Below are 45,549 nucleotides of genomic sequence, written 5' to 3'. Positions count from 1 at the left end.
TGAAATCGACATGGGCGAGGGTTTCGGTGCCGCGCGCGTAACTGATGCTTTTACGGGTGCCAGGGCAGGCGCCGTTCAGGTCGCAGCGGGGGTCGTTTTTGGGGCGCGCTTCATGGCGGGTAGCTTCCAGACGGCTTTCGGCGCCCTGGTGCCTGGCCACGCCCGAGCCGTGGGCCGGGGTGTTGGCCGATACGCGGCGCCTGGGCTTGCGTTTTCGCAAGCCGGCGTTGAGCTGGGCGAGCAGCCAGGCGATGCTGTTCTGCGTGGCCGGGTTGGCCAGTGCGGTCAGCATTTGCCGTATCAGCCTGGCCAGCGCTTTGAGCAGCTCGGTGTGCGGCTGCACGAGCTTGAGCAGCCAGCCGCCACTGTGGCTGGCGGCAAATTTGTATCCTTCGGTGGCCCCGTACTGCATGGCACCGCCGGCCGCGCCGATGATCGCCCCCGCCCGGTTCAGCAAGTCCCACAGAGAGGGCTCCTGGATGGGCGCATAGATCGCCCTGGCGCTGTCGTGGATCGCCTTGCGCTGCGCGCTGGTGTCAATGTCGCCTTTGGCGATGCGCTCGATGGCATCGGCCAAGCTATTCAAGGTCTGGAAGCCGGTGGTGGCGGCATTGTTCAGGATGCCTGGCAATTCGGCTTCGGCCCGCGCCACGAAGGTTTCGATCTCGCCCATCAGCGTGGCGCTGACGTGGCCGGCCATGACGCTGATCACAGCCTCGGCGAGGTCGCCTTTGTGCCGTTTCAATTGCTGGCGGGCCAGGAACAGCACCGGGCGCAAGGTCATCCGTGCGGCGGCCATGGTGGGCGGGACGGGGACCACGCCGATCAGGTTGATGCCCAGGCTGACCCAGTCCAGCGGGTCGCTGGAGCGGCTTTCGCTCAAGTGGATGATGTCGCCCAGGGCATCGAACAGCGCAACGACGTTGCCGACCACGGGCACCGCGCCGGCCCAGGCTTTCACGGTGGCCAAGTCGATATTGCCGCTGCTGAGTTCCAGCAGCCAGTCGTTGATGACCGCCTCGCCGCTGCCGATGTCTTCGGCAACCAGCTTGTTCAACGGGACGAGGGCGACTTCGCGTTCTTTGATTTCTTTTAGTTGGGCTTCATTCATGGATCAGCCCTGCTTTGCTGTTGGGCTGAGCCAAGTCAATGGCGGCATCCTCAACTCGCTGGAGGGCTGCAGGCAGGCCGGCAATGGCTGCCGGTGCCGAGAAATCTTTCATCAGGTTGTCGAAATAGCTACCGGCCTCCCAGGGATCGGCAGGATCTTTTTCGAAATCGACAGCTGTGGGGCCAGGGCTTACGGCTTTCACCGTGGAGAAACCCTGGTCGTCCAGTACGCCGTTGAACACCTGGCCCCGTGCATCGACTACTCGATAAGCAGCGCCTTTCAAGGGGTGGTTGTTGGCGTAATTTCTGAACAGGTCCAGATTGCCCTGTCCTCCTTGGATTTCTTCGGGGAACGCGGCCGACTGGCTCTTCGCGCTTTCATAGATGAAGTCCGTCGCATGCCCGGTGTATTGGCCAGCAGTGGCGTGGAGAATTCCGCTGGCGTTGTAGGTCGTGCTGCTTCCACCGGCTTGAATGACCAGTTCTTCCTTGGCACTGAGGACGATCCGCTCGGCCGTCACCGCGATCTTGAGCTTGGCCAGTAGATTGATGTTGTCCTTCAGCGCTTTCAGGTCGATGTCGCCGGACGCCGCGACCAGTCGCCATCCCATGCTCTGAACGAACTGCCGCACGCCACGGCTGGCACTGATCAGCAGCCGTTTGCCGATCGCCATGCTGGTGTGGCCGCCCGTGCTCAGGCCCAAGTGTTCGCCGCTGGCAATATGGGTGGATTCGGGTGTGGTGCTGGCGATGCCGGTGGGACTGGCGATTACCAGTTGAGGGTCGGCCAGTTCGGGGAAGCGGTTGGCTTCTGGGTTACCGGCGCCGCCGCGTATGGCGTCGTGCTGCGCCTTGAGTGCGTCGCCGACTTCATCCTGATCACCGCCTTCCTGGGCCAGATGATCGCGGGCTTCGCTGGCAAAGGTGGTGTGGTATTCCTGGGCAGTTTTCAGGCGCTCGGCGGTTTCCGCGAGATCGGTGTGGTGTTCGCTTGCGCGGGCGCGCAGTTCGGTGGTCAGCAGCAAGCCACCGCCGGCTCGGATGACGCCATGGCTATCGGTGCGCAACTCGAAACCTTGCCCGCGCGGCTTGCCGCCAAGGTGGCGCGGATGGGTGAGATAGCCGAGGTGCAGGGCGCAGTGGTCGTGGTCGCTCATCAGCGCCGCGCTGATCTGCCCGCTGGTGTCGTCAAGGCGCAGCTCGTTGTGGCGCTGGCCGTGGTGCTCCTTGCTGCGGATCGGGCTCAGTGCCTTGAAATCGGGCAAGCGGTACGGGGGGCGGTTGACCACGTGGTAGCTGCGCCCGGTGATCATCGGCTGGTCGGGGTCGCCATTGAGAAAGCTCACCACGACTTCCTGGCCGATGCGCGGGATGGCCATGTGCCCCCAGGTGGCGCCGGCCCAGGCTTGGGTTACGCGGACCCAGCACGAGCTTTTTTCATCGTCCTGGCCGAGGCGGTCCCAGGGGAACTGCACGCGCACGCGGCCGTGCTCGTCGCAGTAGATTTCCTCGCCGGGTGGCCCGACCACCTTGGCCATCTGCGGGCCTTCGACCACCGGTTTCGGGCGGGCGGGGGCGTGCCATTCGACCTCTGCGGGAATCAGGGTGGCGGTGAGCGTGTAAGAGGTGCCCTGCTGGGCCTCGGCGGCATCCTCTTCCAGCGCGGTGAACTGACGGCCTTTGTGCTTGATCTGCAGAGGGCGCCAGAGGATGTTCATGTCCTCGCGGGCATGGCCGGTCAGCTGGAAAGCGATGCCAGGTTGCAGGCGTGCGTCGTCGCCTTCGACCTCGGCCATGCGGGCATCGCCAAACAAGGCATCGAGGCGGGCCTGGGTGAAGGGCTTGCCGACGTTGTCGTGTTTGTAACGGCCTGGGTAGTCGTAGCGCTGGTAATCGTTGCCCTGGCTGCCCATGTTCTGGGGATAGGTGGTGTGTTCCAGGTTGTAGCGCGGGTGGGTGAAGGTGTAATCGCGCTGAACCTGGAGGCTGGTTCGTACCTGCTCGCGGTAGGCGAAGTGGTGCAGGCAGGGTTGCTGCTCACTGCCACCGCCGTTGGCGAGGTACAACACCGGTTCGCCTTCCAGGCTGCCGAACTGGCTGATCTGGTCGACCTGGATAACGCCGTGGCTGCCTTCGCCGTGTTCGAAGATCGAGACCAGGCCTTCTTCGGCGGACAGGCGCCAGAAGAAGTCCAGGTCCAGGTCGCCGGCCTGGACGCAGAACTCACGGTTCTGGTGCGCATCGCCCAGGTACTGGGTCAGCGCCCCCCACTGGCGCTCTTCGAACAGCGCTTCCAGCAGCTGGGGAACGGGACGGTGCTGGAAGATTCGCCAGTCCGACTGCAGGCCCGCGCGGGCCAGTTGGGGTTCGATGACGGCGCGGTAGCGGGTGCGGCGGTGGCCGGTCTTGCCTTGTTCGAAGCTGCTGATCAGGCCATGCACATGCCGGACCGGTTGTTCCTGCTGCCAAATGGTCAGCACGGCAGGCTGGTCGAGCAGGGTGGCAAAGTTGGCGTCGGCCGATGCACTGACCAGTTCGACTTCCAGGCGATACAACTCGCTGACCGCTTCGGTCAGTTCGAATGACACCACATCGAATGCAATGGCCTCATCGGCCGGCGTACTGAAGGTAAAGCGCACATCGTTCAAGTTGCTCATGCGAACTCCTGCTGTTCATTCCTTCGGGCAGGTTCAGGGGGCCGGGCATGTTGTAAAATGCGCGGGTTAAGTGCAGGCAAGACACTAGCGAGGAATCCGTTCCAAGTCGCCGTGATGACTTCCTATATAGTTGTAGGAAATTTCAGCTCTTAATAAATTCTTTTACAAACATAGAGTTATGAAATAAATACGCAAACAGCGACACATAAATCGCACTAACGATAACCCATCACTTGCGAAAAAAGTGGAGATCGTAGAAAAACAGAAATTACTGTAGGAAAACTTCCCGCATAATAAAAAACACCGATGCAAACACTTCAAAACCCGTAAAAGACACCCTCAATCGGCTCACAGGCGCCCTGCCCTGCACCTTGATACAAATCAACACAGTTTCCTACAGACAGCCCTAGACTCCGGACCATTGCTGCTCATTCCGGGGACCGCCCACATGCTCGAAGATCTACGCTGGGATGCCGACCTGATCCGCCGCTACGATCTGGCCGGCCCGCGCTATACCTCCTACCCGACCGCCGTGCAACTGCATAGCGAAGTGGGCTCGTTCGACCTGCTACACGCCCTGCGCGAAAGCCGCCGGGCCGTGCGCCCGCTGTCGTTGTACGTGCACGTGCCGTTCTGCGCGAACATCTGCTACTACTGCGCCTGCAACAAGGTCATCACCAAGGACCGCGGCCGGGCCGCACCTTACCTGCAGCGTCTTGAGCAGGAGATCCAGCTGATCGCCTGCCATCTGGACCCTAAACAGCGTGTTGAACAGCTGCATTTCGGCGGCGGTACGCCGACCTTCCTCAGCCATGTGGAACTGCGCCAGTTGATGGCCACCTTGCGCCAGCACTTCAACTTGCTGGATGACGATTCCGGTGACTACGGCATCGAGCTCGACCCACGCGAGGCCGATTGGTCGACCATGGGCCTTTTGCGCGAACTAGGCTTCAACCGCGTCAGCCTTGGCGTGCAGGACCTGGACCCGGCCGTGCAGCGCGCAGTCAACCGCCTCCAAAGCTTGGAACAAACCCGCACCCTGATCGAGGCAGCACGCACCCTGCAGTTCCGCTCGGTCAACCTGGACCTGATCTATGGCCTGCCCAAGCAGACCCCGGATGGTTTCGCGCGTACCGTCGAGGAAGTGATTCGCCTGCAGCCCGACCGCCTGTCGGTGTTCAACTACGCCCACCTGCCGGAACGCTTCATGCCGCAACGGCGCATCGACAGCAACGACTTGCCGGCCCCGGCAGCCAAGCTGGAAATGCTCCACGCCACCATCGAACAACTCACCGCCGCCGGCTACCGCTACATCGGCATGGACCATTTCGCCCTGCCCGACGACGAGCTGGCCGTGGCCCAGGAGGAAGGCACCCTGCAACGCAACTTCCAGGGCTACACCACCCACGGCCACTGCGACCTGATTGGCCTCGGGGTTTCGGCGATCAGCCAGATCGGTGACCTGTACTGCCAGAACAGCAGCGACCTCAACACCTACCAGGACACGCTGTCCACCGCCCAGTTGGCGACCCAACGGGGCCTGGTGTGCAATCACGATGATCGCCTGCGCCGAGCCGTGATCCAGCAGCTGATCTGCCACTTCGAGCTTGACTTCGAGCCGATCGAAGAGGCTTTCACGATCGATTTTCGTGGATATTTCAACGACCTGTGGCCCGAACTGCTGGCCATGCAACGCGACGGCCTGATCCGCCTCGACGACAAAGGTATCCGCATCCTGCCTGCCGGGCGTCTACTGGCGCGCTCGGTATGCATGGTGTTCGATGCCTATCTGGCGATGCACAACCGCCAACGCTTCTCGCGCGTAATCTAGTGGGGCGAGTCGTTTGACCGCATGGACAAGTTTGCTGGCCAGGCACACTATTGGGACGAACGTACCCCGGCATCACGCAGTTGGGGTCAGGCCAGGGCGCACCACAATAGCGCGCTGGCCTACACCCTATGCCGTAGGTTACCCTTACGACTTATGTGTGCTTTCCCACAAGGATCGATCCAAAATGTCCGAGCCAGTCAAACTGCGCGCCCACAACCAGGCCCATTGCAAGGACTGCAGCCTGGCCCCCCTGTGCCTGCCTCTTTCGCTCAACCTGGAAGACATGGATGCACTGGATGAAATCGTCAAACGGGGACGACCGCTGAAAAAAGGCGAGTTCCTGTTCCGCCAGGGTGACAATTTCGGCTCGGTCTACGCGGTACGTTCCGGCGCCCTCAAGACGTTCAGCCTGAGCGACAGCGGCGAAGAACAGATCACCGGCTTCCACCTGCCCAGCGAGCTGGTCGGATTGTCCGGCATGGACACCGAAGCCTACCCGGTTTCGGCCCAGGCCCAGGAGACCACCTCGGTCTGCGAAATCCCCTTCGAGCGCCTCGACGAACTGTCGGTGCAACTGCCGCAGCTGCGCCGCCAGCTGATGCGGGTGATGAGCCGGGAAATCCGTGACGATCAGCAGATGATGTTGCTGCTGTCGAAGAAAACCGCCGACGAGCGCATCGCCACCTTTCTGGTCAACCTGTCCGCGCGCTTCCGTGCCCGTGGCTACTCGGCCAACCAATTCCGCCTGAGCATGTCGCGCAACGAAATCGGCAACTACCTGGGCCTGGCGGTGGAAACCGTGTCGCGGGTGTTCACCCGCTTCCAGCAGAACGGCCTGATCCGCGCCGAAGGCAAGGAAGTGCACATCCTCGACCCGATCCAGCTGTGCGCGCTGGCCGGTGGTGCAATGGAGGCCTGAAAGGCTGGCTGAAACAGGTATACTGGCGCATTCGTTTTTCCAGGATATCTGCACCCATGCACAGCGAAGCCTTCGACCTCAAAGCCCTGATCCGCCCGGTAGTGGACTTCCCCAAACCGGGTGTGATCTTTCGCGACATCACCCCGCTGTTCCAGTCGCCGCGCGGGCTGCGCTATGTCGCTGACCAGTTCATCGAACGCTATGTGGAGGCTGAGTTCAGCCACATCGGCGCCATGGACGCGCGGGGCTTTCTGATTGGCTCGATCATCGCCCACCAGCTGAACAAACCGCTGATCCTGTTCCGCAAGCAAGGCAAATTGCCGGCCGATGTATTGTCGGAGGGCTACCAGACCGAGTACGGCGAAGCTTTCCTGGAAGTGCATGCCGACAGCCTGTGTGAAGGCGATTCGGTGTTGATCTTCGACGACCTGATTGCCACTGGCGGTACCTTGCTGGCTGCGGCCAACCTGGTGCGTCGTACCGGTGCGCAGGTATTCGAGGCGGCGGCGATCATTGACCTGCCTGAACTGAACGGCTCGCGCCGACTGCAGGAAGTGGGTGTGCCGACCTTCTGCCTGACCGAGTTTTCGCTGAGCGAATACTGAGTTGCATTCTGGGGCTGCTTTGCAGCCCCAATTTATAGCGAAATCGGCCTGCGCCCCGCAAAAGCATGCGCCAGCGTCCCGCCATCAACCAGCTCCAGCTCCCCGCCCAGCGGCACGCCGTGGGCAATCCGCGAAGCCACCAAACCTTTCTCGGCCAGCAACTGGGCGATGTAATGCGCCGTCGCCTCACCTTCCACGGTCGGGTTGGTCGCCAGGATCACCTCGGTAAAGCTGCCCTGCTCCTCGATCCGCGCCATCAGCTGCGGCACGCCAATCGCCTCTGGCCCCAGGCCATCAAGCGGCGATAAATGCCCCTTGAGCACGAAGTAGCGACCACGATAACCGGTCTGCTCCACCGCATACACATCCATCGGACCTTCCACCACGCACAGCTGGCTGTCGTCACGGCGCGTGTCGGCGCACTGCGGGCACAGTTCCTGCTCGGTCAGGGTACGGCACTGGCGGCAATGGCCAACCCCTTCCATGGCCTGGGTCAGCGCCTGCGCCAAACGCAGGCCGCCGCTGCGGTCACGCTCCAGCAGCTGCAGCGCCATGCGCTGGGCGGTTTTCTGACCGACACCCGGCAGGGTGCGCAGGGCGTCGATCAGTTGGCGGATGAGGGGGCTGAAGCTCATGGTCATGGCCTGATAAATCAATAAGGGGCGGTTTATACCCACCAGTGCCTGTGCCGTCAATTCAACGCTGGCTTGCCGGGAGTGTCACCCTTGCCTGAACGTACGGCCAGCACCGCCACCAGTGAGATTGCCACGGTACCCAGCAGGTACAACGCGACCGGCTGCCAGCTGCCGTTGTAGCGGCTGAGCAGGAAGGTGGCGATCAGCGGCGCGGTACCGCCAGCCAACGCGGCGCCCAACTGGTAACCCAGTGTAATGCCGGTATAGCGCACACGGGTGGAGAAAATCTCCGAGCTCATGGTGCCCAGCACGGCGGTGACCGGCGCCCACAGCACACCGAATGCGATCACCGTGGCCAGCATCAGGCCCCAGGTGGTACGGGTGTCGAGCAGCATGAAGTACGGCACGATGAATGCCGCAATCAAGAGGATGCCGGCGATGTACACCGCCTTGCGCCCGACCTTGTCCGACAGCCAACCCATCAACGGAATCATCAGCGAGGCGACCGCCGCGCCGATCATCACCGCATTGAGGGTGGTGACCTTGCTGTAGCCCAGGGTCGTTACCGCGTAGCTGACCACGAAGGTGGAGAAGATGTAGAACGGGGCCGTCTCCACCACTTTCAAGCCGGCAGCGATCAACACTTCGCGCCAGTGGTCGCGCAGGGTCTCGACCAGCGGCATCTTGGCCACGTTGCCGGTTTCCTTGGCTTTCTTGAAGTCTGGCGTTTCATCCAATCCATGGCGAATCCACAGGCCGAGGAACACCAGGCCCGCACTGAGCACGAACGGCACACGCCAGCCCCAGCTCATGAATTGCTCTTCCGGCAGCATGGCCATCAGGCTCACCGCCATGGTCGCCAGCAGCATGCCTACCGTCACCCCCACCTGCGGCACACTGCCGAACAGGCCCTTGCGCTTGGCCGGCGCGTACTCGTAGGCCAGCAACAAGGCGCCGCCCCACTCGCCACCAATGCCCAGCCCCTGGATGACACGCAAGCTGATCAGCAGGATCGGTGCCCATACGCCGATGTGCTCATAGGTGGGCAAACAGCCGATCAGCACCGTTGCGCCCCCCATCAGCGACAGGGTGATGACCAGGGTCTTCTTGCGCCCGATACGGTCACCGATGTGGGCGAACAGCACACCGCCGATGGGCCGCACGAAGAACGTCAGGGAAAACGACAGATACGCCAGCAACAGGCCGACTACCGGGTCGAAGGTGGGGAAGAACAGCTTGTTGAATACCAGGGCGGCAGCGGTGCCGTAGAGGAAATAGTCGAACCATTCGATGGAGCTGCCAGTAAGGCTGGCGACCAAGGCTCGGCCCCGCCCCTGGGTTGCAGAGGGGGTTGCACGGGATGGCGTCATTCGAGTCTCCGTTTTTTTGATGTTATGTCGGCGAGCACTGCGTGAATTGGCGCAAAAGAGCAACCGGGTTGCACCGTTGCCAGTAGATCTTATTCAAACCTTGAAATAAGGTGCAACCCAAGTTAAACGATTAATCATCAAATCAATCAGAGAAATTGTGCAGACGCACTATTTTGATTCGCTAAAACAGGATAAACACCTGCACTCACCAAAATGGTGCAACATGACCATGGAGTCACTAGAGCTGATCTTTATTGTTCATTCATTCAAAGTTGCACCTGGTTGCACCCTAAGCGGCAATGCCCTTAATCTAAAAAAACATCACAACAACAAACACTGAGGGCATCCGATGAACGTGCTTTTTATTGGTTATGGGCGCATGGGTGGCGCACTGGGCGACGCCTGGCTTGCGTCTGGGAAGGTAGAGCAACTGAGCATCGTCGATCCGGGAATCGCGCCCGATGCAGCGGCAGGCCGGTATGGCCGACTGGAGGATGTGCCTGCGGACCAGGCTTTCGACGTGATTGTGCTGGCCGTGAAGCCGGGTTATGCCAGCGAGGCGCTGGCCGGGCTGAGTGATCGCCACTGCGAGCGGGCTGTGGTGGTTTCAGTGGCGGCGGGCGTCACGCAGGGCTTCTTGAGCCGCGCGCTCGGCGGACGCTGCCCAGTGGTGCGGGCCATGCCTAATACTCCAGTGCTGGTCGGAGCGGGTTGCACCGGGCTGTATGCGAACGAGCATCTGGACAATGCGCGCAGGTTCATCATTGGCCAACTCTTCGAGGCGGTCGGCGCGGCTTATTGGGTGAACGAAGAAGAACAGCTGGATGCCGTCACAGCCATTAGCGGCAGCGGGCCGGCGTATTACCACCTGTTCAGCGAGGCACTTGCCGAAGCCGGGATAAAGTTGGGCTTGCCACCGGAACTGGCGCGCAATCTGGCAGCGCAAACTGCATTTGGCGCAGCCACATTACAACATCAGGCGCATGCCGATTTCACCGAACTGCGGATGGCCGTTACTTCTCCTAATGGCACGACGGCGGCGGCTATCGAAGTCTTCGAAACACAGAAGCAACTTCGTGAACTGGTAATGGCAGCAACTTGCGCTGCACACCGGCGATCGGTGGAATTGTCAGAAGGCGCTTGATTGCCGCCACGCCCATCATCAATTGACCAATAAAAAAGCCGCCCTGGAACCCAGCGGCGGCTTGTCGGAGCGCAATGGCTCAGAACGGCATCTTGAAGCCCGGTGGCAGCTGCATGCCCGCAGTCATGCCGCCCATTTTTTCCTGGCTGCTCTGCTCGACCTTGCGCACGGCGTCGTTCAGCGCGGCAGCGATCAGGTCTTCCAGCACTTCCTTGTCGTCTTCGTCGGTCGACATCAGGCTTTGATCGATGCTGACGCGCTTGACGTCATGACGGCCAGTCATCACCACGCTGACCAGGCCACCACCGGATTGGCCCGTCACTTCGGCGTTGGCCAGCTCTTCCTGCATCTTGGCCATTTTTTCCTGCATCTGCTGGGCCTGCTTCATCAGGCCGGCCATGCCACCTTTCATCATGGGGGTATACCTCGATTGGGTCGTGTGATGCGGCCCGGCACAGGGCCGGCCGCATGGTTATCGATTACTGGCCCTGGCTGACCAGGGCTTGTACAGGCTCAATAGTATCCTGCCGCACGGTGGCGCCGAACTGCTTGATCATCTGCTGGATCAACGGATCCTGCTCGATCGACGTTACGGCGTCCTGCTGGCGCTCGGCGCGCTTGCGCGACGCCGCCTGGGCCGGGGTTTCCTGCTCGGGCAGTATCAGCTCGATGCGCAGGTTCAGGGTGCGCCCCAGGTGCTGGTTGAGCGCTTCGTTCAAACGACGCTGCTGGGTGGCGTTGAACAGCGCACCTTGGCCCGGGTCCAGGTGCAGCAGCCAATCGTCACCGTCTGCAGCGATCAGCGTACAGTTTGCGGCGATGTTGCCTGTCATCCCGGACACAGGCAACAGTGGGAATAATTCTAGCCATTGCAGAGCCAGGCCCGTGGCGGGCTTGGCTGCGGGCAGCGGCTCAGGGGGGGCGACGGGGGCGTCTTCCTGAACATGCTCGACCAACTCGTCCAGATAGCTGAAGCTGGCTGGGTCGCTGTCGCCACCGTAGTAGTCATCATCCATTGGCGGCTCGTCATCACGCTCCATGCCCGCTGAGGCGTAGGCAGATGGATCGAATGGCGGCTCGCCGTAGGTCGGTGCGGCATTTTGCGGTTCGACGGCTGCAGGCGCGGGTTCAGGTTGCGGTTGTGGTTCAGGCTCTACAGCCACAGGCGCGGGGGCAGCAGGCTCCTCCCAGGGCAGGTCGATGACCTCCTCTACGGGTGCCGGCTCAGGCTCAACGATCTCCTGCGGCGCAGGCACAGCCTCGACCACGACTGCGGGCGCCACGGCAACAACGGTTGGCGCTTCGACAGCCACCGCCGGCGCTGCCACCGGGGTTGCAGGATCAGCTGTGGCCTGGCTGATCCCCACCGGCTTTAGTACCGGCTTCGGCGCATCGTCGCTGTCGGCCGGGCGGAATGCCAGCATGCGCAACAGGACCATTTCGAAGCCACCGCGCGGGTCCGGCGCCAGGGGCAGATCGCGACGACCAATAAGACCCATCTGGTAATAGAACTGCACATCCTCGGCCGGCAATGCCGACGCCAGCGCCAACACCCGCTCGCGATCACCCTGGCCATTGTCCACCGCCTCCGGCAATGCCTGGGCGATGGCCACGCGGTGCAGCACATTGAGCATTTCGGCCAGCACGCCACTCCAGTCCGGCCCCTGCTCGGCGAGATTGCGCACTGCTTCCAGCAGCGCCCGCGCATCCCCCTCCAGCAGCGCCTGCAGCACGCCATAGACCTGGCCGTGATCGAGACTGCCGAGCATCGCCCGCACATCGGCGGCCAACACTTTGCCTTCGCCGAAGGCGATGGCCTGGTCGGTCAGGCTCATGGCGTCTCGCATCGAACCATCGGCAGCGCGGCCCAACAACCACAGAGCATCCGGCTCGAACGGCACGTTCTCGGCCGCCAGCACGTGGCTGAGGTGCTCGACCACCCGCTCCGGGCTCATGTTCTTCAGCGAAAACTGCAGGCAGCGCGACAGGATGGTGGCTGGCAGTTTCTGCGGGTCGGTGGTGGCGAGGATGAACTTGACGTAGGGCGGCGGCTCTTCCAGCGTCTTGAGCAAGGCGTTGAACGAGTGGGTGGAGAGCATGTGCACTTCGTCGATCAGGTAGACCTTGAAGCGCCCACGGCTCGGCGCGTACTGCACGTTGTCGAGCAGTTCGCGGGTATCTTCGACCTTGGTGCGGCTGGCGGCGTCGATCTCGATCAGGTCGACGAAGCGGCCTTCATCGATTTCCCGGCACACCGAGCAGGTGCCACACGGCGTGGAGGTGATGCCGGTTTCGCAGTTCAGGCATTTGGCGATGATGCGCGCAATGGTGGTCTTGCCCACGCCACGGGTACCGGTGAACAGGTAGGCATGGTGCAGCCGCTGGTTGTCCAAGGCATTGATCAAGGCCTTGAGCACATGGGTCTGGCCGACCATTTCGCGGAACGAGCGCGGACGCCATTTACGTGCAAGAACCTGATAACTCATCGAAAAACCATCGCAGCCTGATCCAGCGGAAGATCGCTAATGCTAGCGGAGCGGGGCCGAAATTGCACCCTGCATGGTTCGTCTACGCTAAGTAACTGGCGCACGTTGTTCAGGGAGGATGTGCCTTGCGAAGATTGCTGGCCTTGTTGCTGCTGTGGAGTGCCCACGGCCTGGCGGAACAGCCCGTGCTGCGTTTCTCCGTTGCCGAGAGCTGGAGCATGCCCTTGGTGCGCGTCGAAGGTGAGCAGCCGGTCGAAGGGCTGCTGTTCGACCTGATGCAGGCCATCGCCCGCGAAGCTGGCGCCCGCCCCGAGTACCACGTCATGGCCCGCCTACGCCTGCAACAGGCGATGGACGAGGGCGATATCGATGTGCGCTGCTATGTGAGCACGCAATGGTTCAATGATCGGCCGGGGAATTTTGTCTGGAGCATACCGCTGTTTCAGCAGCGCGATGTGCTGGTTGGGCGCGCGGGTGACAGTAATGCCATCGGGCCGGAGCAATTGTCGCATCAGGCGATTGGTACCGTGCTGGGGTACACCTACACCACGCTGGAGCCACTGTTCGCAAAGGGGCAGTTGCACCGCGAGGACAGCCGTAGCCAGGAGTTGGCATTGCAGAAGCTGCAGATCGGGCGTTATCGGCATGCGGTGAGCAATGAGCTGTCACTGCAATGGTTCAACCGGCGATTGCCGGCCGAGCAGCGCTTGCAGGGGCTGGCGGTGCTGGAAGAGCAGGCGTTGGGGTGCATGGTGAGGAATGATCCGGCGCTGCCGACACAGGGGGTGTTGCGGGCGCTGGTGAGGATGAAGGAATCGGGGGAGATCGAGCGGATTACGCGGCGGTATGGGGCGGCGGTTTATTCGGGGGAGGTTTTGGGGGTTCGGCCTTGAATGGATGTGGACCCTGGAGGTGCTCGCCTTGATAGTGATGTCGTTCATCAGATCGAGCGCCGCCCGCGCGGCGCATCGCGGATGAATCCGCTCCTACATTTGTTGCAACGTGCCATGGCCTGTTAGGCCATAGTTGCCAGCCTTGTCGGCCCGACGCGATTATTTGGCTGCCGCTGCCGCCGCCCCACAGACCTTCAGCCAGGCACCAAGGCGAACAACCATGGCTTTACAGGCATAGGTACGTTGCAACAAATGTAGGAGCGGATTCATCCGCGATGCGCCGCGCGGGCGGCGCTCGATCTCAAGAACAAAAAACCCCTCAAGGCAAGCACCTGTCAGCCCTAACGCAATCTAACCCGCAGCCCCCCGCTCAACCGCCATCGCCACCGCATCCGCCTGCCCCCAGGCGATCTGCATGGCGCGCAACCCATGCTCCAGCTGCTGCCGCGCCTCCTCATCCTCAATCCGCTCCAGCGCCCGCCAACTGTCGCTGTAGGCAAACATCAAATAGTGCGTAACATTCATCAACACGATTTCCATCGGCACGATGCCTTCGCTGATGGCGCGGGAGAGGGATTTACCTGGAGGGAGTTCGAAAGTGTGGGGTGGATCTGGAACAATCTTTTTCATGACAACTCCGTGTTGGCAGAGCTGCGCCCTCCTACTTCCACGCATAAGGGTGGCAGCTGTACACGGGGTGGAAGACCAGGCACACGGGAAACCCGGCAGGTACGAATACCTCCCGTGAACAGCCGCCATAACTGACAACTGCCCTGTGTACCTCCCAGGCTTCCACACCCGATCGCTGAACCGACAGCGACCGCAAAAGCCTATAGAGCGAGGTTTCCAGGAACAATCAGACGGGTGTCGACAGGTTGCGTAGGATAATTCACCTGCCCTTCATTTTGGCGTAGGAGAATTCCTAGAATTGAGTAGGCCGACTGGCAAGAGGCAGATAGATTTTCCGACCTCAGAAAAGGAGGCGGCCCCACCAGCCACACCCCGGCACTCGATGTTCCCGCTATGGCTGCTCCCTTCCGGGCCTGACCAGGTGGCATGCAAGCATGCTCGGGAATAAATGCGAGCGTTATGGGGCAAGGGTTTCAGGCTGATGATGTAATTGACCACCCTGCCGTGCAGACATCTAGTATGGGGCACAGAACTAGGGGAGTGACCAGAATTGTTCCACTCAACTGGTCCACTCTGCTGTTCACTCATGACCTGCATCGTCCGCCGCCAGCACGTTTATTACCTCAACCTCCGACTGCCAAAGCACCTATTTCCCATACGTCACACCCTTCGTGTATCCCTGCGAGCGCGTGAGCGTCAGGTAACCTATCGCTCGCAACCTCACTTGCCCAACAGGTGCGTAGCCACTTGAGCGAGCACCCATTAACAGCCACAGAAACGCTACGTACGCTGTGTGAGCAGTGGCGTGAAGCGACACCTCAACCATCCGTCCCGACTGCTTCACGGACGGCTCCAGCAGCCACGAAGAAGCCAACGGGTGAAGGCCCTACACTGGCCACCTTGTCTAAGCTCTATAAAGAAGAAGGCCAACGCGGTGACACATGGCGACATGGCAGTACCGATGACGTTGAACGCGCAGTTGCGGATCTATTCGAGCTGATGGGTGATATGCCTGCTGTCGCGCTCGATGCTCAGTAAGCACGGCTGCTGGTTGGGGGGCCACATGCCCCCGAAATATTTTAGAATCCAGACCACTACTTCCTTCACGGACATTTGTAGGAGAATGAACACATGACGGACGGTAATTCACTGATCAATTTCGGCGACATATCAAAGCCCGCTACAGTTCTCATAGAGAAGATCAGTTCAGCGGTGGGAATTGTCTTTGAGCCGCATCGAGTGAAGCGCATGGCGCGTGCAGAAGCCGAGGCAGATAGGATTAGGGCGCTGGCGCGATTCGAGCTTAGCGATATTGAAAACCGTGCTATTGAACGATTTGTGGCGCAAGAAGCTCGCAAGCAAGAAAACATCGAAAGCATAGCTACTCAGGCGGCAGAAGCTCTCCCCGATAACGCTGAAGTATCCGAAATAGAAGAAGACTGGATCACTCACTTCTTCAAACATTGTGACACCGTATCTGATAAACAGATGCAATCATTATGGGCACGATTACTTTCGAGCGAAGCGACCAAGCCCGGCACTTATTCAAAGCGGACCGTCGACTTCATATCCACCATGAACAAGAGCGAAGCGGAGTTATTTAGCAATCTTTGCACCTTCGTATGGAAGATCGGGGAGCCGGCAGTTATCATCAAAGACCTCAGCCACGAAGCTTACAACAAGAAAAAAATAAACTTCATTAATTTAAAACACCTAGATTCAATAGGCCTGATCTCATTTGAACCCGCTTCAGGATACATAAATAAGTGCTCAACAAGTCATATCGATGTTAGTTATTATGATCAAAAGCTACGATTGGGATTAAAAAAAGACGTCACAAAAATTTCAATTGGCGCAGCCCTATTGACAACCGTTGGCAAGGAACTTTTTTCGCTATGCCGCCCAGAACCAGATCCTGACCACCTTCAATACATGATCGAAACTTGGTCAAAAGAAGGCATCACCGTTTCCAAACTATCCACTAGAGAGGCCGAGTAACCAGAGAACTAACTGGCGCAATATTTGACTGCAGGATACCTAATAAAAATATAAGCGCTCATTGAAATTCTTGATAGAGCGCACTCACGCTGAGCGCTTGCAAGCCGCCCCTTAAAATCATAGCTATACTATTGAAACAACCCCCTTCGATTACTATTATTATAAAGGCACCGCTCAGCATCACATAGATGACCGGTGCCAACCCTAACCGAAATCCTACTCGTAAAGCGAGATAGTACCTTTCAGCTGCTCAGCGAATGTGTAAATATCATCTACAGATGCAATTGGATGGCGGACCTCGCTCTTCTCAGCATCAAAAATCCCGATATACTTCTGACTGCGATTGAAGTGCAAACGGCAGATCGGCTTACGATTATTGTCATCGAGCAAAATACCGAAATAACTTTGAGTGTCTCGCTGAGCGATACGCTTCGCATCAACAACTGCTCGCACGATTGCCTTTACGATATGGAAGCCTTCCAATTCTTCAAGAGTAGTCTGGACTCGATCGTCAGCATCATCATTAGAAGGCTCGGCCTCTGACTTATCTTGAATAGCCATCATCGCGTAAGATGGTTCGACTGCCCCACTCATAGCCGACTTCAGCCTGTCGTTAATCTGATCCCCTAGGAACTGGATCGCCGCCTTCCTAGTCAACGTGGTGAACTGCTCTCTCACCTTCTGGGTAATGATCCCCTCGTAGACCCGAGCAGCGAAGAATTTCACAAACTCGTCGCTAGGCTGACTGAATTGCGAAGCCATCTCTTTCTTGATCTGGCCAACGTATTTTAACTCTCCAGCCGCACTGATGATCGAGTCCACATCGAACGCAGACTTGGTCAGTTTCTGAAGCTCAGGAAGGGCGTGCTCGTCCAGATCGAGAAGGTCCAGCTCCAAGAACGGTTTCTCATCCATCTTGTTAGGGGCATCAAGGTCGGTGAAGAACCGGTAGACCTGGCCATTGGTTAGGATCGAGATACGGGCGGTGGTGACATGGAAATATCTGAAGAGCTGGCTGGCGTGATTAATATGCAGCGGCTCCCCGATCTTTTTACACTCGATCAGGATCTGGATTTCGCCATTCTTCATAATGGCGTAGTCAATCTTCTCGCCCTTTTTGGTCCCCACATCGCAGACGTATTCTGGCGTTACCTCCGAGGGGTCGAAGACATCATACCCTAGGACAGAGTTGATAAAGGGCATAACGAAGGCGATTTTGGTCGCCTCTTCCGTTTGGATAGCTGGCCCCTGCTGGCGGATTTTGGCTGATAACGCGTTCAGTCGCTCTACGAATTCCATGTCTCGCTCCTTGCTCAGATATTACACCCTGGTCGCATCAGAATAGCTGCCACATACAAATCACAAGTGGCTATGGAGCCAATTCGGCTCGCCCCTCGCGCCGCAGCATTACCTCGAACACATCCACGCAACCCCGAACACATCCACGCAAGTGAATGTGATCAGGCGCTTGAGATCAGTAACGAGGGGCACGATACGTGGAGGTGCTTTTGACGTTAGATCGAGATGAACCGAAAGACGAGCCAAAAGATTGACTACCCCCATACTGAGGCTGCTTTGTTCCCGCCTGCCCAGTGTACGGATTTGTATTCCCCTTTACCGACCAGTTGTTGTTGTAGCTGCCGTCCTGCGAGGATCGAAAGTGTGGCGCTACGTAGGTTCCGTTGCTCTTCGTGTAGCCGTTCACATAGTTATCGGCGTGGGCCGTCGTGACAAAAAGCGCCATAATCAACGCGGCACTCATACTTAAACGTTTCACTTCGATCTCCTTGAGGTGTCAATATGATATCAACCATACAATGCCTTCACCCACAAAGGAAAGACCCGATGAAGCTGATCAGAATTGCCCTACTGATCGCCGCCCTCCCATTAGCTCCCGCACACGCCGGAGAAGGCTACGACGCAGGGTATCAATGGGCAGAAGAGAATGACGTAGACGATACCTCCAGCTGCACAACGCCCTCCTCATCATTCAATCAAGGGTGTGAGGATTACGTGGAGGAGAACGCTCAAGTCGCATACGAGGACAGCGAAGACGGAGAAGAGGACGACGAGTAAGCGATGAGGGCGTAGAAAGGCTTTGAGACGCTCGCTAGAATGCTCAGCACGGTGCACCACTCAGGTGTACTACGGCACTGGTCCACTTCGAGATTTTTGAGAGAGAAACCCTTGAGAATTCAAGGACTTGCGTAATGGAGGCGGCCCCACCAGCCACACCCCGGCACTCGATGTTCCCGCTATGGCTGCTCCCTTCCGGGCCTGACCAGGTTAACGGGTAATCAATGCGGGGGGACCGATGGGGCCACCACTACGCGACTCGCCAAGCAGCGAGCCGCGCCATTGTACCGGTCTGGGGCGAAGTTACAACCTCTGCGGCAGAAAAAGTCATCATTTCTCAATGACTTGTCCTGGGGCGGTGTGACAGGGGCGGCTTCTTCGCGGCTGAAGCCGCTCCTACAGGTACCCCACCGAGGCGCGGGGCGCGATTAGACGGAGATGCCCTGCTCGCCCAGGAACACAACGAACGCATCTTCATCCAGCACCTTCACGCCCAGCTCACTGGCCTTGGCCAGCTTGGAGCCGGCGCCAGGGCCGGCAACAACGCAATGCGTCTTGCCGGAAACCGAACCAGCCACCTTGGCTCCGAGGCTTTCCAGCTTCTCTTTGGCGATGTCGCGGCTCATGCGCTCCAGCGTGCCGGTCAGCACCCAGGTCTGGCCAGCCAGCGGCAAACCTTCCGCGACTTTCTTCTCGCTGTTCCAGTGCATGCCGAAGGCCAGCAACTGCGCTTCGATGTCACGCGCCAGTTGCTGATTGGCCTCGTCCTTGAAGAACTCGCGCACGGCGTCAGCCTGCTTGGCCGCCAGGGCCTGGCGCAAGTCGATACCATCAGCGGCGATGATCTTGTCCAGGTTGTCGAGCTTGGCCACCAGCTTTTCCGCACCCGTTGGCCCCACCGAGGGAATATCGAGCTTGGCGATCATCCCGGCCAGGGTGGTGCTCGCCGCGAACTCGGCGGCCAGCTCACCTTCGTCCTGCAACTGCATGCCACTGGCCAACAATTGCTCGATGACCTTCTGGTTGTGCTCGTCTTCGAAGAAGTTGTGAATTTCGTACGCCACTTCCAGACCGATGTCCGGCAGATAGGTCAGCACCTGCGGCAATGCTTGCTGCACCCGCGCCAGACTGCCCAGCGAGCGGGCGAGGACCTTGGCGGTTTCCTCGCCCACGTCCGGGATGCCCAAGGCATAGATGAATCGCGCCAGGCTCGGGCGCTTGCTGGCCTCGATGGCATCTAGCAGCTTCTTGCTGGAAACTTCGGCAAAGCCTTCCAGGCCGACGATCTGGTCGAATTCCAGCTTGTACAGGTCGGCCGGCGATCCGATCAGGCCTTCGTCCACTAACTGCTCGACGCTCTTCTCGCCCAGGCCATCGATATCCATGGCGCGGCGCGAGACATAGTGAATAATCGCCTGCTTGAGCTGGGCGCCACAGGCCAGGCGACCGACGCAGCGGTACACCGCACCTTCGCTGGTGGTTTCCTTGCCTTTGCTGCGCTTGACCAGCTGGGTGCGCTCGACCTGCGAGCCACAAACCGGGCACTCAGTGGGTACCTGTACCGGGCGGGCATCTTCGGGGCGCCGTTCGAGCACCACCTGCATGACCTGCGGGATCACGTCACCGGCACGACGGATGATCACGGTATCGCCAATACGCAGGCCCAGGCGGGCGATTTCGTCCATATTGTGCAGCGTGGCATTGGATACGGTCACGCCGGCCACTTTGACCGGCTTCAGGCGCGCCACAGGTGTTACCGCACCGGTACGACCGACCTGAAATTCGACATCCAGCACCTCGGTGAGCTCTTCCATGGCCGGGAACTTATGGGCGATGGCCCAGCGCGGCTCGCGAGCGCGGAAGCCCAACTCACGCTGGGACGCCAGGCTGTTGACCTTGAACACCACGCCATCGATCTCATACGGCAGGCTGTTGCGCCGCTCGCCAATGTCGCGGTAGTAGGCCAGGCACTCTTCAATGCCGGCAGCGTGCCGAAGCTCACGACTGATCGGCAGGCCCCATTCCTTGAGCTGCTCGAGGATACCGATGTGGCTGTCGCCGATGCTGGCCGATACCTGCCCCACCCCGTAGCAGCAGAATTCCAACGGGCGACTGGCGGTGATCTTCGAGTCCAGCTGGCGCAAGCTGCCGGCTGCGGCATTACGTGGGTTGGCGAAGGTCTTGCCACTGGCTTCGGCCTGAGAGGCGTTGAGCCGGTCGAAACCGGCCTTGCTCATGAACACTTCGCCACGCACTTCGAGCACCGCCGGCCAGCCTTCGCCCTGCAGCTTGAGCGGAATGTTGCGCACGGTGCGCACGTTGGCGCTGATGTCTTCGCCCGTGGTGCCATCGCCACGGGTGGCGCCCTGCACCAATTGCCCATCACGATACAGCAGGCTTACCGCCAAGCCATCGAGCTTGGGCTCGCAGCTGAAGTCGACGGCACCCGGCTGGTCCAGGCCATCCACGACACGGCGGCCAAATTCGCGCAGGTCGGCTTCCTCGAAGGCGTTACCCAGGCTGAGCATGGGTACTTCGTGACGCACCTGGCTGAACGCGGCCAGGGCGGTGCCGCCGACACGCTGGGTCGGCGAGTCAGGCGTTACCAGATGCGGATGCTCGGCTTCGAGCGCCTTGAGCTCGTTGAACAGGCGGTCGTACTCGGCGTCTGGCACGCTGGGTTCGTCGAGCACGTAGTAACGATAATTGTGCTGATCAAGCTCGGCGCGCAGTTCGTGGATTCGGGATTCGGCGTTCATTCTTCAGGTTCTCTTGCAAAGCAAAAGAGCAGCCCTAGGCTGCTCTTGCGCTTGAAACGAAGCGAGCAAGACCAGGGCATGGTCCGCTCGCTCAATGACATCAGCGTTTCTGGGTCAGCGCGCGGCGCTCGAACTCGACGATGCGCTGGCGGTAATGCTCGATGGTCTGCGCGGTGAGCACGCTGCGCTGGTCGTCCTTGAGCTCGCCATCGAGCTCGTGGGCCAGCTTGCGCGCCGCCGCGACCATCACGTCGAAGGCTTGCTTCGGATGACGCGGGCCTGGCAGGCCGAGGAAGAAGCTCACCGCACGGGTGCTGAAGTGGTCGATGTCGTCCAGGTCGAAAATGCCGGGCTTGACCGCGTTGGCCATGGAGAACAGCACTTCGCCGTGACCGGCCATGCTCTCGTGACGATGGAAGATGTCCATTTCGCCGAAACGCAGGCCGCTTTCGAGAATGTTCTGCAGCAGCGCCGGGCCCTTGAAACCGCCTTCATCGCGGGAGATCACGCTGATCACCAGCACTTCTTCAACCGGCGGCAGCTCCTTGGCGGGATTGCCACTGGCGGCAAAGCCGTTGCTGCGCTTGTCGTCGGCGGCAAAGTCGTCGTCGCTGTCGGCGAACAGGTCCGGCTCACGCGGCTCGGCCACCAGGTCCAGGTCACCTTGCGGCTGAACTTCGGCAGCACGCTTGCCACGCTTGCTGGCCTTGGCCGGCTTCGGTTCACGTTCGCGCTCACGCACAGGCGCACTGAGCGACGGCAAGTCGCTTTCGTCCAGTTCCGGCTCCTTCTGGGTCTCCAGCACCCGCGACGGGCCGAGCACTTCGGCGCTGCCCTCGTCGTCCGGCACATTGGAGTAGCTGCGATCAAGGCGGAATTTCAATTTGCCTTTTCCGCCGCGCATGCGGCGCCAGCCGTCGAAAAGAATACCGGCGATGACAATGATGCCGATGACGATCAGCCACTCGCGCAGACCGATTTCCATGTAATCCCGTGCCTCTATAAAAATATGCTTGAAAACAAAGGCTTCAAAGCCCTTTAACACGTGGCGCCAACTCTATGTTCTGACAGGCGTTTTACCCACGCAAAAAACGAGTGACATTAAGCTAGCACGACCAAAGACAACTTTACACCGTCTGTCGCACATGACGGGGGCATTTCCCTACGGAATTCGCCCTATCTTCGCTCATCAGGCGTCGACCATGGCCAGCGCCTCCTCTACATCAACTGCAACAAGACGTGAACAGCCCGGTTCGTGCATCGTTACCCCCATCAACTGGTCGGCCATTTCCATGGCAATCTTGTTATGGGTGATGTAGATGAACTGCACGCTTTCACTCATTTCCTTGACCAACCGGGCGTACCGCCCGACGTTGGCATCGTCCAGCGGTGCATCGACCTCGTCGAGCATGCAGAACGGTGCGGGGTTCAGCTTGAAAATGGCAAACACCAGCGCCAAAGCGGTCAGTGCCTTCTCGCCGCCGGACAGCAAGTGGATGGTGCTGTTCTTCTTGCCCGGCGGGCGCGCCATGATCGTCACCCCTGTATCGAGTAGATCTTCGCCCGTCAGTTCCAGATAAGCGCTGCCGCCACCGAAAACTTTTGGGAAAAGTGCCTGTAATCCGGCATTTATCTGATCAAAGGTATCCTTGAAGCGGTTGCGGGTTTCCTTGTCGATCTTGCGGATGACACTTTCCAGGGTGTCGAGAGCTTCGACCAGGTCTGCGTCTTGCGCGTCGAGGTAGCGCTTGCGCTCGGATTGCTGCTCGTACTCTTCGATCGCCGCCAGGTTGATCGCGCCGAGGCGCTGGATGCGCGCATCGATTTGCTCCAATTCCTGCTCGGTGCCCTGCTCGCTGGCCTCGGCCTCGACGGTGGCCAGCACGCCCTGCAAATCGTAGCCGTCAGCCAGCAATTGTTCCTGCAGAGTTTTGCGCCGTATATCCAGGCCCTGGTTCTCCAGGCGCATCTGTTCCAGCTGGCCGCGCAGCAACTGGGCCTGCTGCTCGGCCTGGGTACGACGCTTTTCGGCATCGCGCAGGGCGCGGTCGGCTTCGTCCATGTGCAGGCGAGCCTGGCGCATTTCCTCATCGACGCTCATGCGCCGCTCCAGTAATTCTTCCAGCTTCAGGCGCAGCTCTTCCTGCGGTGCCTCGCCCTCCTCCAGGTTCAGGCTCAGTTGCTCCTGTCGCTCGCTCAGGCGCGCGGCCTGTTGTTCCAGGCGTTCCAGCGCCTGCTGGGTGGAGTCGTGCTGGGCGCGCAGCGAGCCCAGGCGCACGGCCAACTGGTGGGCGTGGTCCTTGTGCTGGCGGGCTTCCTGGCGGATGCGGTCGAGGCCTTCGCGCAGGGTATCGCGGCGGGCCATCAACTGTTCGCGCTGCTCGGTGTCCTGAGCCATCAGGTCCAGGGCCTCCTGCAGCACCAGGCGCGCTTCGCCCAGCTGCTCATGCTCCAGGGCGCGTTGTTCCTGGAGTTCGGTCAATTCTTCATCTAAACGGCGGCGACGCAGCTCGACCTGCTCGGCACGGGCGCGGCCTGCCGATAGGCTGGCCTTGAGCTCACCGTGCTGGCGGCCTTCTTCCTGGGTACGACGGCGCAGCTGTTCGCGCTCTTCTTCCAGGCCCAGTTGCTGCTCGCGCAACGATTGTAATTGCGCTTCCAGCTGTTCCAATGCGGCTTCGAGTGTCAGCTGCTCCTCGCCAAGGCGTTCGATTTCCTGACCACGGGCCAGCAAGCCACCCTGGGCATCGCCACCCCGGCTGACGCGCAGAAAATGCCGGCCGACCCAGTAACCGTCGCGGCTGACCAGGCTTTGCCCTTCAGCCAGCGAGGCGCGCTGGGCCAGGGCCTGGGCGAGATCCTCGACTGGCCTGACCTGGGCCAGCCAGGGGGCCAGATCGGTGCGCCCTTCGACCTTGTCGAGCAGGCTGCCGGGGTGGCGAGCCCCCTCTGCGCCCGCCACCAGCAAGCGCAACTCACCTTGTTCGAGCTCGGCAAAGTCGAGCCAGGCGAAATCGTCCACCAGCACGGCTTGCAGGTCGGCGCCCAGGACGGTTTCCACCGCCAGCTCCCAACCTGGTTCAACCCGCAGCCCTTCGGCCAGGCGCGGACGGTGCTCCAGGCCCTGGCCGCGCAGCCAGTCAGCCGCGCCCGCGCCAGGTTCGAGCGCAGCTTGCTGCAAAGCCTCCAACGAGGCCAGGCGGCCACCCAGGCGCTGCAGGTCGCCCTGCTGTTGCTGCTGGGCATGTGTCGCCTGCTGCAGCTGCTCGCGCACGGCCTCCAGGCGCTCGACTACCTGCTCTTCCGACAGCTGCAATTCTTCCAACTGCATCTCGCTGGCGGCCAACTGTTCGGACAGTTCCAGCAATGCGCCATCCTGCGGGTCGGTAGCCATCTGGTCACGCTCCTCGCCCAGCTTGCGCTGGCGCTCGGCCATGCGTTCCAGGCTGGCTTCGAGCTGCTGCAGGCGCGACTGCTGCACTTCGGCCTGGCGGCGCGGTTCGGCGGAGCGGGTGTTGAAGCTGTCCCACTGCTCCTGCCAGCCGTGCATGCCCAGCTCGGCTTTTTCGAGGGTGGCGGCGGCCTCTTCGGCTGCGGCCAGGGTCATTTCCTGCTCGGGTTCGAGCATGGACAGCTCTTCGCCGAGGGTGGCCAGCAGCGTGCGGTCATGACCCAGGTGCGATTCGGTTTCCAGGCGCGTGCGTTCGGCTTCCTTGAAGTCATCCTGCAATTGGCGCAGGCGCTGCTGGCCGTGCTGGATGCTCTGCTCGACCCGGGCAATATCGCCGGCCACCGAATAGAAGCGGCCCTGCACCTGGTTGAAACGTTCGGACAATTCGTGATGGCCGTCGCGCAGGCGTTCGATGCTGGCATCGGCGTTGCGCTGCTCGGCGACCAGTGCCTCATGGGCCACATCCTGATCGCCGATCACCGCTTCGCGCTGGCGCACGCGCTCATCCAGGTCACGCCAGCGCAGGGCCGACAGGCGCGCCTTGAGCTGGCGCTCCTGGGCCTTGTACTCGCGGTACTTCTCGGCGGCCTGAGCCTGGCGATGCAGGCGTTCTAGCTGACGCTCCAGTTCTTCGCGCAGGTCGGTCAGGCGCGCGAGGTTTTCCTGGGTACGGCGGATTCGGCTCTCGGTCTCGCGGCGGCGCTCCTTGTACTTGGAGATGCCCGCGGCCTCTTCGATGAAGTTGCGCAGCTCCTCGGGCTTGGCTTCGACCAGCTTGGAGATCATGCCCTGCTCAATGATCGAATAGCTGCGCGGGCCCAGGCCGGTGCCGAGGAAGATATCGGTGATGTCGCGGCGCCGGCACTTGGTGCCGTTGAGGTAATAGGTGTTCTGCCCATCGCGGGTGACTTTGCGGCGGATGGAAATTTCCGCGTAAGCCGCGTACTCACCCAGCAGCGTGGTTTCGCTGTTGTCGAAGACCAGCTCGATGCTGGCCTGGCTCACCGGCTTGCGGCTGGTGGAGCCGTTGAAGATGACGTCGGTCATCGACTCGCCACGCAGGTTCTTCGCCGAACTTTCGCCCATCACCCAGCGCACCGCATCGATGATGTTGGATTTGCCGCAGCCGTTGGGGCCGACCACGGCCGCCATGTTGCTGGGGAAATTGACCGTGGTGGGGTCGACGAACGACTTGAACCCGGCCAGGCGAATGCACTTCAGGCGCATCGGTCAGCCTCGGGCCAGCGCCGCCAGCACCAGCTCGCAGCTGCGCTGGCAATAGGCGGTCAGTACCTCGCGGATGCGCGGCAGGTCACGGGCGACTACGGCGTCGAGCAGGCTGGCGAACAGTTCCAGGTAATCGATCATGTTGGCCTGGCGCTGGTCCAGGGCCAAATAGTAAGCGCGGCTCATGGCCGGTTGCAGGTTTTCCACGGTTTCCTGCAGATAGGGGTTGTCGGCGAACGGATAGGCGGCGCGCATCACCGCGAAACTGTCGGCGACGAAGGCCTTGATGTCGGCTCGTTCGCGGGCCTGCTGCAGGCGTTGCTGGATGTCCAGGAACGGGCGCAGATCGCTGTCGGTGCGCCATTTCTGCGCAACCGCATTGCCCAACAGGATGTAGAACTCGCCCATCAGGGCGCACAGGCTGCGCACGCTGCGCTCATCGAGCTTGGTCACATGGGCGCCACGGCGCGGCAGGATCGCCACCAGATGGCGACGTTCGAGGATCAATAGCGCTTCGCGCACCGAGCCACGGCTGACATTCAGCGCCTGGGTGACCTTCTGCTCCTGGATGCGCTCACCGGGCACGAGTTCGCCGCGAATGATGCGTTCGGCCAGGTAGTCGGCAATCTGCTCGGAGAGGCTGTCCGGCGCCTTGAACGTCATGGTTTTCCTTCAAAATCATTGAACTGGGCACAAGTGGGCGATTGTAGCGCACTTGGCCAGCACTCGCGCAGAGGGGCGACGGGCTTTATTTGACCCGCCAGGCAGCCACTTGTACGGCGCGATCTATGCTTCAGATATGGGTATTTCGGGCGGCCAGATGGACTGACGCACAACTTCTTGACCTTTGAGTCAGAAAATTATTGACCAGCGCGTCAGCTCTGCTTATTGTCCGCCCAACAACAATAAAACCATTGCGAGGCCATCCCCGTGATCCAGTTTCTCGTCAACCAGGAGCTACGCAGCGAGCACGCCCTGGACCCGAACATGACGGTGCTGCAATACCTGCGCGAGCACCTGGGCAAACCCGGCACCAAAGAAGGCTGCGCCAGCGGCGACTGCGGCGCCTGCACCGTGGTGGTCGGCGAGCTGACCCAGGATGATGATGGCCAGGACAGCCTGCGCTACCGCAGCCTCAACTCCTGCCTGACCTTCGTATCATCGCTGCACGGCAAGCAGTTGATCAGCGTCGAAGGCCTCAAGCATCAAGGCCAGCTGCACAGCGTGCAACAGGCCATGGCCGATTGCCACGGCTCGCAATGCGGCTTCTGCACCCCCGGTTTCGTCATGTCGCTGTTCGCACTGCAGAAGAACAGCCAGGGCCATGACCTGCACCAGGCCCAGGAAGCCCTGGCCGGCAACCTGTGCCGCTGCACCGGCTACCGGCCGATCCTCGACGCCGCCGAGCAAAGCTGCCGCCTGCCCTGCCGCGACCAGTTCGACGCCCAACAGGCGCAGACCATCAGCCGCCTCAAGGCCATCGCGCCGACCCAGACCGGCGAACTCAACAGCGGCGACAAGCGCTGCCTGGTGCCACTGACCGTCGCCGACCTCGCCGACCTCTATAGCTCGCACCCGGAAGCACGCCTGCTGGCGGGCGGTACCGACCTGGCGCTGGAAGTCACGCAGTTCCACAAGACCTTGCCGGTGATGATCTACGTCGGCCACGTGACCGAACTCAAGCGCATCGACAAGACCGCCAGCCACCTGGAAATCGGCGCCGCCACCTCGCTGACCGACTGCTACGGCGCACTCAACGAGGAATACCCCGATTTCGGCGACCTGCTGCACCGCTTCGCCTCGCTGCAGATCCGCAACCAGGGCACGCTCGGCGGCAACATCGGCAACGCCTCGCCGATCGGCGACTCGCCGCCCCTGCTGATCGCACTCGATGCGCAGATCGTCCTGCGCCAGGGCGAACGCCAGCGCACGATGCCGCTGGAAGACTACTTCATCGACTACCGCATCACTGCCCGCCAGGACAGCGAGTTCATCGAGAAGATCATCGTGCCACGAGCCAGCAATGACTGGGCCTTCCGCGCCTACAAAGTGTCCAAGCGCCTAGATGACGACATTTCGGCGGTGTGCGGCGCCTTCAACCTGAGCATCGAAAACGGCATGGTCAGCGGTGTGCGCATCGCCTTCGGCGGCATGGCCGCGATCCCCAAGCGTGCCCGCGCCTGTGAAGCCGCCCTGCGCGGCAAGCCCTGGAACCAGGCCAGCATTGAGCGTGCCTGCCAGGCCCTGGCCGAGGACTTCACGCCGCTCAGCGACTTCCGCGCCAGCAAGGAATACCGCCTGCTGACCGCGCAGAACCTGCTGCGCAAATACTTCATCGAACTGCAAACGCCGTACATCGAAACCCGGGTGACCGACTATGTCTAACCATCACGTCGTCAAGAGCCAGGCCGAGATGGCCGAACTGTTCAGCCAGGACCTGACCACCGGGGTCGGGCGCAGCGTCAAGCACGACAGCGCCGACAAGCACGTGGCCGGCGAGGCGGTGTACATCGACGACCGCCTGGACTTCCCCAACCAGTTGCACGTCTACGCGCGCACCGCCGACCGCGCCCACGCGCGCATCCTGCGCATCGACACCACGCCGTGCTATGCCTTCGAGGGCGTGCGCATCGCCATCACCCACGAGGACATCCCCGGCCTCAAGGACATCGGCCCGGTGGTGGCTGGTGATCCGCTGCTGGCCATCGACAAGGTCGAATTCTTCGGCCAGCCGGTGCTCGCCGTGGCCGCCCGTGACCTGGAAACCGCACGCCGCGCGGCGATGGCCGCGATCGTTGAATATGAAGACCTGGAGCCGGTACTGGACGTGGTCGAGGCGTTTCGCAAGAAGCACTTCGTGCTCGACAGCCATACCCATCAGCGCGGTGATTCGGTAGCGGCCCTGGCCAGCGCCCCGCACCGCCTGCAGGGCACCCTGCACATCGGCGGGCAGGAGCACTTCTACCTGGAAACGCAGATTTCCTCGGTGATGCCCACCGAAGACGGCGGCATGATCGTCTACTGCTCCACGCAAAACCCCACCGAAGTGCAGAAGCTGGTCGCCGAAGTGCTCGACGTGCCGATGAACAAGGTGGTGCTCGACATGCGCCGCATGGGCGGCGGCTTTGGCGGCAAGGAAACCCAGGCTGCCAGCCCGGCGTGCCTGTGCGCGGTGATCGCGCGCCTGACCGGCCAGCCGACCAAGATGCGCCTGCCGCGCGTCGAAGACATGATGATGACCGGCAAGCGTCACCCCTTCTATGTGGAGTACGACGTCGGCTTCGATGACGATGGCCGCCTGCACGGCATCAACTTCGACCTGGCCGGCAACTGCGGTTACTCGCCCGACCTGTCCGGCTCGATCGTCGACCGCGCCATGTTCCACTCCGACAACGCCTACTACCTGGGCGATGCCACCGTGCACGGCCACCGCTGCAAGACCAACACCGCCTCCAACACGGCCTACCGTGGCTTCGGCGGCCCGCAGGGCATGGTCGCCATTGAGCAGGTGATGGACCACATCGCCCGCCAACTAGGCCGCGACCCGCTGGCCGTGCGCAAGGCCAACTTCTACGGCAAGACCGAGCGCAACGTCACCCACTACTACCAGACCGTCGAGCACAACATGCTCGAGGAAATGACCGCCGAACTGGAAGCCAGCAGCGATTACGCCGAGCGCCGCGAGTCGATCCGCCGCTTCAACGCCAACAGCCCGGTACTGAAGAAGGGCCTGGCGCTGACCCCGGTGAAGTTCGGCATCTCGTTCACCGCTACCTTCCTCAACCAGGCCGGTGCGCTGATCCACATCTACACCGATGGCAGCATCCACCTTAACCACGGCGGCACCGAGATGGGCCAGGGCCTGAACACCAAGGTCGCGCAAGTCGTGGCAGAGGTTTTCCAGGTCGACTTCAGTCGCATTCAGATCACCGCCACCAACACCGACAAGGTGCCCAACACCTCGCCGACCGCCGCATCCAGCGGTGCCGACCTGAACGGCAAAGCCGCGCAGAATGCGGCCGAGATCCTCAAGAAGCGCCTGACCGAGTTCGCCGCACGGCATTATCAGGTGACCGAGGAAGACGTCGAGTTCCGTAACGGCCATGTGCGCGTGCGCGACCAGATCGTCAGTTTCGAGCAGCTGGTGCAACAGGCCTACTTCGCCCAGGTGTCGCTGTCGACCACTGGCTTCTACCGCACGCCGAAGATCTTCTATGACCGCAGCCAGGCACGCGGCCGGCCGTTCTACTACTACGCCTTCGGCGCGGCCTGCGTCGAGGTGATCGTCGACACCCTGACCGGCGAATACAAGATGCTGCGCGCCGACATCCTGCACGACGTCGGCGACTCGCTGAACCCGGCCATCGACATTGGTCAGGTCGAAGGCGGCTTCATCCAGGGTGCGGGCTGGCTGACCACCGAAGAGCTGGTGTGGAACGCCAAGGGCAAGCTGATGACCAACGGCCCGGCCAGCTACAAGATCCCGGCCGTGGCAGACATGCCGCTGGACCTGCGGGTGAAGCTGGTGGAAAACCGCAAGAACCCGGAGGACACCGTGTTCCACTCCAAGGCCGTGGGCGAGCCGCCGTTCATGCTCGGCATCGCCGCCTGGTGTGCGCTCAAGGATGCGGTGGCCAGCATCGCCGACTACCGCGTGCAGCCGAACATCGACGCGCCGGCGACCCCGGAGCGGGTGTTGTGGGGCTGTGAGCAGATGCGCAAGGAAGTGGCTGCGGCGCAGCCGGCACAGGAACTGGAAACCGTGACTCACTGACTCTGTCGACCCCTGTGGGAGCGGGCTTGTCCCGCGAATTCGCGGGACAAGCCCGCTCCCACAGGGGACGGTGTCAGCCTTCAAGTGAGGTTGAATATGCACCAATGGATCAACGCCCTCGCCGACCACCAGTCCCGCGGCGAACCCTGCGTGCTGGTGACCATCATCGAGGAACGCGGCTCGACCCCGCGCAATGCCGGCTCGAAAATGGTCGTCAGCGCCAGCGCCCTGTACGACACCATCGGCGGCGGCCACCTGGAATTCAAGGCGCTGCACATCGCCCGACAGATGCTCGAAGAGCACCGCAGCACCCCACACCTGGAGCGCTTCAGCCTCGGCGCCAGCCTCGGCCAGTGCTGCGGCGGCGTCACTGTGCTGCTGTTCGAGCCGATGGCCGCCGTTCAGGCACAGATCGCCGTGTTCGGCGCGGGCCATGTCGGCCGTGCTCTGGTACCCTTGCTCGCCGCGCTGCCCTGCCGGGTGCGCTGGATCGATTCGCGCGAACAGGAATTCCCCGAGCTCATCCCCAACGGGGTGACCAAGGTGGTCAGCGAGGAGCCGGTCGACGAAGTGGCCGAGCTGCCGGCCGGCAGCTATTGCATCGTCATGACCCACAACCACCAACTCGACCTGGAACTGACCGCCGCCATTCTCAAGCGCAACGATTTCACCTGGTTCGGCCTGATCGGCTCGAAGACCAAACGGGTCAAGTTCGAGCACCGTCTGCGCGAGCGCGGTTTCGATGACGCCGTAGTGGCGCGCATGCGTTGCCCGATGGGCATCGCCGAGGTCAAGGGCAAGCTGCCCATCGAAATCGCCGTATCCATCGCCGGCGAAATCATCGCCACCTACAACGCCTGCTTCGGCCAGCACGACGCTGGCGTCAACGCCGGCCCCATTGCCCAGTTGCTGCCGCCTTCCCGGCGCAGCCAAGCCCTATGACGAGTGTGTTATGACCGTTACCCGTAAAGCCTACCGTGCCGCCATTCTGCACAGCATCGCCGACCCGGCCGAGGTCGGCCTGCAAGCCTCCCATGAGTACTACGAGGACGGCCTGCTGGTGATCGACGACGGCCGTATCAGCGCCCTCGGCCACGCCAGCGAGCTGCTGCCGACGCTGGACGCCGACATTGAAGTGGTGCATTACCAGGATGCCCTGATCACCCCGGGCTTCATCGACACCCACATCCACTTCCCACAGACCGGCATGATCGGCTCCTACGGCGAACAGCTGCTGGACTGGCTCAATACCTACACCTTCCCCTGCGAAAAGCAGTTCGCCGACAAGGATCACGCCGACAAGGTGGCGAAGATCTTCCTCAAGGAACTGCTGCGCAACGGCACCACCACTGCGCTGGTATTCGGCAGCGTGCACCCGCAGTCGGTCAATGCCTTGTTCGAGGAAGCCGAGCGCCTGGACCTGCGGATGATCGCCGGCAAGGTGATGATGGACCGCAACGCACCGGACTACCTGACCGACACCGCCGAAACCAGCTACACCGAGAGCAAGACGCTGATCGAGCGCTGGCACGGCAAGGGCCGCCTGCACTATGCGGTGACCCCACGCTTTGCGCCAACCAGCACCCCTGAGCAGCTGTCGGTGGCGGGCCAATTGCTCAAGGAGCACCCGGGCGTGTACATGCACACCCACCTGTCCGAGAACCTCAAGGAAATCGACTGGGTCAAGGAACTGTTCCCTGAGCAGAAAGGCTACCTGGACGTCTATGACCACTTTGAGCTGCTCGGCGAGCGCTCGGTGTTCGCCCATGGCGTGCACCTGTGCGACGACGAATGCCAGCGCCTGTCCGAGACCGGTTCGGCCATCGCGTTCTGCCCGACGTCCAACCTGTTCCTCGGCAGCGGCCTGTTCAACTTGCCGCAAGCAGAGAAATTCAAGGTCAACGTCGGCCTGGGCACCGACGTGGGCGCCGGCACCAGCTTCTCGCTGCTCAACACCCTGAACGAAGCGTACAAGGTGATGCAGCTGCAAGGCGCGCGCCTGCACCCGTATAAATCGCTGTACCTGGCTACCCTCGGCGGCGCCCGTGCGCTGCGTCTGGATGACCGTATCGGCAGCCTGCGCCCCGGCAACGATGCCGACTTCGTGGTGCTCGACTACAAGGCCACGCCGCTGCTGGACTACCGCATCCAGCAGTCCACCAGCATCGAAGAAACCCTATTCGTGCTCACCACCCTGGGCGACGACCGCACCGTGCGCGAGACCTACGCCGCCGGGCGTTGCGTGCACCAGCGCTAAGGCGCTTTCGCCAGGCCTCGATAAAGCGCGCCGCCGATCGCCGCACCGATCAGCGGCGCCAGCCAGAACAGCCACAGCTGTTGCAATGCCCAGCCACCGACGAACAAGGCCGGCCCCGTGCTACGCGCGGGGTTGACCGAGGTGTTGGTGACCGGGATCGAGATCAGGTGAATCAGCGTCAGGGCCAGGCCGATGGCGATCGGCGCGAACCCCGCCGGGGCACGCGCGTCGGTGGCGCCCATGATGATCACCAGGAACATTGCCGTCATCACCACTTCACTGACAAACCCCGCCGCCAGCGAATAGCCGCCAGGCGAGTGGTCGGCGTAGCCGTTGGACGCCAGGCCCGACGACAGCTCGAAACCCGCCTTGCCACTGGCAATGAAGTAGATCACCGCCGCAGCCAGGATCGCCCCGATCACCTGGGCGATGACGTAGGGCAACAACTCCTTGGCCGGAAAACGCCCACCCACCAGCAACACGAACGACACGGCGGGGTTGAGGTGGCAACCGGAAATATGGCCGATGGCGAATGCCATGGTCAGGACAGTCAACCCAAATGCGAAGGCGACACCGAGGACACCGATGCCGACCGGGGAACTGGCCGCCAGCACGGCACTGCCGCACCCGCCCAGCACCAACCAGAAAGTGCCAACCAGCTCGGCACCCATGCGCACACCCAGAGACGTAGTCATGGACCTCTCCTCACGTAGTGGAACGCAGCGACTGCGCAAGCCCAACCACATTGAAAAGGGGTTTGCAACTAGCAAATTTATCAGGTATTCGGTGAATCACCAGATGGCCAGGCAACAAAAAGGGGCCGCTCAGGGCCCCTTCGGTTCACAGGCAAACGATCAACCCTTGGCGGCGGCCTTCGGTTTTTTCAGCAGGTGCGAGAACACCGCATGCAAATCATCCGAGGCACTTTCTTCGTCCAGGTTGAGTTTACTGTCGATGTGATCCATGTGGTGCATCATCAGGCTCACGGCCTGTTCGGCGTCACGCGCCTCGATGGCATCGATCAGTTGCATGTGCTCGTCATACGAACAGTGTGAGCGGTTGCCACTTTCGTACTGGGCAATGATCAGCGAAGTCTGCGAAACCAGGCTGCGCTGGAAACTGACCAGCGGTGCATTACCGGCCGCCTCGGCGAGCTTGAGGTGGAATTCGCCGGAAAGGCGAATTCCGGCACCGCGATCGCCACGCGAAAAGCTGTCGCGCTCTTCGCGCACCATCTGACGCAGCTCGTTGAGTTGCTCCAGCGTGGCGTGCTGCACGGCCAGTTCGGTGATAGCGCGCTCGACCATGCGCCGCGAGAAAAACACCTGTCGCGCCTCTTCGACCGTCGGGCTCGCCACCACCGCACCGCGGTTGGGTCGCAGCAGCACCACGCTCTCATGGGCCAGGCGCGATAACGCACGACGGATGATGGTGCGGCTGACGCCGAAGATCTCGCCAAGCGCTTCCTCGCTCAACTTGGTGCCCGGCGCCAAGCGCTGCTCAAGGATCGCCTCGAAGATATGCGCATAGACGATGTCGTCCTGGGTACCACTGCGGCCAGCCTTGCCAGCACGTGAAGGTTTCTTCAGAGGTTGCAGCTGTTCGTTCATGAGCTCTCGAAGCGCGAAGGAAAGTATGGCGCCATTGTACACAGGCTGAGCCGTTTCTGCAGGTAGGCTTTTACCTATATAGCCGTTGCGCGGCAGATTGTGCGCACAAAACATAAAACATTATTTGCTTTCTTTGTACACAAAAGCATAATCCATCGGGCAACTTCTTGACCCGTGAGTCAACTAAGCGCGTCAGACGTCTGCCAATCCCTCGCGGAGCCACCAAGTGCATTGCGCAGGTCACTGGCTCCAAGAACAACAAGAAAGACTTGAGGAGTATCGCTGTGGAAAGCCGCAAATCCGACGCACCTACGCTGGATCTCGCTCCACCGCTCGAAACGAGTTGGCTGGAACGGATTTTCAAACTCAAGCAACACGGCAGCACCGTCAGAACCGAGCTGATCGCCGGGGTGACCACCTTCATCACCATGGCCTACATCATCTTCGTCAACCCGAACATCATGGCCGACGCCGGCATCGATCACGGGGCGGCATTCGTCGCCACCTGCATCGCCGCCGCGCTCGGCTGCCTGTTGATGGGCCTGTACGCCAACTGGCCGGTGGGCCTGGCACCGGGCATGGGGCTGAACGCCTTCTTTACCTACACCGTGGTCGGGACCATGGGCTACAACTGGGAAACGGCACTGGGCGCGGTGTTCGTCTCGGGCGTGCTGTTCATGTTCCTGACCTTGTCCAAAGTGCGCGAGTGGCTGCTCAACAGCATCCCGGTAAGCTTGCGCCATGCAATGGGGGCTGGCGTCGGATTGTTTCTCGGGCTGATCGGCCTGAAGACCGCCGGCATCATTGTCGACAGCCCGGCCACACTGATCAAGCTGGGCTCGCTGCATGAGCCTGGGCCGCTGCTGGCGGCGATCTGCTTCCTGTTGATCGCCATCCTCAGTTACAAGCGCGTGTTCGGTGCGATCCTGATCAGCATCATCGGCGTGACCCTGGCGGGCTGGGGTCTAGGCCTGGTGAAGTTCGGCGGGGTGATGTCGATGCCACCGAGCCTGGCACCGACCTGGATGGCCATGGACGTGGCGGGCGTGTTCAACGTCAGCATGATCAGCGTGGTGTTGGCATTCCTCTTCGTGCACATGTTCGATACCGCCGGCACCCTGATGGGCGTGGCCCAGCGGGCCAACCTGGTGGCGCCGGACGGGCGTATCGAAGGCTTGTCGAAAGCACTTAAAGCGGACAGTGCATCGAGCGTGTTCGGTGCCGTGGTCGGCGTCCCGCCGGTGACCAGTTATGTAGAGAGTGCTGCCGGTGTGGCTGCGGGTGGGCGTACCGGCCTGACGGCGGTAGTGGTCGGCCTGTTGTTCGTCGCAGCGATGTTCTTCGCCCCACTGGCCGGGATGATCCCTGCCTACGCCACTGCCGGTGCGCTGATCTATGTGGCCATGCTGATGATGGGCAGCATGGCGCATATTCATTGGGACGAAGCCACCGACAGCATTCCGGCGATCGTCACGGTGATCATGATGCCGCTGACCTTCTCGGTGGCGGATGGTATTGCCTTGGGCTTCATCAGCTATGTGGCACTGAAGGCAGGTACCGGTAAGTACAAGGAGATCTCGGCCAGCCTTTGGGTGCTGTGTGCGATCTTCATTGCCAAGTTTGTGTTCCTCTGACACTTCATTTACACCAACAAAGGGCGCCTTGGCGCCCTTTTGTTTTGTGTTGAGTCTACCGGCCCTGTGGGAGCGGCTTTAGCCGCGAAAGGCCCGGCCCAGACAGCCCAAAAAACAGCAGACGAAAAAAAGCCCGCCAGTGTGAGAGCGGGCCAAGGACCTACGAAGATTCTTCTAGCGACCAACTAGCTCCCGCGATAGGTCGAATAGCTATACGGCGAAATCAGCAGCGGCACGTGATAGTGCTCCTGCTGCTCGTCGATGCCAAAGCGCAGCACAACAACATCCAGAAACGCCGTATCGGGCAGCTGAACGCCGCGCGCACGGTAGTAAGCGCCAGCACTGAACTGCAGCTGGTAAACGCCGGTACGGTAATCGTCACCCTGCAGCAGCGGCGCGTCGACGCGGCCATCGCTGTTGGTCAGGGCAGTGTTCACCAGCTCGAGCTGCTGGCCCTCGACACGGTACAGCTCGACCTTGATCGCGCTGCCCGGGCAGCCGTGAGCGGCATCCAGTACGTGTGTAGTCAAACGTCCCATTGCTTGTCGCCTCTTGTTCAATCTGTGGGCAAAAAAATACACAGCCATCGGCACGGCAAAGGGCCTGCGATGGGCGGGAATGACGTTATTAAGACATTTCATCGACAAATTGTACACAATTTTTTCTACCCTTCTGTCGCCCTCGCCTCCTCATGCTCAAATGATGCAAATTCAGGTGCTGTGCCGACGCCAATGTCATTTACTGACCAACTGGGCAGGTTTCTTGCAACACATTCTCAAGCGACAAAAGGGAAGAAATGCGGAAAAACAGGCTTACAAAAGATTTCAGAAGTTGTATACAATCAGCCCATCCGGTGGTGCGACATCCCGACGCGGCCCGCCCACCCCCGCACAAACGCACAAGAAGGAAGACTGCAGTGAGCGCTGACTACCCTCGCGACCTGATCGGTTACGGCAACAACCCTCCTCACCCGCAATGGCCGGGCAACGCGCGCATCGCGCTGTCCTTCGTGCTCAATTACGAGGAAGGTGGCGAGCGCAACATTCTGCACGGTGACAAAGAGTCCGAAGCCTTCCTGTCCGAGATGGTCGCTGCCCAGCCACTGCAGGGCCAGCGCAACATGAGCATGGAATCGCTGTACGAGTACGGCAGCCGCGCTGGCGTGTGGCGCCTGCTCAAGCTGTTCAAGGACAGCGGCGTCCCGCTGACCATCTTCGCCGTGGCCATGGCCGCTCAGCGCCACCCGGACGTGATCCGCGCCATGGCCGAAGCCGGCCACGAAATCTGCAGCCACGGCTACCGCTGGATCGACTACCAGAACATGGACGAGGCCCAGGAGCGCGAGCACATGCTCGAAGCCATCCGCATCCTCACCGAACTGACCGGCGAGCGCCCGGTGGGCTGGTACACCGGCCGCACCGGCCCGAACACCCGCCGCCTGGTCATGGAGGAAGGCGGCTTCCTCTACGACAGCGACACCTACGACGACGACCTGCCCTACTGGGAACCGAACAACCCGACCGGCAAGCCGCACCTGGTGATCCCGTACACCCTGGACACCAACGACATGCGCTTCACCCAGGTACAGGGCTTCAACTGCGGCGAGCAGTTCTTCCAGTACCTGAAGGACGCCTTCGACGTGCTGTACGCCGAAGGTGCCGAAGCGCCGAAGATGCTGTCCATCGGCCTGCACTGCCGCCTGGTCGGCCGCCCTGCGCGCCTGGCTGCGCTGAAACGCTTCGTCGATTACGCCAAGAGCCACGACCAGGTCTGGTTCGCCCGTCGCGCGGACATCGCCCGCCACTGGCACGCCACCCACCCGTACAAGAAAGAGAACGCCTGATGACTGCTTTCAAGACCCTCAAGCCATCGACCCTGAGCCGCGACGCATTCGTCGAGGCCTTCGCCGACATCTATGAACACTCGCCGTGGGTCGCCGAAAAAGCCTATGACCTCGGTCAGCTGGTCGAACTCGACGAGATCGAGGCGCTGCACCAGCGCATGAGCGACATCCTGCTCAGCGCCAACCACGCAGACCAGTTGGCACTGATCAACGCTCACCCGGACCTCGCCGGCAAAGCCGCCGTCCAGGGCGAGCTGACCGAATCGAGCACCAACGAGCAGGCCGGCGCCGGTATCCACCAGTGCACCGCCGAAGAGTTCGCCCGCTTCACCGAGCTGAACGATGCCTACAAGGCCAAGTTCCAGTTCCCGTTCATCATGGCGGTGAAGGGCAGCAACCGGCACCAGATCCTCGCTTCGTTCGAAAAACGCATCCACAACGATGCCGATGCCGAATTCAAGGAAGCCCTGGCGCAGATCAACCTGATCGCCCTGTTCCGTCTGCTGCAGCTGTAAGCGACAGCCGAACCGTATTTAAAAAAACGAATAACAGAAGAGATAACCGCATGCGCACCCTGATGATCGAGCCCCTGACCAAAGAAGCCTTCGCCCCATTCGGTGACGTGATCGAAACCGATGGCAGCGACCACTTCATGATCAACAACGGCTCGACCATGCGCTTTCACAAGCTCGCCACGGTCGAGACCGCCGAGCCCGAAGACAAGGCGATCATCAGCATCTTCCGCGCCGACGCGCTGGACATGCCGCTGACCGTACGCATGCTGGAACGCCATCCGCTGGGCAGCCAGGCTTTCATCCCGCTGCTCGGCAACCCCTTTCTGATCGTGGTCGCGCCCGTTGGCGATGCACCTGTATCAGGCTTGGTCCGCGCCTTCCGCAGTAACGGCAGGCAGGGCATCAATTACCATCGCGGCGTTTGGCACCACCCGGTGCTTACGATCGAAAAGCGGGATGATTTCCTGGTGGTTGATCGCAGTGGTTCTGGCAACAACTGCGATGAGCATTACTTCACCGAGGAACAGATGCTGATCCTCAATCCCCACCAATAAGAAAAGGTCCGTCATCGTTTGGTGACTGGCAGAGGTACATACTGTGGAAGCTCATCTTCACGAGTGGCTGAACCTCAGCATTCGCTGGGTTCACATGATCACCGGTGTCGCCTGGATCGGTGCATCGTTCTACTTCGTCTGGCTGGAAAACAACCTGAACCGGAGCAATCCGCGTGACGGGCTGTCGGGTGACCTCTGGGCCATCCACGGCGGTGGTATCTACCACCTTGAGAAGTACAAGCTGGCGCCCCCGAAAATGCCCGAGAACCTGCACTGGTTCAAATGGGAAGCCTACTTTACCTGGATGTCGGGTATTGCCCTGCTGTGCGTGGTGTTCTACTGGAACCCGACCCTGTACCTGCTGGCCCCTGGCAGCACCCTGAGCGGTGCCGAGGGCGTGGCCATTGGTATCGGTTCGCTGGTGGCCGGCTGGTTCATCTACGACCTGCTTTGCGATTCGCCACTGGGCAAGCGCCCGGCGCTGCTTGGCGGCGTGCTGTTCGTGCTGATCATTGCCGCCTGCTGGGGCTTCAGCCTGGTGTTCAGCGGCCGTGGCGCGTACCTGCACACCGGCGCGATCATCGGCACCATCATGGTCGGTAACGTGTTCCGCATCATCATGCCGGCCCAGCGCCAGCTGGTGGCAGCGATCGAGAGCAACACCACCCCCGACCCACGCCTGCCGGCCAAAGGCCTGCTGCGTTCGCGTCACAACAACTACTTCACCCTGCCGGTGCTGTTCATCATGATCAGCAACCACTTCCCGAGCACCTACGGCAGCCAGTACAACTGGCTGATCCTGGCCGGCATTGCGGTAGCTGCGGTACTGATCCGCCACTACTTCAACACCCGCCATGACAGCAGCAAGTACGCCTGGACCCTGCCGGTCGGTGCCCTGGCGATGATCTGCCTGGCCTATGTCACCGGTCCAAAACCGATGGCCGTTGCGCCTGAGCAAGCGGCGGCTAAGATCGAATACCAGCCACTGCCAGCTACTGCAGTAGGCGGCAAGACTGCTGCTGAGCAGCGTGCCGAAGATGCCGCCAAGGCAGCTGAAGCCCCTGCCGCACCGGCCGAGGCTCCGGCCCAGGCCACCGCTCAGGTGGGTGGCGGCGCGTTCGACAAGATCCACACCGTCATCCAGGAACGCTGCACCGTGTGCCACTCGTCGAAGCCGACCAGCCCACTGTTCAGCGCCGCTCCTGCGGGTGTGATGTTCGACACCCCGCAGCAGATCCAGGCCCAGGCCGCGCGCATTCAGGCGCAAGCGGTGGCCAGCCAGATCATGCCGCTGGGCAACATCACCCAGATGACTGCCGAAGAGCGCAAGCTCGTCGGTGACTGGATCGCCAAAGGCGCCCAGGTCAACTGATACACCTCTCCTGCCAGGGCGTCCGCGCGCCCTTGTGGGAGCGGCCTTGCGCCGCGAAAGGGCCGGCACTGCCGGCCCTCGTTACAAGAAACACGCAACAAGCAAGCATCGAGCGTTCAGCCACGAACTGGCGCTTGGATCCGAGAATAAAAACAAAACTCGAGGTGCTGCATGTCCGAGTCACGCAAGGCGTACATTCCCGTTGCGCCGCCGCGAGAACCTCTGCCCCTGTTCCAATTGATCCTGGTTGGCCTGCAACACGTTCTGCTGATGTACGGAGGCGCGATTGCCGTGCCTTTGATCATTGGCCAGGCGGCCGGATTGTCCCGTGAAGAAGTCGCTTTCCTGATCAACGCCGACCTGCTGGTCGCTGGCGTCGCCACCATCATCCAGTCGTTCGGTATCGGCCCGGTCGGTATCCGCATGCCGGTGATGATGGGTGCCAGTTTCGCTGCCGTCGGCAGCATGGTGGCCATGGCCGGCATGCCTGGCGTGGGCCTGCAAGGGATCTTCGGCGCGACCATCGCCGCCGGGTTCTTCGGCATGCTGATCGCGCCGTTCATGTCCAAGGTCGTACGCTTCTTCCCACCGCTGGTCACCGGTACCGTGATTACCTCCATCGGCCTGTCGCTGTTCCCGGTGGCGGTCAACTGGGCCGGTGGCGGCCATGAAGCCGAAGCCTTCGGCTCGCCGATCTACCTGATGGTGGCGGGCCTGGTGCTGGCCGTGATCCTGTTGATCAACCGCTTCATGCGCGGCTTCTGGGTCAACGTGTCGGTGCTGGTGGGCATGGGCCTGGGTTACATCCTGGCCGGTTCCATCGGCATGGTCGACCTGTCCGGCCTGAACGAAGCGCCCTGGGTGCAAGTGGTCACACCGCTGCACTTCGGCATGCCGACTTTCAGCCTGGCGCCGATCCTGTCGATGTGCCTGGTGGTGGTGATCATCTTCGTCGAGTCCACCGGCATGTTCCTTGCCCTGGGCAAGGTTACCGATCGTGAAGTCACCCCGGGAATGCTGCGCCGGGGCCTGCTGTGCGATGCCGGCGCCTCGTTCATTGCCGGGTTCTTCAACACTTTCACCCACTCCTCGTTCGCGCAGAACATCGGCCTGGTGCAAATGACCGGCGTGCGCTGCCGCTTCGTCACCATCGTCGCCGGCGGGCTGTTGATTCTGCTCAGCCTGTTGCCCAAGGCAGCCTTCCTGATCGCCTCGATCCCGCCTGCGGTACTGGGCGGCGCGTCCATCGCCATGTTCGGCATGGTCACCGCCACCGGGATCAAGATCCTCCAGGAAGCGGACATCGGCGACCGTCGCAACCAGTTGCTGGTCGCTGTCAGCGTCGGTTTCGGCCTGATCCCCGTGGTGCGCCCTGAGTTCTTCGCGCAGATGCCGCAGTGGATGGAACCCATCACCCACAGTGGTATCGCCATGGCGACGGTCAGTGCCCTGGTGTTGAACGTGCTGTTCAACATCCTCGGTGGCGCCGAACGCGCCGTGCATAACGACGTCTGTCACGAGCATTGAGTTGCAGGGCGGCGCAACGCCGCCCGTTCTCCCCTTTCGCAGTAATCGCTGTGCCGTCGGCCCGCCGGAATGGGCCGCCCGGGGCGCCTGCGCGCCAAAAAAACCGCCAACAAAAACAATAAGTCCGGGAATCACAACATGAAGCGCATCACATCGAGCTTGCTGCTGGGCAGCAGCCTGCTGGCCACCCTCCCCGCACATGCAGGCGAATGGCTGCTGTGGCATGGCGAAAGCCTGACGTACCTGTACGGCAAGGACTTCAAGGTCAACCCTGATATCCAGCAGACCATCACCTTCGAGCACGCCAACAAATGGAAGTACGGCGACACCTTCATGTTCGTCGACAAGATCTTCTACAACGGCAAGCCCGACCCCAGCAAAGGCGTGACCACCTACTACGGTGAGTTCAGCCCGCGCCTGTCGTTCGGCAAGATCTTCGACCAGAAGCTCGCCTTCGGCCCGATCAAGGATGTGCTGCTGGCCATGACCTACGAGCGTGGCGAAGGTGACAACGAGGCCTACCTGATCGGCCCCGGTTTCGACCTGGACATTCCCGGCTTCAACTACTTCACCCTGAACTTCTATGTGCGCAACACCGAGGGCAGCCGCCCCGGTGACAACGTCTGGCAGATCACCCCCGGCTGGTCCTACACCATCCCCCTGGGCAGATCCGACATTCTGATCGACGGTTACATGGACTGGGTCACCGACAACGACCAGACCCGCCGTGGCACCTACCACGCCAACCTGCACTTCAACCCACAGGTCAAATACGACCTGGGCAAGGCCCTGAACCTGGGCGCCAAGCAGCTGTACGTGGGCTTCGAGTACAGCTACTGGAAGGACAAATACGGCATCGACAGCCGCGGCAACCTGGAAACCAACCAGAGCGTTGCCAGCGCGCTGATCAAGGTGCATTTCTGATAACCTGACCAAACGCCCAAGTTTGATACACCGTGCTCCAGGACGGAGCACTTGAGGCCAGGCGCGCAAGCCAGTAATCTGCGCGCCCCCTCGATCAGGGCAGGACGGATCCTGCCTGCGTTTACTGACCGCTCAGTCAATGAATTCGGGCGGTTGGCCAACGTGTTGCCAGCCAGAAACACCCATTTTCATCCGTTCAGAACGAGTCGAGCAGGAAGGTTGTAGCTAACCCGGAAAAGTTGGCGCAGCTCTTGCCAAACAGCTGTGGCCTATCGAAAAAAGCTGACTCAAAAGACAAAAACAGCGCCAACACCGAGCGCTGACAACAGATCAATCAAGGGAGCGACACTTGCAATGCGTACCATCAATAGCCTGATTCTCGCGGGCGGCCTGCTGGCCTGCGGCGCCACCCAAGCCGACGACCTGCTGCAGTGGCAGAACAACAGCCTGACCTACCTGTGGGGCAAGAACTTCAAGGTCAACCCGGCGATCCAGCAGACCGTGACCTTCGAGCACGCCGATGGCTGGAAGTACGGCGACAACTTCATCTTCGTCGACAAGATTTTCTACAACGGCAAGAAGGACGCGGGTAACGGCGACAACACCTACTACGGTGAAATCAGCCCGCGTTTGTCGTTCGGCAAGATCTTCGACCAGAAGCTGGCCTTTGGCCCGGTCAAGGACGTGCTGCTGGCGATGACCTATGAATTTGGCGAGGGTGACACCGAGTCGTACCTGATCGGCCCAGGTTTCGACCTGGACATTCCGGGCTTCGATTACTTCCAGCTGAACTTCTACCAGCGCACCACCGATGGCAGCCGCGCCGGTGACAACGTCTGGCAGATCACCCCGGTGTGGTCCTACACCATTCCAGTGGGTTCGTCCGACATCCTCATCGACGGCTTCATGGACTGGGTAGTCGACAACGACGAGAACCGTCGCGGCACCTACCACGCCAACCTGCACTTCAACCCGCAGGTCAAATACGACCTGGGCAAGGCGTTGCACCTGGGCGAGAAGCAGTTGTATGTGGGCTTTGAGTACGACTACTGGAAGAACAAGTACGGGATCAAGGATTCCGATGCGTTCACCACTGACCAGAACACTGCGAGCTTCCTGGTCAAGGTTCACTTCTGATTTGCGTCAGGGGCCGCTTTGCGGCCCATCGCGGATGAATCCGCTCCTACAGGGACCGCGCCGGATTCATGGCCGGCGCGACACCTGTAGGAGCGGATTCATCCGCGAACCGGGGCAAAGCCCCGGCCATCCACATCAATGAGCCGGCCTAACTGCGCGCCAAAGCTTCCCGACAATACCCACTACCGCCAACACCACAGCCCCGGCCAACACACCTATACCGCCGTTGAGCAACGCGCTGGTGACCACCCCACCCCGCCCTTCACTGAACGCCTCGATGGCATGATGCAACGGCGCAACGCCATGCACCAGAATCCCACCACCCACCAGAAACATCGCCGCCGTCCCGATCACCGACAGGCTCTTCATCATGTACGGCGCTGCCCGCAGGATACCATTGCCTACCGCCTGCACGACCTTCGACGCCTTCTGGGTCATCCACAGCCCCAGGTCATCGAGCTTGACGATACCGCCCACCAGCCCATACACACCCACGGTCATGACAATCGCAATGCCCGACAGCACGATGATCTGCTGGGTCAGCGGCGCATCGGCCACGGTGCCCAGGGTAATGGCGATGATCTCGGCCGAGAGAATGAAGTCCGTGCGCACGGCACCTTTGATCTTGGTTTTCTCAAAAGCCACCAGGTCGACATTGGCATCCGCGACCGCCTCGCTGCGCGCAGTGTGCTCGGCGGCATCCTCTTCCTTGCTGTGGAGAAACTTGTGCGCCAGCTTCTCAAAACCTTCGAAGCACAGGTAAGCGCCACCGATCATCAGCAGCGGCGTCACCGCCCAGGGAATGAACGCGCTGATCAGCAGCGCCGCCGGCACCAGGATCGCCTTGTTGACGAACGACCCCTTGGCCACCGCCCACACCACCGGGATCTCGCGCTCGGCGCGCACGCCGGTGACCTGCTGGGCATTGAGCGCCAGGTCGTCGCCCAGCACCCCTGCGGTTTTCTTGGCCGCGACCTTGGTCATCAACGACACGTCGTCAAGCACCGTGGCGATGTCGTCGATCAATACCAGTAGACTGCTTCCTGCCATGTTTGCCTGTATCCAAATAATTCAATTTGCCGGATTCTAGCCCAAAGCCGCTGCCTTGAGCCCCCATCGGGGCCGGTGCTACCATGCCCGACCCCTCTTAGAGGTGGCCAGACACGAGGAAGATCCCTGACCATGAGCACCATTCGCGAGCGCAACAAGGAACTGATCCTGCGCGCGGCCAGCGAGGAATTCGCCGACAAGGGCTTCGCCGCCACCAAGACCAGCGATATCGCGGCCAAGGCCGGCCTGCCCAAGCCGAACGTGTATTACTACTTCAAATCCAAGGACAACCTCTACCGTGAGGTCCTGGAGAGCATCATCGCGCCGATCATGCAGGCGTCTACGCCGTTCAATGCCGACGGCGACCCCAAGGAAGTGCTGAGTTCATATATCCGCTCGAAGATCCGCATCTCGCGCGACCTGCCGCATGCCTCGAAGGTGTTCGCCAGCGAGATCATGCACGGCGCGCCGCACCTTTCGCCGAAGCAGGTCGAGCAGCTCAACGAGCAGGCGCGGCACAATATCGAGTGCATCGAGCGCTGGATCGAGCGTGGGCAGATC

35 protein-coding genes, 1 other RNA gene and 1 pseudogene (1 of these 37 only partly in view) are annotated in these 45,549 nt (G+C 61.1%); 20 read left to right on the top strand and 17 right to left on the bottom strand.

Features of this window, described 5'->3' with window-relative positions; translation table 11 throughout:
* Both ACIQUF_RS24650 and ACIQUF_RS24645 read right to left on the bottom strand, forming a co-directional pair.
* Positions 1-1,111, bottom strand: a pseudogene (locus ACIQUF_RS24650) (hypothetical protein); the annotation flags it as partial.
* Positions 1,104-3,767: a type VI secretion system Vgr family protein gene (locus ACIQUF_RS24645; RefSeq protein WP_403136284.1), complete on the bottom strand. Its 2,664-nt coding sequence runs from the start codon at positions 3,765-3,767 to the stop codon at positions 1,104-1,106. The pseudogene ACIQUF_RS24650 and the gene ACIQUF_RS24645, both read right to left, overlap by 8 nt.
* A gap of 448 nt (positions 3,768-4,215) precedes the next feature.
* Between ACIQUF_RS24645 and hemN the strand changes: the two genes are divergently transcribed.
* The 3 genes from hemN to ACIQUF_RS24630 all read left to right on the top strand — a co-directional run bounded on the left by hemN (position 4,216) and on the right by ACIQUF_RS24630 (position 7,122).
* The gene (hemN, locus tag ACIQUF_RS24640; RefSeq protein ID WP_403136282.1) at positions 4,216-5,598 is read left to right on the top strand and encodes an oxygen-independent coproporphyrinogen III oxidase; all 1,383 of its coding nucleotides are present in this window, start codon (positions 4,216-4,218) and stop codon (positions 5,596-5,598) included.
* A gap of 184 nt (positions 5,599-5,782) precedes the next feature.
* Positions 5,783-6,517 (top strand): Crp/Fnr family transcriptional regulator FnrA, encoded by a 735-nt coding sequence (gene fnrA, locus ACIQUF_RS24635; protein ID WP_054884113.1) that lies wholly within the window; start codon positions 5,783-5,785, stop codon positions 6,515-6,517.
* A gap of 56 nt (positions 6,518-6,573) precedes the next feature.
* The gene (locus ACIQUF_RS24630; RefSeq protein WP_403136280.1) at positions 6,574-7,122 is read left to right on the top strand and encodes an adenine phosphoribosyltransferase; all 549 of its coding nucleotides are present in this window, start codon (positions 6,574-6,576) and stop codon (positions 7,120-7,122) included.
* A gap of 32 nt (positions 7,123-7,154) precedes the next feature.
* Here ACIQUF_RS24630 and recR read toward each other — a convergent pair whose 3' ends face one another.
* Positions 7,155-7,757, bottom strand: a complete 603-nt coding sequence (gene recR, locus ACIQUF_RS24625; protein WP_403136279.1) for a recombination mediator RecR — start codon at positions 7,755-7,757, stop codon at positions 7,155-7,157.
* Between the two features lie 56 nt (positions 7,758-7,813).
* A complete protein-coding gene (locus ACIQUF_RS24620) occupies positions 7,814-9,127 on the bottom strand; it encodes an MFS transporter (protein WP_403136277.1) in 1,314 nt (437 codons plus the stop codon).
* A gap of 349 nt (positions 9,128-9,476) precedes the next feature.
* On the opposite strand from ACIQUF_RS24620, the gene proC reads away from it, so the two are divergent.
* A complete protein-coding gene (proC, locus tag ACIQUF_RS24615) occupies positions 9,477-10,271 on the top strand; it encodes a pyrroline-5-carboxylate reductase (protein WP_403136275.1) in 795 nt (264 codons plus the stop codon).
* A gap of 79 nt (positions 10,272-10,350) precedes the next feature.
* Here proC and ACIQUF_RS24610 read toward each other — a convergent pair whose 3' ends face one another.
* Positions 10,351-10,686, bottom strand: a complete 336-nt coding sequence (locus ACIQUF_RS24610) for a YbaB/EbfC family nucleoid-associated protein (RefSeq protein WP_008093501.1) — start codon at positions 10,684-10,686, stop codon at positions 10,351-10,353.
* 64 nt (positions 10,687-10,750) lie between these two features.
* Complete coding sequence (gene dnaX, locus ACIQUF_RS24605) at positions 10,751-12,757, bottom strand: DNA polymerase III subunit gamma/tau (RefSeq protein ID WP_403136273.1); 2,007 nt, start codon at positions 12,755-12,757, stop codon at positions 10,751-10,753.
* Between the two features lie 125 nt (positions 12,758-12,882).
* Between dnaX and ACIQUF_RS24600 the strand changes: the two genes are divergently transcribed.
* Positions 12,883-13,650 (top strand): substrate-binding periplasmic protein, encoded by a 768-nt coding sequence (locus tag ACIQUF_RS24600; RefSeq protein ID WP_403136272.1) that lies wholly within the window; start codon positions 12,883-12,885, stop codon positions 13,648-13,650.
* Between the two features lie 351 nt (positions 13,651-14,001).
* Here ACIQUF_RS24600 and ACIQUF_RS24595 read toward each other — a convergent pair whose 3' ends face one another.
* On the bottom strand, positions 14,002-14,280 hold the full coding sequence (locus tag ACIQUF_RS24595) for a hypothetical protein (RefSeq protein WP_403136271.1): 279 nt from the start codon (positions 14,278-14,280) through the stop codon (positions 14,002-14,004).
* Positions 14,281-15,411: 1,131 nt separating this feature from the next.
* Here ACIQUF_RS24595 and ACIQUF_RS24590 point away from each other — a divergent pair.
* Positions 15,412-16,278 (top strand): DUF2806 domain-containing protein, encoded by an 867-nt coding sequence (locus ACIQUF_RS24590; RefSeq protein WP_403136269.1) that lies wholly within the window; start codon positions 15,412-15,414, stop codon positions 16,276-16,278.
* Between the two features lie 216 nt (positions 16,279-16,494).
* Here the strand turns inward: ACIQUF_RS24590 and ACIQUF_RS24585 are convergent, their stop codons facing one another.
* Positions 16,495-17,577 (bottom strand): type I restriction endonuclease, encoded by a 1,083-nt coding sequence (locus ACIQUF_RS24585; protein WP_403136267.1) that lies wholly within the window; start codon positions 17,575-17,577, stop codon positions 16,495-16,497.
* A 546-nt stretch (positions 17,578-18,123) separates the two neighbouring features.
* On the opposite strand from ACIQUF_RS24585, the gene ACIQUF_RS24580 reads away from it, so the two are divergent.
* Entirely contained in the window at positions 18,124-18,354 is a 231-nt protein-coding gene (locus tag ACIQUF_RS24580) for a hypothetical protein (protein ID WP_403136265.1), read from the top strand.
* A 144-nt stretch (positions 18,355-18,498) separates the two neighbouring features.
* Here ACIQUF_RS24580 and ffs read toward each other — a convergent pair.
* The 5 genes from ffs to ACIQUF_RS24555 form a co-directional block, all read right to left on the bottom strand.
* Positions 18,499-18,595: signal recognition particle sRNA small type (gene ffs / locus ACIQUF_RS24575), an RNA gene on the bottom strand.
* A gap of 187 nt (positions 18,596-18,782) precedes the next feature.
* On the bottom strand, positions 18,783-21,113 hold the full coding sequence (gene ligA, locus ACIQUF_RS24570; protein ID WP_403136263.1) for an NAD-dependent DNA ligase LigA: 2,331 nt from the start codon (positions 21,111-21,113) through the stop codon (positions 18,783-18,785).
* 100 nt (positions 21,114-21,213) lie between these two features.
* Positions 21,214-22,098: a cell division protein ZipA gene (gene zipA, locus ACIQUF_RS24565; RefSeq protein ID WP_403136261.1), complete on the bottom strand. Its 885-nt coding sequence runs from the start codon at positions 22,096-22,098 to the stop codon at positions 21,214-21,216.
* 204 nt (positions 22,099-22,302) lie between these two features.
* Complete coding sequence (gene smc, locus ACIQUF_RS24560) at positions 22,303-25,791, bottom strand: chromosome segregation protein SMC (protein WP_403136260.1); 3,489 nt, start codon at positions 25,789-25,791, stop codon at positions 22,303-22,305.
* 3 nt (positions 25,792-25,794) lie between these two features.
* Entirely contained in the window at positions 25,795-26,454 is a 660-nt protein-coding gene (locus ACIQUF_RS24555) for a GntR family transcriptional regulator (protein WP_403136258.1), read from the bottom strand.
* A 267-nt stretch (positions 26,455-26,721) separates the two neighbouring features.
* Between ACIQUF_RS24555 and xdhA the strand changes: the two genes are divergently transcribed.
* The 4 genes from xdhA to guaD all read left to right on the top strand — a co-directional run bounded on the left by xdhA (position 26,722) and on the right by guaD (position 32,822).
* Entirely contained in the window at positions 26,722-28,176 is a 1,455-nt protein-coding gene (gene xdhA, locus ACIQUF_RS24550; RefSeq protein WP_403136257.1) for a xanthine dehydrogenase small subunit, read from the top strand.
* Positions 28,169-30,565 (top strand): xanthine dehydrogenase molybdopterin binding subunit, encoded by a 2,397-nt coding sequence (gene xdhB / locus ACIQUF_RS24545; protein WP_403136255.1) that lies wholly within the window; start codon positions 28,169-28,171, stop codon positions 30,563-30,565. The genes xdhA and xdhB overlap by 8 nt, the downstream gene beginning before the upstream one ends.
* Positions 30,566-30,661: 96 nt before the next feature.
* A complete protein-coding gene (gene xdhC / locus ACIQUF_RS24540) occupies positions 30,662-31,507 on the top strand; it encodes a xanthine dehydrogenase accessory protein XdhC (protein ID WP_403136253.1) in 846 nt (281 codons plus the stop codon).
* Between the two features lie 10 nt (positions 31,508-31,517).
* Positions 31,518-32,822 carry a guanine deaminase gene (gene guaD, locus ACIQUF_RS24535; RefSeq protein ID WP_403136251.1) on the top strand — a complete coding sequence of 435 codons (1,305 nt, stop codon included), beginning with the start codon at positions 31,518-31,520 and terminating at the stop codon, positions 32,820-32,822.
* Here the strand turns inward: guaD and aqpZ are convergent.
* Both aqpZ and ACIQUF_RS24525 read right to left on the bottom strand, forming a co-directional pair.
* Positions 32,819-33,517: an aquaporin Z gene (gene aqpZ, locus ACIQUF_RS24530; RefSeq protein WP_403136250.1), complete on the bottom strand. Its 699-nt coding sequence runs from the start codon at positions 33,515-33,517 to the stop codon at positions 32,819-32,821. The genes guaD and aqpZ overlap by 4 nt on opposite strands.
* A gap of 159 nt (positions 33,518-33,676) precedes the next feature.
* Positions 33,677-34,432 (bottom strand): GntR family transcriptional regulator, encoded by a 756-nt coding sequence (locus ACIQUF_RS24525; protein WP_400803644.1) that lies wholly within the window; start codon positions 34,430-34,432, stop codon positions 33,677-33,679.
* A gap of 284 nt (positions 34,433-34,716) precedes the next feature.
* Between ACIQUF_RS24525 and ACIQUF_RS24520 the strand changes: the two genes are divergently transcribed.
* Complete coding sequence (locus ACIQUF_RS24520) at positions 34,717-36,066, top strand: NCS2 family permease (RefSeq protein WP_400803646.1); 1,350 nt, start codon at positions 34,717-34,719, stop codon at positions 36,064-36,066.
* A gap of 185 nt (positions 36,067-36,251) precedes the next feature.
* Here ACIQUF_RS24520 and uraH read toward each other — a convergent pair whose 3' ends face one another.
* On the bottom strand, positions 36,252-36,605 hold the full coding sequence (uraH, locus tag ACIQUF_RS24515) for a hydroxyisourate hydrolase (protein ID WP_403136248.1): 354 nt from the start codon (positions 36,603-36,605) through the stop codon (positions 36,252-36,254).
* 377 nt (positions 36,606-36,982) lie between these two features.
* Between uraH and puuE the strand changes: the two genes are divergently transcribed.
* The 7 genes from puuE to ACIQUF_RS24480 all read left to right on the top strand — a co-directional run bounded on the left by puuE (position 36,983) and on the right by ACIQUF_RS24480 (position 43,938).
* The gene (gene puuE / locus ACIQUF_RS24510) at positions 36,983-37,909 is read left to right on the top strand and encodes an allantoinase PuuE (RefSeq protein WP_060508235.1); all 927 of its coding nucleotides are present in this window, start codon (positions 36,983-36,985) and stop codon (positions 37,907-37,909) included.
* Entirely contained in the window at positions 37,909-38,424 is a 516-nt protein-coding gene (gene uraD, locus ACIQUF_RS24505) for a 2-oxo-4-hydroxy-4-carboxy-5-ureidoimidazoline decarboxylase (protein WP_403136247.1), read from the top strand. Before puuE ends, uraD begins: the two co-directional genes overlap by 1 nt.
* 50 nt (positions 38,425-38,474) lie before the next feature.
* The gene (locus tag ACIQUF_RS24500; RefSeq protein ID WP_027592958.1) at positions 38,475-38,978 is read left to right on the top strand and encodes an ureidoglycolate lyase; all 504 of its coding nucleotides are present in this window, start codon (positions 38,475-38,477) and stop codon (positions 38,976-38,978) included.
* Between the two features lie 43 nt (positions 38,979-39,021).
* Positions 39,022-40,350 carry a urate hydroxylase PuuD gene (locus tag ACIQUF_RS24495; protein WP_403136246.1) on the top strand — a complete coding sequence of 443 codons (1,329 nt, stop codon included), beginning with the start codon at positions 39,022-39,024 and terminating at the stop codon, positions 40,348-40,350.
* Positions 40,351-40,521: 171 nt separating this feature from the next.
* Positions 40,522-41,877, top strand: coding sequence for a nucleobase:cation symporter-2 family protein (locus tag ACIQUF_RS24490; protein ID WP_400803653.1), 1,356 nt, complete (start codon positions 40,522-40,524; stop codon positions 41,875-41,877).
* A gap of 138 nt (positions 41,878-42,015) precedes the next feature.
* Positions 42,016-42,801 carry an outer membrane protein OmpK gene (locus tag ACIQUF_RS24485; protein ID WP_403136244.1) on the top strand — a complete coding sequence of 262 codons (786 nt, stop codon included), beginning with the start codon at positions 42,016-42,018 and terminating at the stop codon, positions 42,799-42,801.
* Positions 42,802-43,155: 354 nt separating this feature from the next.
* On the top strand, positions 43,156-43,938 hold the full coding sequence (locus ACIQUF_RS24480) for an outer membrane protein OmpK (protein WP_403136242.1): 783 nt from the start codon (positions 43,156-43,158) through the stop codon (positions 43,936-43,938).
* 135 nt (positions 43,939-44,073) lie between these two features.
* Here ACIQUF_RS24480 and ACIQUF_RS24475 read toward each other — a convergent pair whose 3' ends face one another.
* Positions 44,074-44,988, bottom strand: a complete 915-nt coding sequence (locus ACIQUF_RS24475; RefSeq protein ID WP_403136240.1) for a DUF808 domain-containing protein — start codon at positions 44,986-44,988, stop codon at positions 44,074-44,076.
* 132 nt (positions 44,989-45,120) lie between these two features.
* Between ACIQUF_RS24475 and ACIQUF_RS24470 the strand changes: the two genes are divergently transcribed.
* On the top strand, positions 45,121-45,549 hold the 5' portion of the coding sequence (locus ACIQUF_RS24470; RefSeq protein WP_400803662.1) for a TetR/AcrR family transcriptional regulator. The gene runs 183 nt beyond the window's last position; 429 of the gene's 612 nt are visible here — the first part of the coding sequence; its start codon is at positions 45,121-45,123; its stop codon lies off the right edge, out of view.

This window comes from Pseudomonas sp. NPDC090233 (assembly GCF_044772285.1).
Classification (GTDB): domain Bacteria; phylum Pseudomonadota; class Gammaproteobacteria; order Pseudomonadales; family Pseudomonadaceae; genus Aquipseudomonas.
Note: the sequence above shows the minus strand (reverse complement) of the source record. Positions and strands in the feature narration are given on the sequence as shown.

What these genes read in the sequence shown, in the direction of transcription:
- ACIQUF_RS24480 (WP_403136242.1), top strand. Translation starts at nt 43,156, where the DNA reads ATGCGTACCATCAATAGCCTGATTCTCGCGGGCGGCCTGCTGGCCTGC.
- xdhB (WP_403136255.1), top strand. Translation starts at nt 28,169, where the DNA reads ATGTCTAACCATCACGTCGTCAAGAGCCAGGCCGAGATGGCCGAACTG.
- ACIQUF_RS24525 (WP_400803644.1), bottom strand. Translation starts at nt 34,432, where the DNA reads ATGAACGAACAGCTGCAACCTCTGAAGAAACCTTCACGTGCTGGCAAG.
- ACIQUF_RS24585 (WP_403136267.1), bottom strand. Translation starts at nt 17,577, where the DNA reads ATGGAATTCGTAGAGCGACTGAACGCGTTATCAGCCAAAATCCGCCAG.
- uraD (WP_403136247.1), top strand. Translation starts at nt 37,909, where the DNA reads ATGACTGCTTTCAAGACCCTCAAGCCATCGACCCTGAGCCGCGACGCA.
- fnrA (WP_054884113.1), top strand. Translation starts at nt 5,783, where the DNA reads ATGTCCGAGCCAGTCAAACTGCGCGCCCACAACCAGGCCCATTGCAAG.
- hemN (WP_403136282.1), top strand. Translation starts at nt 4,216, where the DNA reads ATGCTCGAAGATCTACGCTGGGATGCCGACCTGATCCGCCGCTACGAT.
- aqpZ (WP_403136250.1), bottom strand. Translation starts at nt 33,517, where the DNA reads ATGACTACGTCTCTGGGTGTGCGCATGGGTGCCGAGCTGGTTGGCACT.
- ACIQUF_RS24645 (WP_403136284.1), bottom strand. Translation starts at nt 3,767, where the DNA reads ATGAGCAACTTGAACGATGTGCGCTTTACCTTCAGTACGCCGGCCGAT.
- smc (WP_403136260.1), bottom strand. Translation starts at nt 25,791, where the DNA reads ATGCGCCTGAAGTGCATTCGCCTGGCCGGGTTCAAGTCGTTCGTCGAC.
- ACIQUF_RS24580 (WP_403136265.1), top strand. Translation starts at nt 18,124, where the DNA reads ATGAAGCTGATCAGAATTGCCCTACTGATCGCCGCCCTCCCATTAGCT.
- ACIQUF_RS24620 (WP_403136277.1), bottom strand. Translation starts at nt 9,127, where the DNA reads ATGACGCCATCCCGTGCAACCCCCTCTGCAACCCAGGGGCGGGGCCGA.
- proC (WP_403136275.1), top strand. Translation starts at nt 9,477, where the DNA reads ATGAACGTGCTTTTTATTGGTTATGGGCGCATGGGTGGCGCACTGGGC.
- ACIQUF_RS24555 (WP_403136258.1), bottom strand. Translation starts at nt 26,454, where the DNA reads ATGACGTTCAAGGCGCCGGACAGCCTCTCCGAGCAGATTGCCGACTAC.
- xdhC (WP_403136253.1), top strand. Translation starts at nt 30,662, where the DNA reads ATGCACCAATGGATCAACGCCCTCGCCGACCACCAGTCCCGCGGCGAA.
- ACIQUF_RS24490 (WP_400803653.1), top strand. Translation starts at nt 40,522, where the DNA reads ATGTCCGAGTCACGCAAGGCGTACATTCCCGTTGCGCCGCCGCGAGAA.
- ligA (WP_403136263.1), bottom strand. Translation starts at nt 21,113, where the DNA reads ATGAACGCCGAATCCCGAATCCACGAACTGCGCGCCGAGCTTGATCAG.
- ACIQUF_RS24500 (WP_027592958.1), top strand. Translation starts at nt 38,475, where the DNA reads ATGCGCACCCTGATGATCGAGCCCCTGACCAAAGAAGCCTTCGCCCCA.
- recR (WP_403136279.1), bottom strand. Translation starts at nt 7,757, where the DNA reads ATGAGCTTCAGCCCCCTCATCCGCCAACTGATCGACGCCCTGCGCACC.
- ACIQUF_RS24595 (WP_403136271.1), bottom strand. Translation starts at nt 14,280, where the DNA reads ATGAAAAAGATTGTTCCAGATCCACCCCACACTTTCGAACTCCCTCCA.
- zipA (WP_403136261.1), bottom strand. Translation starts at nt 22,098, where the DNA reads ATGGAAATCGGTCTGCGCGAGTGGCTGATCGTCATCGGCATCATTGTC.
- guaD (WP_403136251.1), top strand. Translation starts at nt 31,518, where the DNA reads ATGACCGTTACCCGTAAAGCCTACCGTGCCGCCATTCTGCACAGCATC.
- ACIQUF_RS24630 (WP_403136280.1), top strand. Translation starts at nt 6,574, where the DNA reads ATGCACAGCGAAGCCTTCGACCTCAAAGCCCTGATCCGCCCGGTAGTG.
- ACIQUF_RS24610 (WP_008093501.1), bottom strand. Translation starts at nt 10,686, where the DNA reads ATGATGAAAGGTGGCATGGCCGGCCTGATGAAGCAGGCCCAGCAGATG.
- uraH (WP_403136248.1), bottom strand. Translation starts at nt 36,605, where the DNA reads ATGGGACGTTTGACTACACACGTACTGGATGCCGCTCACGGCTGCCCG.
- ACIQUF_RS24590 (WP_403136269.1), top strand. Translation starts at nt 15,412, where the DNA reads ATGACGGACGGTAATTCACTGATCAATTTCGGCGACATATCAAAGCCC.
- ACIQUF_RS24475 (WP_403136240.1), bottom strand. Translation starts at nt 44,988, where the DNA reads ATGGCAGGAAGCAGTCTACTGGTATTGATCGACGACATCGCCACGGTG.
- ACIQUF_RS24485 (WP_403136244.1), top strand. Translation starts at nt 42,016, where the DNA reads ATGAAGCGCATCACATCGAGCTTGCTGCTGGGCAGCAGCCTGCTGGCC.
- dnaX (WP_403136273.1), bottom strand. Translation starts at nt 12,757, where the DNA reads ATGAGTTATCAGGTTCTTGCACGTAAATGGCGTCCGCGCTCGTTCCGC.